The sequence below is a fragment of the Lysobacter sp. genome, from assembly GCF_035655815.1.
Taxonomy (GTDB): Bacteria; Pseudomonadota; Gammaproteobacteria; order Xanthomonadales; family Xanthomonadaceae; genus Lysobacter_J.
Window position 1 is genome coordinate 1 of record NZ_DASRTS010000061.1, and the last position, 56,942, is coordinate 56,942.

General features: G+C 67.6%; 50 protein-coding genes, 1 tRNA gene and 2 pseudogenes (1 of these 53 running past the window's edge). 20 read left to right on the top strand and 33 right to left on the bottom strand.

The window, feature by feature from the left end; translation table 11 throughout:
* Positions 1–274: 274 nt before the first annotated feature.
* The 6 genes from recA to VFE83_RS15900 form a co-directional block, all read right to left on the bottom strand.
* Positions 275–1,303, bottom strand: coding sequence for a recombinase RecA (gene recA / locus VFE83_RS15875; RefSeq protein WP_324907922.1), 1,029 nt, complete (start codon positions 1,301–1,303; stop codon positions 275–277).
* A 215-nt stretch (positions 1,304–1,518) separates the two neighbouring features.
* Entirely contained in the window at positions 1,519–2,172 is a 654-nt protein-coding gene (gene lexA / locus VFE83_RS15880) for a transcriptional repressor LexA (protein WP_324907924.1), read from the bottom strand.
* Positions 2,173–2,239: 67 nt separating this feature from the next.
* Positions 2,240–2,740: a CinA family protein gene (locus VFE83_RS15885; protein ID WP_324907926.1), complete on the bottom strand. Its 501-nt coding sequence runs from the start codon at positions 2,738–2,740 to the stop codon at positions 2,240–2,242.
* 71 nt (positions 2,741–2,811) lie between these two features.
* Positions 2,812–5,376 (bottom strand): TonB-dependent receptor, encoded by a 2,565-nt coding sequence (locus tag VFE83_RS15890; RefSeq protein ID WP_324907928.1) that lies wholly within the window; start codon positions 5,374–5,376, stop codon positions 2,812–2,814.
* 234 nt (positions 5,377–5,610) lie between these two features.
* Positions 5,611–6,156, bottom strand: a complete 546-nt coding sequence (locus VFE83_RS15895) for a response regulator transcription factor (RefSeq protein WP_324907930.1) — start codon at positions 6,154–6,156, stop codon at positions 5,611–5,613.
* On the bottom strand, positions 6,153–7,352 hold the full coding sequence (locus VFE83_RS15900) for an ATP-binding protein (RefSeq protein ID WP_324907932.1): 1,200 nt from the start codon (positions 7,350–7,352) through the stop codon (positions 6,153–6,155). Before VFE83_RS15900 ends, VFE83_RS15895 begins: the two co-directional genes overlap by 4 nt.
* A 126-nt stretch (positions 7,353–7,478) precedes the next feature.
* Here VFE83_RS15900 and mutS point away from each other — a divergent pair, with 126 nt between their 5' ends.
* The 3 genes from mutS (at position 7,479) to VFE83_RS15915 (ending at position 12,693) form a co-directional block, all read left to right on the top strand.
* Positions 7,479–10,055, top strand: coding sequence for a DNA mismatch repair protein MutS (gene mutS, locus VFE83_RS15905; protein ID WP_324907934.1), 2,577 nt, complete (start codon positions 7,479–7,481; stop codon positions 10,053–10,055).
* 216 nt (positions 10,056–10,271) lie between these two features.
* The gene (locus tag VFE83_RS15910) at positions 10,272–11,789 is read left to right on the top strand and encodes a catalase (RefSeq protein ID WP_324907936.1); all 1,518 of its coding nucleotides are present in this window, start codon (positions 10,272–10,274) and stop codon (positions 11,787–11,789) included.
* Between the two features lie 295 nt (positions 11,790–12,084).
* Positions 12,085–12,693 carry a DUF937 domain-containing protein gene (locus VFE83_RS15915; RefSeq protein ID WP_324907938.1) on the top strand — a complete coding sequence of 203 codons (609 nt, stop codon included), beginning with the start codon at positions 12,085–12,087 and terminating at the stop codon, positions 12,691–12,693.
* Between the two features lie 12 nt (positions 12,694–12,705).
* Here VFE83_RS15915 and VFE83_RS15920 read toward each other — a convergent pair whose 3' ends face one another.
* Complete coding sequence (locus VFE83_RS15920; RefSeq protein ID WP_324907940.1) at positions 12,706–13,113, bottom strand: RNA-binding S4 domain-containing protein; 408 nt, start codon at positions 13,111–13,113, stop codon at positions 12,706–12,708.
* Between the two features lie 144 nt (positions 13,114–13,257).
* Between VFE83_RS15920 and VFE83_RS15925 the strand changes: the two genes are divergently transcribed.
* Positions 13,258–14,742, top strand: coding sequence for an MATE family efflux transporter (locus VFE83_RS15925; protein WP_324907942.1), 1,485 nt, complete (start codon positions 13,258–13,260; stop codon positions 14,740–14,742).
* Between the two features lie 3 nt (positions 14,743–14,745).
* Here the strand turns inward: VFE83_RS15925 and VFE83_RS15930 are convergent, their stop codons facing one another.
* From VFE83_RS15930 to ffh, 8 genes are all read right to left on the bottom strand, one after another.
* Positions 14,746–15,702 (bottom strand): Mut7-C RNAse domain-containing protein, encoded by a 957-nt coding sequence (locus tag VFE83_RS15930; RefSeq protein WP_324907944.1) that lies wholly within the window; start codon positions 15,700–15,702, stop codon positions 14,746–14,748.
* A 159-nt stretch (positions 15,703–15,861) separates the two neighbouring features.
* Complete coding sequence (gene rplS / locus VFE83_RS15935; protein ID WP_324907945.1) at positions 15,862–16,242, bottom strand: 50S ribosomal protein L19; 381 nt, start codon at positions 16,240–16,242, stop codon at positions 15,862–15,864.
* Between the two features lie 114 nt (positions 16,243–16,356).
* Positions 16,357–17,151 (bottom strand): tRNA (guanosine(37)-N1)-methyltransferase TrmD, encoded by a 795-nt coding sequence (gene trmD, locus VFE83_RS15940; protein ID WP_324907947.1) that lies wholly within the window; start codon positions 17,149–17,151, stop codon positions 16,357–16,359.
* Between the two features lie 91 nt (positions 17,152–17,242).
* Positions 17,243–17,782: a ribosome maturation factor RimM gene (gene rimM, locus VFE83_RS15945; protein ID WP_324907949.1), complete on the bottom strand. Its 540-nt coding sequence runs from the start codon at positions 17,780–17,782 to the stop codon at positions 17,243–17,245.
* Positions 17,783–17,819: 37 nt separating this feature from the next.
* Entirely contained in the window at positions 17,820–18,077 is a 258-nt protein-coding gene (gene rpsP, locus VFE83_RS15950; RefSeq protein WP_324907951.1) for a 30S ribosomal protein S16, read from the bottom strand.
* A 157-nt stretch (positions 18,078–18,234) separates the two neighbouring features.
* Positions 18,235–18,486: a hypothetical protein gene (locus VFE83_RS15955; RefSeq protein WP_324907953.1), complete on the bottom strand. Its 252-nt coding sequence runs from the start codon at positions 18,484–18,486 to the stop codon at positions 18,235–18,237.
* Between the two features lie 19 nt (positions 18,487–18,505).
* The gene (locus VFE83_RS15960) at positions 18,506–19,531 is read right to left on the bottom strand and encodes a hypothetical protein (RefSeq protein WP_324907954.1); all 1,026 of its coding nucleotides are present in this window, start codon (positions 19,529–19,531) and stop codon (positions 18,506–18,508) included.
* 21 nt (positions 19,532–19,552) lie between these two features.
* Positions 19,553–20,920 (bottom strand): signal recognition particle protein, encoded by a 1,368-nt coding sequence (gene ffh / locus VFE83_RS15965; RefSeq protein ID WP_324907956.1) that lies wholly within the window; start codon positions 20,918–20,920, stop codon positions 19,553–19,555.
* A 119-nt stretch (positions 20,921–21,039) separates the two neighbouring features.
* Here ffh and VFE83_RS15970 point away from each other — a divergent pair, with 119 nt between their 5' ends.
* From VFE83_RS15970 to VFE83_RS16010, 9 genes are all read left to right on the top strand, one after another.
* Positions 21,040–21,825, top strand: coding sequence for a cytochrome C assembly family protein (locus VFE83_RS15970; protein ID WP_324907958.1), 786 nt, complete (start codon positions 21,040–21,042; stop codon positions 21,823–21,825).
* Positions 21,826–21,919: 94 nt separating this feature from the next.
* Positions 21,920–22,375: a MarR family transcriptional regulator gene (locus tag VFE83_RS15975; RefSeq protein WP_324907960.1), complete on the top strand. Its 456-nt coding sequence runs from the start codon at positions 21,920–21,922 to the stop codon at positions 22,373–22,375.
* 2 nt (positions 22,376–22,377) lie between these two features.
* Positions 22,378–23,865 carry an efflux transporter outer membrane subunit gene (locus VFE83_RS15980; protein WP_324907962.1) on the top strand — a complete coding sequence of 496 codons (1,488 nt, stop codon included), beginning with the start codon at positions 22,378–22,380 and terminating at the stop codon, positions 23,863–23,865.
* Positions 23,862–25,052 (top strand): HlyD family efflux transporter periplasmic adaptor subunit, encoded by a 1,191-nt coding sequence (locus VFE83_RS15985; RefSeq protein ID WP_324907964.1) that lies wholly within the window; start codon positions 23,862–23,864, stop codon positions 25,050–25,052. Before VFE83_RS15980 ends, VFE83_RS15985 begins: the two co-directional genes overlap by 4 nt.
* Positions 25,053–25,237: 185 nt before the next feature.
* Positions 25,238–26,797 carry a DHA2 family efflux MFS transporter permease subunit gene (locus tag VFE83_RS15990; protein ID WP_324908248.1) on the top strand — a complete coding sequence of 520 codons (1,560 nt, stop codon included), beginning with the start codon at positions 25,238–25,240 and terminating at the stop codon, positions 26,795–26,797.
* Positions 26,798–26,869: 72 nt separating this feature from the next.
* The gene (locus tag VFE83_RS15995; RefSeq protein WP_324907967.1) at positions 26,870–27,004 is read left to right on the top strand and encodes a hypothetical protein; all 135 of its coding nucleotides are present in this window, start codon (positions 26,870–26,872) and stop codon (positions 27,002–27,004) included.
* A gap of 64 nt (positions 27,005–27,068) precedes the next feature.
* Entirely contained in the window at positions 27,069–27,920 is an 852-nt protein-coding gene (gene purU, locus VFE83_RS16000) for a formyltetrahydrofolate deformylase (protein ID WP_324907969.1), read from the top strand.
* Positions 27,921–27,970: 50 nt separating this feature from the next.
* Positions 27,971–28,411, top strand: a complete 441-nt coding sequence (locus VFE83_RS16005; RefSeq protein ID WP_324907971.1) for a hypothetical protein — start codon at positions 27,971–27,973, stop codon at positions 28,409–28,411.
* Between the two features lie 59 nt (positions 28,412–28,470).
* Entirely contained in the window at positions 28,471–28,968 is a 498-nt protein-coding gene (locus VFE83_RS16010; protein WP_324907973.1) for a hypothetical protein, read from the top strand.
* Here VFE83_RS16010 and radA read toward each other — a convergent pair whose 3' ends face one another.
* From radA to VFE83_RS16035, 5 genes and pseudogenes are all read right to left on the bottom strand, one after another.
* Positions 28,969–30,351 (bottom strand): DNA repair protein RadA, encoded by a 1,383-nt coding sequence (radA, locus tag VFE83_RS16015; RefSeq protein WP_324907975.1) that lies wholly within the window; start codon positions 30,349–30,351, stop codon positions 28,969–28,971.
* 127 nt (positions 30,352–30,478) lie between these two features.
* Complete coding sequence (locus tag VFE83_RS16020) at positions 30,479–30,766, bottom strand: hypothetical protein (protein ID WP_324907976.1); 288 nt, start codon at positions 30,764–30,766, stop codon at positions 30,479–30,481.
* Positions 30,767–31,078: 312 nt separating this feature from the next.
* Entirely contained in the window at positions 31,079–32,935 is a 1,857-nt protein-coding gene (locus VFE83_RS16025; protein ID WP_324907978.1) for a DUF885 domain-containing protein, read from the bottom strand.
* Positions 32,936–33,194: 259 nt separating this feature from the next.
* Positions 33,195–33,686: pseudogene (locus tag VFE83_RS16030) on the bottom strand (pyridoxamine 5'-phosphate oxidase family protein); the annotation flags it as partial.
* A gap of 103 nt (positions 33,687–33,789) precedes the next feature.
* Positions 33,790–33,865: transfer RNA gene (locus VFE83_RS16035), tRNA-Thr, on the bottom strand.
* 172 nt (positions 33,866–34,037) lie between these two features.
* Between VFE83_RS16035 and VFE83_RS16040 the strand changes: the two genes are divergently transcribed.
* Positions 34,038–34,514 carry a hypothetical protein gene (locus tag VFE83_RS16040; RefSeq protein ID WP_324907979.1) on the top strand — a complete coding sequence of 159 codons (477 nt, stop codon included), beginning with the start codon at positions 34,038–34,040 and terminating at the stop codon, positions 34,512–34,514.
* Between the two features lie 50 nt (positions 34,515–34,564).
* Here VFE83_RS16040 and ispH read toward each other — a convergent pair whose 3' ends face one another.
* The 5 genes from ispH to murJ form a co-directional block, all read right to left on the bottom strand.
* The gene (ispH, locus tag VFE83_RS16045) at positions 34,565–35,515 is read right to left on the bottom strand and encodes a 4-hydroxy-3-methylbut-2-enyl diphosphate reductase (protein WP_324907981.1); all 951 of its coding nucleotides are present in this window, start codon (positions 35,513–35,515) and stop codon (positions 34,565–34,567) included.
* Positions 35,516–35,543: 28 nt separating this feature from the next.
* Entirely contained in the window at positions 35,544–36,041 is a 498-nt protein-coding gene (gene lspA / locus VFE83_RS16050; RefSeq protein ID WP_324907983.1) for a signal peptidase II, read from the bottom strand.
* The gene (gene ileS, locus VFE83_RS16055; RefSeq protein ID WP_414674773.1) at positions 36,041–38,854 is read right to left on the bottom strand and encodes an isoleucine--tRNA ligase; all 2,814 of its coding nucleotides are present in this window, start codon (positions 38,852–38,854) and stop codon (positions 36,041–36,043) included. Before ileS ends, lspA begins: the two co-directional genes overlap by 1 nt.
* A 66-nt stretch (positions 38,855–38,920) precedes the next feature.
* On the bottom strand, positions 38,921–39,904 hold the full coding sequence (locus VFE83_RS16060) for a bifunctional riboflavin kinase/FAD synthetase (RefSeq protein WP_324907986.1): 984 nt from the start codon (positions 39,902–39,904) through the stop codon (positions 38,921–38,923).
* 30 nt (positions 39,905–39,934) lie between these two features.
* A complete protein-coding gene (gene murJ, locus VFE83_RS16065) occupies positions 39,935–41,563 on the bottom strand; it encodes a murein biosynthesis integral membrane protein MurJ (RefSeq protein WP_324907988.1) in 1,629 nt (542 codons plus the stop codon).
* 103 nt (positions 41,564–41,666) lie between these two features.
* On the opposite strand from murJ, the gene rpsT reads away from it, so the two are divergent.
* Positions 41,667–41,936 (top strand): 30S ribosomal protein S20, encoded by a 270-nt coding sequence (rpsT, locus tag VFE83_RS16070; protein WP_324907990.1) that lies wholly within the window; start codon positions 41,667–41,669, stop codon positions 41,934–41,936.
* 115 nt (positions 41,937–42,051) lie between these two features.
* On the opposite strand, the gene cgtA is transcribed toward rpsT, so the two are convergent.
* The 3 genes from cgtA to rplU all read right to left on the bottom strand — a co-directional run bounded on the left by cgtA (position 42,052) and on the right by rplU (position 43,896).
* A complete protein-coding gene (gene cgtA / locus VFE83_RS16075; protein ID WP_324907992.1) occupies positions 42,052–43,122 on the bottom strand; it encodes an Obg family GTPase CgtA in 1,071 nt (356 codons plus the stop codon).
* Between the two features lie 191 nt (positions 43,123–43,313).
* Positions 43,314–43,571, bottom strand: a complete 258-nt coding sequence (gene rpmA / locus VFE83_RS16080; RefSeq protein ID WP_158985443.1) for a 50S ribosomal protein L27 — start codon at positions 43,569–43,571, stop codon at positions 43,314–43,316.
* A 16-nt stretch (positions 43,572–43,587) separates the two neighbouring features.
* A complete protein-coding gene (gene rplU, locus VFE83_RS16085) occupies positions 43,588–43,896 on the bottom strand; it encodes a 50S ribosomal protein L21 (RefSeq protein ID WP_206859467.1) in 309 nt (102 codons plus the stop codon).
* Between the two features lie 624 nt (positions 43,897–44,520).
* On the opposite strand from rplU, the gene VFE83_RS16090 reads away from it, so the two are divergent.
* From VFE83_RS16090 to VFE83_RS16105, 4 genes are all read left to right on the top strand, one after another.
* Positions 44,521–46,599 carry a S8 family peptidase gene (locus VFE83_RS16090; protein ID WP_324907998.1) on the top strand — a complete coding sequence of 693 codons (2,079 nt, stop codon included), beginning with the start codon at positions 44,521–44,523 and terminating at the stop codon, positions 46,597–46,599.
* 83 nt (positions 46,600–46,682) lie between these two features.
* Entirely contained in the window at positions 46,683–47,567 is an 885-nt protein-coding gene (locus VFE83_RS16095) for a hypothetical protein (protein WP_324908000.1), read from the top strand.
* A 191-nt stretch (positions 47,568–47,758) separates the two neighbouring features.
* Positions 47,759–50,674 carry an excinuclease ABC subunit UvrA gene (gene uvrA / locus VFE83_RS16100; RefSeq protein ID WP_414674769.1) on the top strand — a complete coding sequence of 972 codons (2,916 nt, stop codon included), beginning with the start codon at positions 47,759–47,761 and terminating at the stop codon, positions 50,672–50,674.
* On the top strand, positions 50,671–51,192 hold the full coding sequence (locus VFE83_RS16105) for an acyl-CoA thioesterase (RefSeq protein ID WP_414674770.1): 522 nt from the start codon (positions 50,671–50,673) through the stop codon (positions 51,190–51,192). The genes uvrA and VFE83_RS16105 overlap by 4 nt, the downstream gene beginning before the upstream one ends.
* A gap of 341 nt (positions 51,193–51,533) precedes the next feature.
* Here the strand turns inward: VFE83_RS16105 and VFE83_RS16110 are convergent, their stop codons facing one another.
* The gene (locus tag VFE83_RS16110) at positions 51,534–51,977 is read right to left on the bottom strand and encodes a copper chaperone PCu(A)C (protein WP_324908002.1); all 444 of its coding nucleotides are present in this window, start codon (positions 51,975–51,977) and stop codon (positions 51,534–51,536) included.
* 96 nt (positions 51,978–52,073) lie between these two features.
* Here VFE83_RS16110 and VFE83_RS16115 point away from each other — a divergent pair, with 96 nt between their 5' ends.
* Positions 52,074–52,847, top strand: coding sequence for an enoyl-CoA hydratase/isomerase family protein (locus VFE83_RS16115; protein ID WP_324908004.1), 774 nt, complete (start codon positions 52,074–52,076; stop codon positions 52,845–52,847).
* A 27-nt stretch (positions 52,848–52,874) separates the two neighbouring features.
* Here the strand turns inward: VFE83_RS16115 and VFE83_RS16120 are convergent, their stop codons facing one another.
* The 4 genes and pseudogenes from VFE83_RS16120 to VFE83_RS16135 form a co-directional block, all read right to left on the bottom strand.
* Entirely contained in the window at positions 52,875–54,209 is a 1,335-nt protein-coding gene (locus VFE83_RS16120) for a substrate-binding domain-containing protein (RefSeq protein ID WP_324908006.1), read from the bottom strand.
* Positions 54,210–54,320: 111 nt separating this feature from the next.
* Positions 54,321–55,181 carry a sulfurtransferase gene (locus VFE83_RS16125; RefSeq protein ID WP_324908008.1) on the bottom strand — a complete coding sequence of 287 codons (861 nt, stop codon included), beginning with the start codon at positions 55,179–55,181 and terminating at the stop codon, positions 54,321–54,323.
* Positions 55,178–55,995, bottom strand: a pseudogene (locus VFE83_RS16130) (CoA pyrophosphatase). Before VFE83_RS16130 ends, VFE83_RS16125 begins: the two are co-directional and overlap by 4 nt.
* Positions 55,996–56,417: 422 nt before the next feature.
* Positions 56,418–56,942, bottom strand: partial view of an FKBP-type peptidyl-prolyl cis-trans isomerase N-terminal domain-containing protein gene (locus VFE83_RS16135; protein ID WP_324908010.1) — the 3' portion only. The gene runs 162 nt beyond the window's last position; 525 of the gene's 687 nt are visible here — the last part of the coding sequence; its start codon lies beyond the right edge, outside the window — the gene reads right to left on this strand; it ends in the stop codon at positions 56,418–56,420.

The window sequence follows — 56,942 nt, forward strand, 5'->3', positions numbered from 1 at the left end:
CTCGAATCGCGTGTACGAGACCGGCCGCTATCAGACCCGGCGCCAACGTCCGAATGCGCGCGTACACCGGCATCCGCGACGGAACGGCCGCCCCGTCGCGATCGAGACGCCGCGCCCGAAGGCGAATCCAAATCCTCCGGCGCGAACAGGTCCGACAGCCGCACGATGCCCTGCGGCCCCGATACGCCGACGCGCGGAAACGACTCGGCCCCGGGCTGTTCGCCCGGGGCCGTTTCGCGATCACGTGGTCGACGCGGCCGTGCCATCGCCTCGATCAGGCGTCGGCCTCGGCTTCCGCCGGATTGATTTCCTCCGGCACGAACTTCTCGCGCAGGGCGGCTTCCAGCTTGGCGGCCATCGCCGGGTTCTCCTTGAGGAACTGGCGGGCGTTCTCCTTACCCTGCCCGATGCGCTCACCGTCACAGCTGTACCAGGCACCCGCCTTCTCGACGAGCTTGGCGTCCACGCCCATGTCGATCAGCTCGCCCTCGCGGGAAATGCCCTCGCCGTACAGGATCTCGGTGACCACCTGCTTGAACGGAGGCGCCAGCTTGTTCTTGACGACCTTGATGCGGGTCTGGTTGCCGATGATCTCGTCGCCCTTCTTGATCGAGCCGATGCGGCGGATGTCCAGTCGCACCGAGGCGTAGAACTTCAGCGCGTTGCCGCCGGTGGTGGTCTCCGGGCTCTGGCCCGGCATCATCACGCCGATCTTCATGCGCAGCTGGTTGATGAAGATCACCAGGCAGTTGGAGCGCTTGATGTTGCCGGTCAGCTTGCGCAGCGCCTGGCTCATCAGGCGGGCCTGCAGGCCCGGCAGCTGGTCGCCCATCTCGCCTTCGATTTCGGCCTTGGGCGTCAGCGCGGCGACCGAGTCCACCACGACCATGTCGATGGCGCCGGAACGCACCAGCATGTCGGCGATCTCCAGGGCCTGCTCGCCGGTATCCGGCTGGCTGACCAGCAGGTCGTCGACGTTGACGCCCAGCTTGGCGGCGTAGATCGGGTCGAGCGCGTGCTCGGCGTCAATGAAGGCACAGGTGCCGCCCAGCTTCTGGCACTCGGCGATGGCCTGCAGGGTCAGCGTGGTCTTGCCCGAGGATTCCGGACCGTAGATCTCCACGACGCGGCCCTTGGGCAGGCCACCGATGCCCAGCGCGATGTCGAGCATCAGCGAGCCGGTGCCCACGACTTCGGCCGCCTCGATGGTGCGGTCGCCCATGCGCATGACCGAGCCCTTGCCGAACTGCTTTTCGATCTGGCCCAGGGCGGCGGAAAGGGCGCGCTTCTTGTTGTCGTCCATCGTGGAGTTCCTTGTCAGTGTCAGTGGCTTTGAAATCGTGGAATGCAATCTAACGGCGCCAATCTAACGGCCGCGTATCGCACGCATTGAGACAGGTGCGCGGCGACATCCAGAGTGGTGGCGCAAACGCATCACGGCGTTGAGGGGTGCCCGGGACAGGGGGTGGGGAAAACCCGCACCGCCCTGTCCCGGAACGCCACTGACGCCGTTGCAACTCATCGGTTGGGCCTGACCAGCCCGCAGTAGAGGCCTTCGATGGCGAAATCCTGCCCGGGCTCGACTTCGATGGGCGCGTAGTCCGGATTGCGGGGAAGCAGGCGGATGCGGTCCTTGCCGATCTTCAGCAGCTTCACGGTGATCTCGTCGTCGATGCGCGCCACGACGATCTGGCCCGAGCGCGCGTCACGGGTGCGATGCACGCCGATGAGGTCGCCACTGAAGATGCCTTCGTCGCGCATCGAGTCGCCCTTCACCTTGAGGAGGTAATCGGGCGTCGGCGAGAAGAACACGCGGTCGAGCAGGACGAAGTCGTCCGATCCGATGTCGGCGCCGATCGGGCGGCCGGCGGCCACCTGGCCCAGGACCGGGAGGCGAAGCGCGTCGTTGGAAGCATCGGCGGCTTCTACCTGCTTCACCGGAAGCTCGTCGGACAGGCTCGGCGCCGCGCACAGGCGGATGGCGCGGGCACGTCCGGGCATGCGCTGGATCGCGCCGGCCTGTTCCAGCGCCTCCAGATGGTACTGGGCTGCGCGCACACTGCTGAAACCCATGGCTCGCGCGATCTCGGTCTGCGAGGGCGGCACGCCCTCGGCCTCGATGCGTTCGGCGATCAGGGCGAGGATGGCGCGCTGGGTGTCGGTGATGTCCATTAGTAGCAATACTACTAACGAAGATCGCCATGTCAACCGCCGGGCGCCCTGCCCGGCTGCAGCCGCATCAGGCCATCAGTTCGATCAGGCCGTGCAGTGCGGCGGCGACGGTCTGGCGCCGGACCGCGTCGCGGTCGCCGTCGAAATGGAAGGTAACCGCGGTCGGGTAGCCACCGCGGCGCTTCCAGGCGATCCACACCGTGCCGACCGGCTTGTCCTCGGTGCCGCCGCCGGGGCCGGCGATGCCGGTGACCGCCACGGCCAGCGTCGCGCCGGAATGCACCAGCGCGCCGGAGACCATCTCGATCACCGTGTCGCGGCTGACGGCGCCGTGCTGCTCCAGCGTCTGCGGGCGCACGCCCAGCAGCGCCTGCTTGGCCTCGTAGCTGTAGGCCGCCATGCCGCACTCGAACCAGCCCGACGAGCCGGGGATGTCGGTGAGCATCTTGGCGATCCAGCCGCCGGTGCAGCTTTCGGCGGTGACCAGGGTCTGGCGGTGGCTGCGGGCCGCTTCGGCGACCTGTTCGGCAAGGCGATGCAGGCTGGCATCGGAGACGTCGTTCTTCATGCCGCGAACTATAGCCGGTTGTGGCGACGCTTCCCTGACAGCCCCTCCAGCGCGGAGGGGCTATCGGGCGGTCAGTACATCACGCGCAACGTCACGCCGTACGTGCGTGGCGCACCGAGGAACGCGTTCCACGAGCCGGTCTGCAGGGGCGCGTCGAAGCCGACCTGCATGTATTCCTCGTCGGTCAGGTTCAGCGCCCAGGCCTCCACCATCCAGCGCCGGTTGGCGGCGCCGACGCCGAGGCGGGCGTTGGCCACGGTATAGGCCTCCTGCGCCTTCTCGGGATCGAGGTCGGACCCGGTGTTGTAGTCCGACATGTACTTGGCGCCGATGTTGAAGCGGCCGACCAGCGAATCGGTGAAGCTCCACTCGTACGTGATCGAGCCTGTCGCGGACCAGTACGGGGCGAAGCTCGCGCGACTGCCCGGAAGACGTGCGAGATCCGCGTCCGGCAGCGGATCGTCGCCGTAGCGCGTGTCGGCGTACACCACGCCGCCCTGCAGGCTCAGGCCCTGCACGCGCGTCTGCCACAGCACTTCGGTATCGATGCCCTTGGACACCACTTCCGGAATGGACCGCACCACGAAGCTCGTGCCGAGGAAGCTGTTGAGCTGGAAGTCGCTGTAGGTCTGGTGGAACAACGTCGCGTTGAGCAGCAGGTTCCCGCCGGCCCAGGTGGTCTTGGTGCCGAGTTCGTAGCTGTCGACGAACTCCGCCGGAAACGAGGTGTCGTCGACCGGCACGATGCCGGCGGTGCCGCTGGACAATCCGTTCGACGACTGCACGCGGTCGAGGTTGAAACCACCCGCCTTGTAGCCGCGCGCGGCGGATGCGTACGCCATCACCTGGTCGTTGAAGCGATACGCGGCCTTGAGCGTGCCCGACCACTCCTTCTCGTCGCGCTCCTGCCGGGTGACGCGGCCGTTGTGTTGCACGTTGGCCCACGGCAGGCAGCCGAAGCCGATGACCTGCGGCACCACGGCAGGTATCGCCGCCAGCGGCACGCCGCGCGCGGCAAGCGCCTGGCCCACCCGCGCGGGATTGGCCAGCAAGGCACTGCAGCCGGGGCTGCCGTTGGGGTTGGCGTACACCGAATCGAGCGTCTTCTCCTCGCGCGTGTAGCGCAGGCCCAGCGTGAGGTCGAGCTGGTCCGTCGCGTGCCAGGTGTTGTTGGTGAAGATCGCGGCGCTCTTGGCGTTCTGCTGGTAGTCGTCGTCCGCGCCCAGTCCCGCGAAGGCAGTGCCGAACGGGCGTCCGGTCGCCTGCGAGAAGAAGGTGGCGGCATTGGCCATGTTCACCACGCCAGCCGGGAAGCGCGACGCGACCTGGCCGAGCACCGCCGTCGACAGGTACGGCTCGTAACCCGCGCCGATGCGGTACGAATCGTGCCGCGTGAGGTCCTCGTCGGAGTAGAACAGGCCGACCATCCAGTCCACGCGTTCGGAAGAACCGGTCAGACGGAACTCCTGGCTCAGCGTCTCGAACGCGGTGAGCGACTCGTCGGGATCCGGCTCGCGATACAGCAAATCCGCGGTGGTGAAATCGAAATCCAGGCCGTTGATGGCCTGCCAGTCGCGCCAGCCCGTGATGGACGTGAGCTCCGCGCCGCCGAACCACGGCGTGGTCCAGTCGACCTGCATCGCCAAGCCCTTGTCCTTGATGTCCTGCTCGGTTGAACGGTTGCTCCATGCCTCACGCGCGAACGGGTCGGCCACTGGCGCCACGCCTTCGTCAGGCGCCAGCGCATCGATGATCGCCGCCGTCGGTCCACGCACGGTGGTCACGCCGGCGCAGCAGTTCTCCTCGCGGCTGGTGAAGTCGGCAATGAAGTTGATGTCGAGGTTGTCGGTCGGCTCCAGCAGCAACTGGCCGCGCAGCGAATGGAAGTTCTGGTCGGTGTCCTCGTCCTCCACGCGCGGACCGGCGCCGGTGTGCACGTCGAGGTAGCCGTCGCGCTTGCGCTTGGCCGCGTACACGCGGAAGGCGGCGTTGTCGCTCAGCGGCGTGTTGAGCGAACCCGCCACGCCCAGCGCGTTGTAGTTGCCCGCGGTGATCTCCGCATCCACCTGCGTGGTGTAGTGCGGGCGCTTGGTGATGACGTTGATGACGCCGGCGGAGGTGTTTTTGCCGAACACCGTGCCCTGCGGACCCTTGAGCACCTCGATGCGCTCGATCTCGCCCAGGTCGCCGAATCCGACGCCGTTGCGCGGGCGGTAGATGCCGTCGATAACCACGCCGACCGACGATTCCAGGCCTGCGTTGTCGCCCACCGTGCCGATGCCGCGTATGCGCGCGACCGTCTGCACTTCGCTCTGGGTGCTGGTGACCGTCAGGCCCGGCACGAGGATCTGCACGTCCTTGACGTCGCGGATGCCGGTGTCCTGGATGAGCTGGTCGTCCAGCGCCGTCACCATGATCGGCACGTCCTGCAGTGCCTCTTCGCGCTTCTGCGCGGTGACGGTGATGCCTGCCAGCGTGGTGGCGCGCTTTTCCTCGCGCTGCTCCGCGCTTTCTCCGCTGGGCGGAGGTGTCTCCTGTGCGAACACGGCCGCCGGTGCCGAACCGAACGCTGCCGCGATGGCGAGCGTCAGCAGTCTCCTCGAAGCCACGCACGTGGCCGGATTGCACGTACCCATCGCGTCCCTCCCCTCGTTGCTGGTTGGCTGGCTTGCAGACTCCCTACAACTCGCGGACCCGTTGTCGCGACCGGCAAGCCTTCCTTCCACAACGCGGACCGGTCAATGGAACGGGCATCGCGTACGGCGCGCCGACCCTAGCATGGCTGCACGGGCGGTCACGCCGCAGCGCAGCAGTCGTGGCGCGGCTATATGGAGTCCGCCATTCGAGGGGTGTTCTGCGTCCGCCTGGCGCTACGGCCGTTCCCGCACCGGCCGTTTGGCCAGCCGCCGCTGCAGCGTGCGGCGATCCAGACCAAGCACGCGTGCGGCTGCGGAGACATTGCCGCCGCATTCGGCCAGCACGCGCTGCACGTGTTCCCATTCCTGCCGGCGCAGCGGAGCCGGCATGGCCGGTGGTTCGGCCGGCGGCGCGTCGTCGGAGGGAACGCAGAACGCCTGTTCCAGCGCATCCAGGTCGAACGGTTTGGGCAGGTAGTTCCAGGCGCCGCGCCGGATCGCATCCACCGCGGTGGCGATGCTGGCAAAACCGGTGGCGAGGACGATCCTCGCGCGCGGGCACAGCGTCGCGAGTTCGCGGATCAACGCCAGGCCGTTGTCGGCGCCGAGCTTGAGGTCCAGCAGCACGCCGTCGGGCGTCAACGTGCGCGCGGCCTCGAGCCCTTCGGCCGCGGTGTGCGCCAGTTCCGCCACCACGCCGCGGCGCTGCAGGCCACGCGCGAGGACGTGGCAGAACATCACGTCGTCGTCGATCACCAGCAGCCGCGGCGGCAGGCTCATGCCACGACCTCGGCCACAGGCAATTCCACCTCGGTGACGCAGCCGCCTCCATCCCGCGCGAACTGGCGAACGACCCCGTTGGAGCGCTCGATGCTGGCGTTGGAAATCAGCAGGCCGATGCCGAGCCCGCGACGTTCTGCGCGTTCGTCCGGGTCGCGTGCGGGGCCTGGTCCACGGTCGGCGATCGAAATCCGCACGCGCGTGCCATTGCGTGCGAGTGCCACGTCCACCACGTTGGTTGCGCCTGTCCTGCCATTCGCATCCGCCGCATTGTTGAGCAGGTTGATCAGCGCCTGCGGCAGGCCGGGATCGACCCGCACGCGGGCGCCGTCGGACACGTCGTCGACGCGTACCGTCACGCCCGGACGCAGCACGCGCCAGGTGTCGACGCAGCCGTCGAGCAGGCTCGATGCCGGTTCCACCGAGGTCTCGCCCATCGCTCCGCGACGCGCGAGGTCCGCCAGCGCACGCACGTGCTGCCGGCAGTGCGCCAACTGGGTACGCATCACGGCCAGATCCTCCTCGCCCGGCGGTGCTTCGCTGGCGGCCCATTCGTCGAGCAGCAGTCCCATCGTGGTCAGCGGCGTGTTGAGTTCGTGCGCGGTGCCCGCCGCCAGAGATCCCAGCGCCAGCAGCGATTCGTCGCGCATCGCGCGTTCGCGCGCGGCCGACAGACGCTGGCGTTGCTCGCGCACGATCGCCATGAACCGGCCCAGCACCACGGTCATGATCACCGCACTGAGCAGGAAGTTGACCCACATGCCGGTGACGTGCAGTTCGAAATCGCCGCCGTGCACGTGCGGCAGCGGCACGTGATGGCCCAGCAGCCACGTGTAGAGCGCGGCCGTGAGCACGGTGAGCGCGGCCATCGGCCCGATGCGCAGCGAGCTGGCCGCCAGCGCCACCGGCACCAGGTACAGCGAGACGAACGGATTGGCCGGACCACCGGAGAAGTACAGCAGCGCGGTCAGCGCGATCAGGTCCACCACCAGTTGCAGCGACAGTGCCCAGGCGCCGCCTTCGCCACGACGCCTTACCCACAGGTGACTGGCCAGGTTGAACGCCAGCAGCGCCAGCGGGATGCCCACCAGCGGCCGCAACGGAATGGCCAGGCCCAGGCGCTGGCTTGCGAAGGCCACCGCCAGCAGTTGCCCGGCGATGGCCAGGTAGCGCAGGTAAACGAGGAGCTGGATCACGGCGGCCGAAGCATGGAAACGGATCGTGCGCAACGGGGCAGGAAACGGCCGCCGGCTGCTAGCCTATGGATTATCGCATCGCCGGCTGCAGGGCCGGTGCCAGCCCGACACGCAGAACACCGATCCATGAGTCCAGCCGACCGGCCGCAAGAGCACACGCCCCTGATGAAGCAGTACTTCGCCGCCAAGGCGGAGCATCCGGACGTGCTGCTGTTCTTCCGGATGGGCGACTTCTACGAGCTGTTCTACGACGACGCGCGCAAGGCCGCGCGCCTGCTGGACATCACCCTCACCCAGCGCGGCCAGTCGGCCGGCCAGCCGATCCCGATGGCGGGCGTGCCGCATCACTCCGCCGAAGGCTACCTGGCGCGACTGGTGGCGCTGGGCGAATCGGTGGCGATCTGCGAGCAGATCGGCGATCCCGCGCTGGCCAAGGGCATCGTCGAGCGCAAGGTGGTGCGCATCGTCACGCCCGGCACGGTCACCGACGAGGCGCTACTGAACGAGCGCCGCGATACGCTGCTGCTGGCGATTGCGCGCGGCAAGCATGGCTACGGCTTGGCCTGGGCCGACCTGGCCGGCGGCCGCTTCCTCGTCAACGAGGTCGCCAGCGAGGACGCACTGGAAGCCGAACTGGCCCGACTGGAACCGGCCGAGACGCTGATCGCCGACGAGGACGGCTGGCCCGCGTTCGCCGCCCAGCGCAGCGGCGTGCGTCGCCGTGCGCCGTGGTTGTTCGATGCCGACAGCGGCCGTCGTCAGCTGCTGCGCTTCTTCAACCTGCACGACCTGTCGGGTTTCGGGCTGGAAGACAAGCCGCTGTCGATCGCGGCCGCCGCGGCCCTGCTCGGCTATGTCGAGGAGACGCAGAAGCAGCGGCTGCCGCACCTGACTTCCATCGCGGTGGAATCGGGCGACGGCGCCATCGCGATGAACGCGGCGACGCGCCGGCACCTGGAACTCGACACGCGCCAGGACGGCGATACGCGCCACACGCTGCTGGGCGTGCTGGACGCCACGATCACGCCGATGGGCGGCCGCCTGCTGCGGCGCTGGCTGCATCGTCCGCTGCGCGATCGCGGCGTGCTGCGCCATCGCCAGCAAGCAGTCGCAACACTGATCGAATCGCGTGCAGGCGAAGATCTGCGCGAGCGGTTCCGCGCACTCGGCGACCTGGAGCGCATCCTCTCGCGCATCGCCCTGCGCAGCGCGCGTCCGCGCGACCTGTCCACGCTGCGCGACGGCCTGAACCTGCTGCCGGACGTGCGCGCCCTGCTGGCGCCGCTGGACTCGCCCTGCCTGGCCCAGCTTGCGGCGGAACTGGGCGAGCACGACGCGCACGCGCAATTGTTGCAGTCCGCCATCGTGCCGCAGCCGCCGGTGCTGGCGCGCGACGGCGGCATCTTCGCCGAGGGCTACGACGCCGAACTCGACGAGCTGCGCCGTCTTTCGACCAACGCCGACCAGTTCCTGATCGACCTGGAAGCGCGCGAGAAGGCGGCTACCGGCATCCCGACGCTGAAGGTCGGGTACAACCGCGTGCACGGCTACTACATCGAGATCAGCAAGGCGCAGGCCGACAAGGCCCCCACGCACTACTCGCGTCGGCAGACGCTGACTGGCGCCGAGCGCTACATCACCGAGGAGCTGAAGCAGTTCGAGGACAAGGTGCTGTCCGCGCGCGAACGCTCGCTCTCGCGCGAACGCCTGCTGTACGAACAGCTGCTCGATTCGCTCAACGAGCGGCTCGAACCGCTCAAGCGCTGCGCCGCCGCGCTGGCCGAGCTGGACGTACTGGGCTGTTTCGCCGAGCGCGCGCAGGCGCTGGACTGGGCGCAGCCGCAACTGTTGGACGAGCCCGGTCTGTGCATCGAACGCGGCCGCCACCCGGTCGTGGAGGCGGTGCGCAGCGATCCGTTCGAACCCAACGACCTGCGCCTGGACGAGGCGCGGCGCATGCTGGTGATCACCGGCCCGAACATGGGCGGTAAATCCACCTACATGCGCCAGAACGCGCTGATCGTGCTGCTGGCGCACATCGGCAGCTTCGTGCCGGCGTCGCGTGCGGTGATCGGGCCGATCGATCGCATCCTCACCCGCATCGGCGCGGGCGACGACCTGGCACGCGGGCAGTCGACCTTCATGGTCGAGATGAGCGAGACCAGCTACATCCTGCATCACGCCACGTCGCAGTCGCTGGTGCTGATGGACGAAATCGGCCGCGGCACGTCCACCTACGACGGCCTGGCCCTGGCCGAAGCGTGCGCGCGGCATCTGGCCCACCACAATCGCGCCTACACGCTGTTCGCCACGCACTATTTCGAACTCACGCGCCTGGCCGAACCCGGCAGCGGCATCGCCAACGTGCACCTGGACGCGGTCGAGCACGGCGACCAGCTGGTCTTCATGCACGCCGTCAAGGACGGTCCGGCTGATCGCAGCTTCGGCCTGCAGGTGGCCGCCCTGGCCGGCCTGCCGAAGTCGGTCGTGCAGCAGGCGCGCGGCCGTCTTGCGGAACTGGAACAGACCAGTCGCGACACGCCCGCGCCGTCGATGGCGCCTGCCGCGCTGGACACGCCGCAGCAGTTCGGCCTGTTCGCGCCGTCGTCCGCCGCGCTGGACGCGCTTGCGTCGATCGATCCGGACGACCTGACGCCCAAACAGGCACTCGAAGCGCTCTACCGTCTCAAGGCCCTCGCCTGACGACATGCGGTAGCCCGGAAGCGGGCTCATCCGCGCATCCTGTGACCCGCACCGGCGTGCAAGACCGGGGCGTCGCCGCGCCCTACCGTGCACGCTCGCGCGCCGATCGATAGCCAATCGATAGCCGGCTGCTATCACTGCGTTTCCAACAAACGATTTCTATCGATCGTTGGCATTGCATAGGCTGCGACCACACCGTCACAAGGAGAGCCCCCAATGAGCAACCCGTCCGACAAGCCCGCGCCGACGCGCCTGACCACCGCCTTCGGCGCGCCCGTCGTCGACAACCAGAACAGCATGACCGCCGGTCCGCGCGGCCCGCTGCTGATGCAGGACGTGTGGTTGCTGGAGAAGCTGGCCAACCTCAACCGCGAGGTCATTCCCGAGCGGCGCATGCACGCCAAGGGCTCCGGCGCGTTCGGGACGTTCACCGTCACCAACGACATCACCCGCTACACCCGCGCCAAGATCTTCAGCCAGGTCGGCAAGAAGACGCAGATGTTCGCCCGCTTCACCACAGTAGCCGGCGAACGCGGCGCGGCCGATGCCGAGCGCGACATCCGCGGCTTCGCGCTGAAGTTCTACACCGAGGAAGGCAACTGGGACCTGGTCGGCAACAACACGCCGGTGTTCTTCCTGCGCGATCCGCGCAAGTTCCCGGACCTCAACAAGGCGGTCAAGCGCGATCCGCGCACCAACATGCGCAGCGCGCGCAACAACTGGGACTTCTGGACCAGCCTGCCGGAGGCGCTGCACCAGGTCACCATCGTCATGAGCGACCGCGGCATTCCCGCCAGCTACCGCCACATGCACGGCTTCGGTTCGCACACCTACAGCTTCATCAACGACGACAACGAGCGCTTCTGGGTGAAGTTCCACTTCCGTACCCAGCAGGGCATCAAGAACCTCACCGACGCCGAAGCGCAGGAACTGATCGGACGCGATCGCGAAAGCCACCAGCGCGACCTGTTCGACGCGATCGATCGCGGCGACTTCCCCAGGTGGACGCTCTACATCCAGGTGATGCCGGAAACCGACGCCGAGAAGGTGCCCTACCACCCGTTCGACCTGACCAAGGTCTGGCCGAAGAAGGACTACCCGCTGATCGAAGTGGGCGTGATGGAGCTCAACCACAATCCGGACAACTTCTACGCCGACGTCGAGCAGAGCGCGTTCGCGCCGAGCAACGTGGTGCCGGGCATCAGCTTCTCGCCGGACAAGATGCTGCAGGCGCGCCTGTTCGCGTATTCCGACGCGCAGCGCTATCGCCTGGGCGTTAACTTCCACCAGATCCCGGTCAATGCCGCGCGTTGCCCGGTGCACAGCAACCACCGCGACGGCGCGATGCGCGTGGACGGAAACTACGGCGGCACGCTGCATTACGAACCCAACAGCTACGACCAATGGCAGGAACAGCCGGAATACCGCGAGCCGCCGCTGCGCCTCAGCGGCGAAGCGGACTTCTGGAATTTCCGCGAGGACGACCAGGACTACTACAAGCAGCCCGGCGACCTGTTCCGCCTGATGACGCCGGACGAACAGCAGCGCCTGTTCGACAACACCGCGCGCGCCATGGCCGATGCACCGGATTTCATCAAGCGTCGCCACATCGCCAACTGCACCAAGGCCGATCCGGCCTACGGCGCGGGCGTGGCGAAGGCGCTGCGGCTGGAAGCGGCCGATCCGTCGCATGCCGACAGCGGCACGGTGAATCACCCGGTGGAAGCAGGGTGAGGCAGGCCGCGCCACGGCACTGCCGCGTGGCCTGACGAACGCCCGGCCATGGATGGCCGGGCCGAGCTTGCCAGTGGTTTTGTAGTGCCGCGCCCACCACCCGGAGCGGAAAGAGGCGCGGGAAGCAGTCGAGATGCGGTCATCCCCGCGCAGGCGGGGATCCATCGGTCAGCCGTGGCACGCCTTCTGGACGGTCGTGACGAGTGCATCCCGACAGGTGCGTTCGTCTTCACGCCGTCACGACGACTGAACGCCGCGGGACTAGCATCGGTGTCCCAGCCGCGAGGGACACGCCATGAACGCATCACTGACCGACGATCTGCTCAACCAGTTGCAGGGCCAGCCGCTCGCCGAGATCGGCAACCGGCTTGGGCTGTCTCCTTCGCAGACGTCGAGTGCAGTCTCGGCCGCCCTGCCCCTGTTGCTGGGCGCACTCGGTCGCAATGCCAGCCAGCCACAGGGCGCACAGGATCTGTACGGCGCCCTCGAACGGGATCACTCCGGCCTCGACCTCGGCAACGTACTCGGTTCTGTGCTGGGTGGCGGCGGCCAGGGTGGCGCGATCCTCGGTCACATCTTCGGTGCGCGGCAGCAGAACGCCGCGCAGGGACTCGGCGCAGCCACCGGCCTGGGCGGCAACCAGGCCAGCAGCCTGCTGCAGATGCTCGCGCCGCTGGTGCTGGCCTACCTGGCCAGGCGCATGTTCGCCGGCAACGCCACGTCCGGTGCGTCGCCGCAGGCCTTGGGCCAGGTACTTGGGCAGGAACGTCAGACCATCGCCCAGCAGGGCGGCCTCGGCGGCGGGCTGCTCGGTGCGGTGCTCGATCGCGATGGCGATGGCGATGCGGACTTCTCGGACCTGATCGGGCTGGCCGGATCGGTGTTTGGCGGCCAGCGCCGCTGACGCTCCGCTACATCAGGTCGCGTCGATGTCGCCCAGTGCGCGGATGAGGCGGCGCGCGCGCTTGTCGGGCTTGGTCTCGGGCGCACGATAACCGGTCCGCTCGGCGACGCGCAGCGCGCGGGCCTGCTCGCGCGCCAGCTTCGATGACTCGCTCTCGACGTAGAGCGTCTGCGCGATGCTCGCCGGACCGCGTGTGTCGCTGAGCCCGCGCACTTCGACCTCGAACGTTTCCTCGCCGCGCACGATGCGCAATGCATCGCCCGGACGCACCGCACGTGCAGGCTTGGCGCGTTGTCCGCCGATTTCGATGCGACCGGTTTCGATCGCCTGTTTGGCCAGCGATCGTGTCTTGAAGAAGCGTGCGGCCCACAGCCACAGGTCCAGGCGCACGGCCTGCAGGGTGTCCTGATCGTCGCTCACGGATTTCGTTCGACAGCCTCGATCCAACCGTTGTGGGCATTATCGCAGCATCGACGGTACGGCCGCGTCTGCGATCGGTCATGGCTTCGCTTTCGCAAGGCGGGTGTTAACGTGCGCGTCCTTCCGCGACCGTGATCAGGCCCGATGGCGCCCACCAGTCACAACCTCACCGAAGGTCCGATCGGCCGCAACCTGCTCGCGTTCGCGCTGCCCATCCTGGGCGGCAACGCGGCGCAGTCGCTCAACGGCTCCGTGAACGCGGTGTGGGTGGGCCGGTTCCTCGGCGAGGAGGCGCTGACCGCCACGGCCAACGCCAACAACATCATGTTCTTCCTGATCGGCTCGGTGTTCGGCATCGGCATGGCCGCGACCATCCTGATCGCGCAGGCGATCGGTGCGCGCGACGTGCCGCTGGCGCGCCGGGTGATGGGGACCAGCGCGACGTTCTTCATGGGCGTGGCGGTGATCATTGCGGCGCTGGGCTGGTGGCTCTCGCGCCACCTGCTCGATGCGATGGGAACGCCCGCAGCGTCGCTTCACTTGGCCGAGGACTACCTGCAGGTCATCTTCCTGGCGATGCCTGCGCTATATGCGTTTGCGTTCCTCTCGGCCGCGCTGCGCGGTGCGGGCGATGCGCGCACGCCGTTCCGTTTCCTGCTGGTGGCCGTGCTGCTGGACATCGTGCTCAACCCGTTGCTGATCTTCGGCATCGGTCCGTTTCCGCAGCTGGGCATCGCGGGCTCGGCCTGGGCGACGCTGGTCTCGCAGGGCACGACGCTGATGGCGCTGCTGGTGTACCTGCGCCATAGGCGCCACGTGCTGTGGCTCGGCCGCGCCGATGCGCACCTGTTCAAGGTCGACACGACGATCCTGCGCGCGCTCGTGCTCAAGGGCGTGCCGATGGGCCTGCAGATGGTGCTGATCTCGCTGGCGATGATCGCGATGATGACCATGGTCAACCATCACGGCACGGACACCACCGCGGCCTACGGCGCGGCGCTGCAGCTGTGGACCTACGTGCAGATGCCGGCGATGGCGGTCGGCGCGGCGTGCTCGTCGATGGCGGCGCAGAACGTGGGCGCGCACCGCTGGGATCGCGTGGCGGCCACGGCACGCGCGGGCGTAGCGATGAACTTCCTGATGACCGGTGCACTGATCGTGCCATTGATCCTGCTCGATCGCTGGACGCTGGCGCTGTTCCTGCCGACGGGCAGCGACGCGCTGGAGATCGCGCGCCATCTCAACCACATCAGCGTATGGTCGTTCCTGTTCTTCGGCGTGACGTTCGTCGTATCCGGCGTGGTGCGCTCCACGGGCGCGGTAATTCCGCCGCTGCTGATCCTTGCGCTGGCGCTGTGGGGCATCCGCGTTCCGTTCGCGACGCTGCTGCAGGAGCGCGTGGGCGTGGATGCGATCTGGTGGAGCTTTCCGGTCAGCGCCGTCTGTTCGATGGTGATGGCGCTGGCGTACTACCGCTGGGGCGGCTGGCGGCGCGCGCGCATGCTGCCGCCGGATCGCCACGAAGTCGCGGTGCCGGCGGAAGTGCCCGCCACGCCGCCCTCCCCGGTCGCCGATCCCAGCGCCGAGCCGGACGACGAAGCGCAGGCCCTGCGCGAACCGGCGCGCTGAGCGTCAGATCGGCACGCCGACTTCGGCCAGCCGCTGGCGCAGCCGCACCAGATGGCTGCCCGGCCAGTACAACTGTCGGCAGTCGCGGCATCGGCTCAGCGCCTCCGGATGTCGCGCGATCACACCCGGCGGAATCGTGCGGCGTCGCATGACACCGGCGTGTTTCCCGGGACGTGGCGGGCGCGGATCGTCCACGCCGGGCGGCTGGCCGGGCTCCCGCTCCGGCGGCGTACCCGGATCGGGATCGCGCCGGTCCGGTTCGCCGGGATCGGGATCGCGGCGCGCGGGATCGCGCTGGCCCGGATCGCGCTTCTCCGGTTGCTCGCGATCGGGATCGTGCTGGTCCGGCGCGGACATCAGCGGTTCGACCATGCCGTTGCAGCGGGCGCATCGCGTGAATGGCGCTATGCGCGCGTCCAGCTGGAAACGGTCGCACACCTCGCGCAGCTGCCTGCGCGGGTCGGTCGCGTGCAGGAACGCACCGTGCGTCACTGCCGACCGCTTGAGCAGGCCGGTATCGCGGCTGAGCAGGATGCGGTGCTGCGTGCGCGAGATGTCCAGCAGGTCCTCGTCGTCGTAGTCGTTGCGATACAGCGTGTCGAAACCGAGCAGGCGCAGGTACGAAGCCAGTCGCCCCAGGTGCACGTCCAGCACGAAGCGCGGATCGCGCAGCGGCTGCGGACGCAGGTGATTCGCCGAGCCGAGCTCGAAGCGCTCGAACATCGGATATACCGCCACGCGTTCGCCGCCGGTCAGTCGATGCGAGAACGGCACCGGCTCGCCGTCGACGAGGATCAGGTCCACTTCCGTGTGCGGCACGCCGAGCGATTCGATGCGGTCCTTGACCGACGGCGTACCGTCGAAGGCGTGGATGAACGAACGCTTGCGCCGGTCTGGCAGCAGGAAATCGCCCAGCTCCTCGTAGAACCGGAACTCGCACTCGCGCATTGCCCTGGCCACGCAGGCCTCCTGGCCCGACATGAAGATCGAAGGCGAAGGCTACGCGCGTGCGCGTGGGCGCCATGGGAAGACAGTCCCCGGAGAAGGCAGACCCGGAAACGACAACGGCCGCCCGGAGGCGGCCGTCGCGACGCAGCAGGCGGAAACGCCCGCGCGGGATTACTCGGACTTGGCGTAGGCCGACAGGTCTTCCTTGATGCGCGCCTTCTTGCCCTGCAGACCACGCAGGTAGTACAGCTTGCCGGCGCGGACCTTGCCGCGGCGCTTCACGTCGACCGACGCGATGGTCGCGCTGTGGGTCTGGAAGACGCGCTCGACGCCGTAGCCGTGGGAAATCTTGCGCACGGTGAACGAGGAGTTCAGGCCGGCGTTCTTGATGCCGATGACCACGCCTTCGTAGGCCTGGACGCGCTCGCGGTTGCCTTCCTTCACCTTCACGTTGACGACGACGGTGTCGCCCTGGCTGAAGGCGGGCAGCTGGCGCTGGATCTGCTCGGCTTCGAAGTTCTGGACGAGCGTGTGGATGGACGGCTTGTTCATGGTGATGGCCTGTTGGAGTCGTTGTAGCGCGAGTGCACGTGGACCCGCGTCTGGCGTGGTGGAGCAAATGGAAGCCGCGGATTATAGCGGCTTTTTTCCTTGTGTGGCTAGGGCTTAGCCCTGGTCCGGACCGGCCTCTGCCGGGGCCGGGACGGCATCGGCAAGTGGCTCCGGCGCCAGGGCGGCCCGGTAGGCGTCCAGCAGCTTGCGGTCTGCCTTGGACAGCGCCGCCTCATCCAGCAGGTCCGGCCGTCGCCGCCAGGTCCGGCCCAGCGACTGCATGCGCCGCCACTTGGCGATCTGCGCGTGGTTGCCGGACATCAGCACCTCCGGGACGGTGCCCAGTTCGTGCTCGACCGGGCGGGTGTAGTGCGGGCAGTCCAGCAGGCCGTCCTCGAAACTGTCCTGGACGGCCGACTCGGCGTCGCCCAGCACGCCCTCGCGCAGCCGGGCCACCGCGTCCACGATCACCGCGGCGGCCAGCTCGCCGCCCGACAGGACGTAATCGCCGATCGAGATTTCCTCGTCGACCTCGGCCTGGATCAGGCGTTCGTCGATGCCCTCGTAGCGGCCGCACAGCAGGATCAGGCGCTCGTGCCCGGCCAGCTCGCGCACCCTGGCCTGGGTCAGCGGCTGGCCCTGCGGGCTCATGTAGACCACTTTCGCTGGGGCCGGGTCCGCCGACCGCGCGGCCTTGAGGCTGGCGCGCAGCGGATCGATCAGCATCACCATGCCCGGGCCACCACCGAACGGGCGGTCATCGACGCGACGGTAGTTGCCCTCGGCGTAGTCGCGCGGGTTCCAGCCGTGCACCGAGAGCAGCCCGCGCTCGACGGCTCGCCCAACCACGCCGAACGCCGCGCACTGCGCGACGAACTCGGGAAACAGGCTGACGACGTCGATGCGCATAGGTCGAGGACGAGTAGAAGGGAACGAGTGGAGAGGAACGGGAAACGGGTGGCAGTGTGGGCTCTCGTTTCCCGCTCCTCTCAACTCTTCCCTAGAAGTCGGGATCCCAGTCCACCGTCACCACGCCCGCCTCGAAATCGACCGAGGTGATGTACTGCGGCTGCACGAACGGAATCATGCGCTCGCGCTCGTCGTCGCGGGCGACCAGCACGTCGTTGGCGCCGGTGGCGAACAGGTGCGAGACCACGCCCAGCGGCACGCCGTCGACGGTGACCACGCGCAGTCCTTCCAGGTCGACCCAGTAGTACTCGCCTTCGCTCGGCGGCGGCAGGGCCGAACGCGGTACGTAGATCTCCGTGCCGCGCATCGCCTCGATGGCGTCGCGGTCGGTGACGTGCGGAAAGGTCGCGATGAGGTACTTGCCGCTTTCCTTGCCGCGCACGCCGCGCAACTCGCGCTCGTTGCCCTGCGGGTCGCGCAGGATCCAGGGCTGGTAGCGGAAGATGGCGCTGCGCGGCTCGGTCCAGGACTCGAGCTTGGCCTCGCCCCGGACACCAAAAGCGCCGGACACCCTGCCCAGCAGGATCCGGCGCTCTTGAGTCTGATCGCGCTCCGTGGAGGAGCCAGTCATGCGAAAGACGGCCGCGCGTGTCGGCGCGGCCGGAAGATCAGGCTGCGGTCGCGGCCTTGGCCGCTTCCTTGTACAGCACGGCAACCTTGTCGGTCAGTTGCGCGCCGTTCTTGATCCAGTGCTGCACGCGCTCGACGTTCAGTTCCACGCGCTTCTCGGCGCCCTGGGCGACCGGGTTGTAGTAACCCACGCGCTCGATGTTGCGACCGTCACGGGCATTGCGGCTGTCGGTGACGATGACGTGGTAGAACGGACGCTTCTTGGCGCCGCCGCGAGCAAGGCGAATCTTGACCATGGTTCGGTAGTTCCTGTGTAGCCCAGCTGCCGGAATGGCAGGGTAAGCGCGGAATTATAAGCCATTGATTCGGCGGGAGGGAACCCCTGGAATCCTCGCAATCCGGGGTCCAGCCGCTCCATCAGCGCGTGATGGGCGTACGGACAGCCTGCCGGCCTCAGGTGCGCGGCCAGCTCTCGGTGACCGATCGGGGCAGCGGTATGGTCCGGCGATACCAGTCGTGCACCCAGCCCTCCACGAAGGCGAAGTCGCGGACCGCCTGTGGCCGGCGCAGCATTGCGCCCCAGACCCGCAACTGCACGAATTCGCCCGAAGGCCGTCCGCGCCAGTCCGCTGGGCCACGCAGTTCCAGGTCGATCTGGTAAAGCCCGTCCGCGGGACAGGTCAGCAGCGTCACCTGTTGCGCCACACCTTCATCGCCGCATCCACTATGACAGCAGGGTCGGCGAGCGCACGAACTGGCTCAGCTCCAGCCGCCCGTCGGTGTAGCTGGTGCGGCCGGGCTCCACTATGTCCAGCCCGAAGCGCGACGCCTCCCAGGCGTGCTCCACCGCCAGCACGTCCCCTTGGCTCAGCTGGAAGTAGTAGCGGTACAGATGGCGCAGGTCGCGATCCCATTCGGAATGCGGATCGGCGATGGAGGCCTCGTCCCAGGCCTGCGCTTGGGCGTCGAAGAGCAGGACGGCTTCGGCAGGCACCGTACTTACGACACGCTGCGGCATCGCCGCGCGGTCCAACGCAAGGGCTTCGTGGTCGATCTGCACGCGCCATTCGCCATCGCCCAGCTCGGTCCAGCTGACGTGACTTTCCTGCTGCGGCGCGCTGCTCAGCGAAAGCCGGTCTAGAGAATCCGTTTCCAGCCAGACCGCGATGACGCCGTCGCCGCCGCGTGCGGCGTCACCCTGTCCGACGCCGACCTCGTAGAGGCCGTCGTGATCGATGACGAAGCGCTGCGGTTGTTCGGTGCCGACCTGCACCGGTTGCCTCGCCAGTTCGCCGCCGCGCCAGCGACCGGCGAAATCGCAGGGGCACTTGTATCCCGGCGATCCTCCGGGCGGTGGGATATAACGCAGCAGCAGGCGATCGCCCTTGCGCAGGAAGAATTCGCGCGTACTGCAGATGTCGGTACGCGGCCAGCGTTCGTTGAAGAAGATGCCGATCTGGTCGAGCAAGCCGTACCAGGCCTGCCCTTGCACGTCGGGATGCGCGGCTCGCATGTGCGCGGGCTCCTGTTCGGCGGCACGAATTACCGTCGGCGCGGGAGCCGGCAGCGGCGCCGATGCGGGAAACGATTCAGGCTCAGCGACGGCTGCCGGCTCGGGCAGCAACGAACCGATCAGCGCGGCCAGCAGGACCAGTCCGATCCAGATCGCGATCGCCACGACCGGCACCCACCAGCCGGACACGAGCAGGTTCGCCAGTAGCACCGCCGCAGCGGCAAGAATCCACAGCACGTCCGTGTGGGTCCAGCGCGCTCAGCGGAACGGCATCGGCCCGCGGCCGCCCATCATGCCCTTCATGCCGCGCATGAGTCCCTTCATGCCGCCGCCGGACAGCTTGGACATCATCTTTTCCATCTGCTGGTACTGCTTCATCAGCTTGTTGACGTCGGCCGGGGTCAGGCCGGCGCCCTTGGCGATGCGGGCGCGGCGCGACCCATTGAGCAGCGCCGGATTGCGGCGCTCCTTCTTCGTCATGGAATTGATGATGGCCACCATGCGCGGGACTTCCTTGCCGGTGACCTGGTTCTTGATGTGGTCGGGGATCTGCCCCATGCCCGGCAGCTTGTCCATGAGCCCATGGATGCCGCCCATGTTCTGCATCTGCTCGAGCTGGTCGCGCATGTCGTTGAGGTCGAACTTCTTGCCCTTGGCGACCTTCTCGGCCAGCTTCTGCGCCTTGTCCTTGTCGACCTGCTGCTCGACCTGCTCGACCAGCGACAGCACGTCGCCCATGTCGAGGATGCGGCTTGCGATGCGGTCCGGGTGGAACACGTCCAGACCGTCGGGCTTCTCGCCCACGCCGATGAACTTGATCGGCCGCTGGGTGATGTAGCGCACGCTCAGCGCCGCACCGCCGCGCGCGTCACCGTCGGTCTTGGTCAGCACCACGCCGGTCAGCGGCAGCGCCTCGCCGAAGTGCTTGGCGGTGACGGCCGCGTCCTGGCCGGTCATTGAGTCGACCACGAACAGCGTTTCGACCGGATTGACCGCCGCGTGCAGCGCCTTGATCTCCGCCATCATCGCGTCGTCGATGCTGGTGCGGCCGGCGGTGTCCACCAGCAGCACGTCGACGTAGGTCTTGCGCGCCTCGTCGATGGCGGCCTTCACGATGGCTTCGGGCTTCTGGTCGGCACTGGACGGGAAGAACAGCACGTCGACCTGCTGCGCCAGCGTCTTGAGCTGCTCGATGGCGGCCGGACGGTACACGTCGGCCGACACCACCATCACCTTCTTCTTGCGCTTTTCCTTCAGGTGCTTGGCGAGCTTGCCGACGGTGGTAGTCTTGCCCGCGCCCTGCAGGCCGGCCAACAGCACCACGGCGGGCGCCGGCACGTTGAGGTTGAGGTCTGCGGCCTGCGAGCCCATGACCGCGGTCATCTCGTCGCGCACGACCTTGATCAGCGCCTGGCCCGGCGTAAGCGACTTCAGCACTTCCTGGCCGACCGCGCGCACCTTGATGCGCTCGATCAGCGCCTGCACCACCGGCAGGGCGACGTCGGCCTCGAGCAGGGCGATGCGCACCTCGCGCAGCGACTCGCGGATGTTCTCCTCGGTCAGACGGCCGCGACCGCGCAGGCGCTCGATGGTGCCGGACAGGCGCTGGGTCAGGGATTCGAACATGCGGGCGATACCTGCAGGCAAGCTGGAAAATCGGGGCGCGAAGTATAGCCCGCCACCCCTGTGGTCGACTGCGCACGGTGCCACTGCGGTTCGTCTCGCGGCTGTGCGACACTGCCGCGATGACAATCGTTCTCATCGCCATCGCCCTGTACCTGATCGCCGCGGCCCTGCTCGTCACCGGCGTGCAGCGGCAGCGCGCCTCGCGCCTGTGGTTGCTGCCCGCCGCAGGCGCAGTCGTGCTGCACGCCGTGGCGCACCTGCTGGGCTGGCGCGAATCGGGCGGCACCGACATGCACTTCTTTGCCGCGATGTCGCTGGTGGGGCTGGGCATGGCCGCGCTGACCACGCTGGTCGGCGCTGGCGGCCGCATGGCGGCGCTCGGCGTTGTGGTGTTCCCCCTGGCGGCGCTCACCTTGTCGGGCTATCACCGCCACGGCCACGTACCGACCCAAGTCCTGGACTGGCGACTGCAACTGCACGCATGGATGGCGCTGCTGGCCTACGCGACGCTGGCGATCGCAGCGCTGCTGGCCGTGATGCTGTGGCTGCAGGAACGCGCACTGCGCCGTCGCGAATTCCACCAGTGGCTGCGCGCCCTGCCTCCGCTGGTCGAACTGGAAACGCTGCTGTTCCGCACCATCGTCGTCGGATTCGTATTGCTCACGGCGACGCTGCTGACCGGCGTGCTGTTCGTCGAAAACCTCTTCGCCCAGCATCTGGTGCACAAGACCGTGCTGAGCGTGCTGTCGTGGCTGCTGTTCGGCGGCCTGCTGCTCGGCCGCTGGCGCTACGGCTGGCGCGGCGCCACCGCCGTGCGCTGGACCCTGGCCGCGATGGCGCTGCTGGTGCTGGCGTTTTTCGGCAGCAAGTTCGTACTCGAACTCGTCCTCCGCCGCCCGGCCTGATCCCTGCCCTATTCAGCCGCGGAACTCGGCATTCCATTGCTGAAACAATATTTGCATTGACAAATATTGTTCGGGCTACGACTATTTCGCAGCCATGAACACCCCCGCTCCCGCCGCCTGTAGCGGTTCCACGCTCGGCCTGCTCTTCCGGCAGGTCCGCGATGCCATGTGGGCGCGGATGGAGCGGGAACTGGCGGCGGCCGGCCACGAGCTCACCTTCAGCCAGTACATCGCGCTGAAGAAGCTGTCCGACGGCCCGCACGGCGTGACCGACCTGGCCCGCGCGGCCGAGCTGAATCCAGGGGCGATGACGCGCCTGCTGGACAAGCTCGAAGCCCGCGGACTGATCGCGCGCGTCGCCGACCCGGCCGACCGGCGCGCCTGGAACATCCACCTGACCGAGGCCGGCCGGGCGATGTGGCAGGACGTGAACCAGTGCGGGCAGCGCGTGCGCGAGCGCGCCATGCACGGCATGAGCGATGCCGAGCGCGAACAACTCACGCGCCTGCTCGAGCAGGTGCGCGACAACCTCTCCTCCACGGACTCCTGACCATGGAACTCACCTTTACTGGCCCGCGCAGCGGGCTGAAGCCCGTGCTGTCCGCATTGGCCTTCGCGGTCCTGCTGGCCGGTTGCGCCAGTTCGCGCGGCCTGGCGCCCGAGGATCGCCCGCTCGACGCGGACAGCCTGCAGGCGCAGCGCAGCCTGTCCGGCGTCGCCGTCTCCGACGCGGCGTTTCCGCGGCAGGACTGGTGGACGTCGCTGGGCGATGCGCAACTCGATGCGCTGATCGCCGAGGCGCTGCAGGGCACGCCCAGCCTGGATGCCGCGGATGCACGCGTGCGCCAGGCCATCGCCCAGGCCGGTCTGGTCGATGCGGCGCGCAAGCCGACGCTGGGCGCCAGCGCGCAGTACTCCGGCCTGCAACTGCCGGAAACCGTCGCGCCGGAACCGCTGGGCGGCTCGTACCAGGGCGTCGGCCTGCTGAGCCTCAACTTCAAGTACACGTTCGACCTGTGGGGCGGCGAGAAGGCCAAGTGGCAGGCGGCGCTCGGTCAGGCGCGCGCCGCTGAAGTCGATGCGCAGGCCGCGCGGCTGACGTTGTCGTCGGGCATCGCGCGGGCCTACGTCGCGCTGGCGCAGGCCTTCGCCGCCAACGACGTCGCGAAGGCCGACCATGAGCGCGCGACGCGCCTGCTCGAACTCGGCCGCCAGCGCGTAGCCGCGGGCCTGGACAACCAGTTGCAGATCCGCAACGCGGAAAGCGCGGTGGCCAGCGCCGAGCAGCAGATGCAGGCCACCGAACACGAGATCGAGACGACGCGCAATGCGCTCGCCGCGTTGCTGGGCAAGGGACCCGATCGCGGTCGCGACATCGCGCGTCCCGTCGTGTTGTCGGCTGCATCGCCGACGATTCCCTCGGTGCTGCCGAGTGAACTGCTCGGCCACCGTCCTGACGTGGTCGCCGCACGCTGGCGCGTGGAAGCCGCGCAGCATGGTATCGACGCGAGCAAGGCCGCGTTCTATCCGACCATCAACCTGAGCGCGATGGCCGGCCTGGCCGCCGGCAACGTTGGCGACCTGTTCGGCAGCGATGCGCTGCTGCTGCAGGGCGGCCCGGCGATCAGCCTGCCGATCTTCGACGGCGGCCGCCTGCGCAACCAGCTCGCGAATAGCGACGCCGGCTACGACCTCGCGGTCGCCAGCTACAACCAGGCGCTGGTCGGTGCGTTGCGCGAAGTCGCCGACGCATTGCATTCGGCGCGTTCGCTCGACGGGCAGATCGTCTCGGCCACGCAGGCACGCGATGCCGCGCAGAGCGCATGGGACATCGCCACCTCGCGTTACCGCGCCGGCCTGGGCACGCAGCTCGACGTGCTGGCCGCGCAGCGACCGCTGCTCGAACTCGACCGCCAGCTCACGGTGCTGCGTGCGCAGCGGCTGGCCGCCTCCATCGACCTGGACCGCGCGCTCGGCGGCGGCCTCGTCCTCGACACCTCGTACTCCGACCAAGACCTCGCCAGGGCCTCCACGCCATGACCACCGAAATGAACCCCAACGCCGCAGCCGTTGCGGCCAAGTCCAACGGCAAGCGCAAGAAGGCACTGACGATCCTCGCCGCCACTGTCGCGGTAGCCGGCCTGGGCTGGGCCTCGTGGTACCTGCTCGTCGCGCGCTGGCATGAGGACACCGACGACGCGTACGCACAGGGCAACGTCGTCAGCATCGTGCCGCAGACCGTCGGCACCGTGGTCGACATCGACGCCGACGACGGCATGAAGGTCGAAGCCGGCCAGCCGCTGGTGCGTCTGGATCCGAACGATGCCCAGGTCGCCTACGACCAGGCGGTGGCCAATCTCGCCAACACCGTGCGCCAAGTGCGCGGCCTGTACAGTGCGGTGGATGCCGGCGCTGCGGACCTGGCCGCACGCGAAGCGCAGGTCGCCCGCGCGCGCGCCGACCTGAAGCGTCGCGAAGGCCTGGTCGGCAACGGCGCCGTGTCGGCCGAAGAGCTCGCGCACGCCCGCAACGAACTGGCGGTGCTGGAAGCCGGCCTGCGTTCGTCGGCCGGCAACCTGTCGCGCAATCGCGCGCTGGTCGATGCCACCACGGTCGGCAGCCAGCCGCAGGTGGCGGCCGCCGCGTCGCAGTTGCGCCAGGCGTATCTCAACCTGCAGCGCACGGCCATCGTCGCGCCGGTGTCGGGCTTCGTGGCCAAGCGCCAGGTGCAGCTGGGCCAGCGCGTGCAGCCGGGTACCACGCTGATGACCATCGTTCCGCTGGAACAGATGTGGGTCGAGGCGAACTTCAAGGAAACGCAGCTCGGCAAGATGCGCATCGGCCAGCCGGTGAAGGTGCACGCCGACCTGTACGGCGGCGACGTCGAATACGACGGCAAGGTCGTGAGCCTGGGCATGGGCACGGGCAGCGCGTTCTCGCTGCTGCCGGCACAGAATGCCAGCGGCAACTGGATCAAGATCGTGCAGCGCGTTCCGGTGCGCATCGAAGTCGAGCCCAAGCAACTGGCCGAGCATCCGCTGCGCCTGGGCCTGAGCATGCACGTCGACGTCACCGTGCGCGACCAGGACGGTCCGGTGCTGGCCGCACCGCGCAAGTCCGACAAGCCGCTGTTCACCACCGCCGCTTACGACAGGCAGTTGGCCGATGCGAATGCGCTGATCGACAAGGTCATCCGCGAGAACCTGCCGGGCGCGCGTCACGGCTGACACCGCACCACCGCTGCAACCGTTTCGCCGTCATCCCCGCCATGCGGGGGTCCACAGGCTCCCTCCCCTCCCCCTTGAGTCCTGGATGCCCGCCACGCGGGCATGACGGCCCTTCTTCCGGGCCGTGCCACGCCCCCAATTTCCAGTAACCCGCCATGTCGACCATCGCGCAACAGGAAGAGGAGATGGGCCTGCCGGTCACGCCGGAGCCGCCCAGGCAAGCCTTCCGTCCACCCAACCTCGCGTTGACCACCGTCGGCCTGGCGCTGGCGTCGTTCATGCAGGTGCTGGACACCACCATCGCCAACGTCTCGTTGCCGACCATCTCCGGCAACCTCGGCGCCAGCGCCAACCAGGCGACGTGGGTGATCACCTCGTTCGCGGTGAGCAACGCGATCGCGCTGCCGCTGACCGGCTTCCTCACGCGCCGCTTCGGCGAGCGCAAGCTGTTCACCTGGGCGACGCTCGCGTTCGTCATCGCGTCGCTGCTGTGTGGCCTGGCCAACAGCATGGGCCTGCTGGTCGCAGCGCGTGCGCTGCAGGGCTTCGTTGCCGGCCCGATGTATCCGGTCACCCAGGCGCTGCTGATCTCCATCTACCCACCGCACAAACGCGGGCAGGCCATCGCGTTGCTGGCGATGGTGACCGTCGTGGCGCCAATCGCCGGCCCCATCCTTGGCGGCTGGATCACCGACAACTACAGCTGGGAGTGGATCTTCTTCATCAACGTGCCCATCGGCATCTTCTCCAGCATCGTGGTCGGCCGGCAGCTCAAGGGGCGTCCGGAGAAGCTGGAAAAGCCGAAGATGGACTACATCGGCCTGGCGACACTGGTGCTGGGCGTTGGCGCGCTGCAGATCATGCTGGACCTGGGCAACGACGAGGACTGGTTCAACTCGGCCAAGATCGTGTGGCTGACCGTGATCGCGGTGATCGCGCTGGCGGTGTTCGTGATCTGGGAACTCACCGAGAAGGACCCCATCGTCAACCTGCGCCTGTTCCGGCACCGCAACTTCGCGAGCGGCACGCTCGCGATGGTCATGGCGTACTCGGCGTTCTTCAGCGTCGGCCTGCTGGTGCCGCTGTGGCTGCAGCGCAACCTGGGCTACACGCCGATCTGGGCCGGCTACGCGAGCGCGCCCATCGGCATCCTGCCGGTGCTGCTGACGCCATTCGTGGGCAAATACGCCTCGAAGTTCGACCTGCGCATGCTGGCGACCTTCGCGTTCATCGTGATGGCCAGCACCAGCTTCTACCGTTCCGGCTTCAACCTTGACGTCGACTTCGCGCGCGTTGCGGAGGTACAGCTGTGGCAGGGCCTGGGCGTGGCGCTGTTCTTCATGCCGGTGCTGACCATCCTGCTGTCCGACCTGGAACCGCACGAGATCGCCGCGGGCTCGGGCCTGGCGACGTTCGTGCGAACGCTGGGCGGCAGTTTCGCGGCCTCGCTCACCACATGGGCATGGAACCAGCGCAGCACGATCCACCATGCAAGGCTCACCGAGAGCATCGACGCCTACGATCCGGGCATGCAGCAGACCGTGGCGGCACTGGGACAGGGCGATGTGCAGCGCGGCGCGGTCGTGATGAACCAGATGATCTCGCAGCAGGCGGTGCAGATTGGCTTCAACGAGATCTTCCACCTGCTCGGCATCCTGTTCCTGGTGGTGATCGTGTTCGTGTGGTTCGCCAAGCCGCCGTTCTCGGCGAAGGTGGGCGGCGGTGCCGCCGCGGGTGGGCACTGATCGGCGCGTAGTGCCCGCTTGAGCCCCTCTCCCGCCGGGAGAGGGGTTGGGGTGAGGGTCGGCGGAGTTGCGGTGTTGCAGATCGCCGGGCCAACTCCATATCGCGCCAAAGTCAAGCTGGATTCCAGCTTTCGCTGGAATGACGGCTCCGAAGGCGTGACGGCCTGGGTCCCGGCATTCGCCGGGACGACGATGGGGATTACTTGAGCCCGCAGGGCCGCCTCCTCACGCCAAACGCGTTGTAACGGATGTCCGGCCATCCATCAGCGCGATGAGTCACTACGTCCTCACCCTCTCCTGCCCCGACCGCCCCGGCATCGTCAACGCGGTGACCGGGCACCTGCTGCGTTACGAAGGCAACATCCTCGAGGCGCAGCAGTACAACGACCTGGCGACGGATCGCTTCTTCATGCGCACGGTCTTCGCGCTGGCGCCACAGTCCATCGCCGAGGTGCGCGACGGCTTCGATGCGCTGGCACGGGCATTCCGCATGCAATGGTCCATGCGCGACCGTAGCGAGCCACGGCGGGTGATGCTGCTGGCGTCGAAGTTCGACCATTGCCTAGCGGACGTGCTGTACCGCTGGCGCATCGGCGAATTGCCGATGGAGATCACCGCGGTCGTCGCCAATCATCCGCGCGACACGTATCGTCACATCGACTTCGACGGCATCCCGTTCCATTACCTGCCCGTCGCGAAGGGCGGCAAGCACGAGCAGGAAACAGAACTGTGGTCGCTGATCGAACGCACCGGCACCGAACTGGTTGTGCTGGCGCGCTACATGCAGGTGCTGTCGGAGGAACTCGCCGGCAGGCTGGCGGGACGCTGCATCAACATCCATCACTCCTTCCTGCCCGGCTTCAAGGGTGCGCGCCCGTATCACCAGGCGCACGCACGCGGAGTGAAGCTGATCGGCGCAACCGCGCACTTCGTCACCGCCGACCTGGACGAGGGCCCGATCATCGAGCAGGACACGCAACGCGTAGGACACCACGACACGCCCGAGGACATGGTCCGCATCGGGCGCGACATCGAGCGTCGCGTGCTGGCGCAGGCACTGCGTTACTGGCTCGACGACCGCATCCTGCTCAACGGGCATCGGACCATCGTATTCGCGGTGTGAATGAACCGGGGTTCTCGATGCGGACACGCGCGATTTTGTAATGTCGCGACATGTTCGCCGCGCGCTGGATGCTGCTGATCTGGCTGTGTACCGTTGTCCTGTCGACGGTGCTGGTGGGCTGGATCGTGCTGCGACATCGCCACGGCTTGCAGCGCAGCAAGGCGCACCTGCAGACCTCGTTCGACGCGCTGTTCTTCGACACGCCCGACGGACGCGTCGCGGGTGAGGTGCTCACCGTGGTGAAGGTGGCCTACCAGATCGACGACGCCGTCGGAGGGATTCGCCAACCGCTCGATCCGTGGGATTCGCTCTGGTATGCGATTGGCCCGGGGCCGAGCTACTTCCTGGCGGTGTGCATCGTCGACCACGACCACCCCGAACGCGATCCGCACTGGCGCGTGCGCCCGCTGGACGAGCGGCGCATGCGGGCCGCGCTTGAAGGCGATCGGCAGGCGCAGATGCTGGATTTCGGCGAGGCCATCGAGGCCTAGCGACATCGCGTGCGGTGTTACCCTAGAATCGGCGTGGCCGCAAGGGATGCGGCGTGGGGATGGTCGTGGCATATCGCCTTTCAGGAAGGCTCACGTTTGCACTTCACCTGTGCGTGCTGGCGGTGATCAGCCCGATATACGCCAGTATCGACGGCGGTTTGTGGTGGCCACCGGCGACGTACCTGGCGGGTGCCTTCATGCTGTGGATGGCCAGCACACCCGGAGCAAAGCGCCGCTTGCTCTCGCAGGAATGGGGTATGTGGCACTACTTGCGGAAGGTCGCACGGCACGGCACGGCCAACGAGGGGCATCCGGACCGGGCCACATGGGACCGCTACGGCCGGCACAGCCGCTACTTCCTGCATGCACTGTGCATTTTCCTAGTCGGCGTGATCGCTTGCCAGCAGGGATTCAGAGGCGGTTTCTTCTGGCAGACCCTGCTAATGGGCGCTTCGTTCGCATTGGGGGTCGAGATCGGCTTCCTCGCATTCAAGGACGGCGACGAGGTGGAATGGCGCCGCCAGCGGCGAGCGGTACCGCTCCGCCGCGACGACTGATCAAGCACGTTCCAGCGCGTCCGCCAGCCGCTCGACGCCGATCACTTCCATCTCGCCGACGCGCCCGTTCTTCGGCGCGTTCGCCTTGGGAACGATTGCACGCTTGAAGCCGTGCGTGGCTGCTTCCTTCAGGCGCTCCTCGCCGTTGGGCACCGGGCGGATCTCGCCGGAGAGGCCGACTTCGCCGAAGGCGACGGTCTGCTCCGCCAATGGGCGGTCGCGCAGCGACGAGAGCACCGCCAGCAGCACCGGCAGGTCGGCCGCGGTTTCCTGCACGCGGATCCCGCCGACGACATTGACGAACACGTCCTGGTCGCCCACGCCGATGCCGCCGTGGCGGTGCAACACCGCCAGCAGCATCGCCAGCCGGTTGCCCTCCATGCCCACCGCGACGCGGCGCGGGTTCGACAATGGCGAGGCATCCACCAGCGCCTGCACTTCCACCAGCAGCGGACGCGTTCCCTCACGCGTGACCATCACGCAACTGCCGGGCTGCGGACGCTGGCTGCCCGACAGGAAGATCGCGGACGGGTTGGGCACTTCGCGCAGGCCTTTTTCGCCCATCGCGAACACGCCCAGTTCGTTGACGGCGCCGAAGCGGTTCTTGAACGCGCGCAGCACGCGGAAGCGGCTGCCGCTTTCGCCTTCGAAATACAGCACCGCATCGACCATGTGCTCGAGCACGCGCGGACCCGCGATGCCGCCTTCCTTGGTGACGTGGCCGACCAGGAACACCGCGGTGCCGGTTTCCTTCGCATAACGGACCAGGCGTGCGGCGCTCTCGCGCACCTGGCTCACCGAACCCGGCGCGGCACTGAGTTCCTCGGTCCACAGCGTCTGCACCGAGTCGGCGACGATCAGGCCCGGGCGCATCTTCGCCGCGTGTTCCAGCACCCGCTCCACACCGGTCTCGGCCAGCGCATGCACGCCGTCCACAGGCACGCCCAGGCGTGCGGCGCGACCGGCAACCTGGGCCAGCGATTCCTCGCCCGTGACGTACAAACCGGGCAACGTTCCGGCCATCCTGCTGATGGCCTGCAGCAGCAGTGTTGACTTGCCGATGCCGGGATCGCCGCCCACCAGCACGACCGAGCCGTGCACCAGGCCGCCACCCAGCACGCGGTCGAACTCGCCGATACCCGTGCTGACCCGGTCTTCTTCGGTGTGACGGACATCTTTCAGCGCAGTGACCACCGGCGCGTCGGCCTTGCCGGCCCAGCTGCTGCGGCGGCTCGCTGCGACGCCGCCGCCCTTGGCCGAAGCGGGCTCCACGACGAATTCGCTCAGCGTGTTCCACCCGCCGCATTCACCGCACTGCCCCTGCCACTTGCTGAAACTGGCTCCACATTCGGAGCAGACATAGGCGGTCTTGGCTTTGCCCATCGGACGCGGAACCCGTTGAAAGATCCGCAGGATACCGGAGCTGGTCGCACAGGCCGAGACGAATCAGTCTTCGCCGGCTGGCGAGCGGGAAGGCTCGCCGATGTCGACACTTGGTGCGCCTACGACGCTACGCAGCCCACCGGACCGATTGCTCTGGATAGCAGGCACGCAGATCCTGTTGTGGCAGGCCGAGCAGACCGGCGACTTCATCCGGCGGCACGATGCTGTAGCCGCGCGCGTCGATATCCTTCGCGATTCCCTGCCAGTCCAGACGTGGCTTCGCCAGATCGCTGTCGATCGACCAGCCGAACCGGACCTCACCCAGCGCGGCCATTTCATCGCGAGGCAGGTCGGTTCCGAACGGCGCCACCACGTATCCCTCGTCCTGCCCCACCACGAAGACATTCACTTGCATGTTCAGCACCTTGTGGATGCCTCTTCCCTAAAAACTGGCGGCATGTTGGCGATGGGCCTGCTAAAAAACGGTGAACGCCCGATTGCCGATGAATGAAACATTCAGACTTTGATCACGCCGTCGGCCATGACTGCGTGGCGACATCGCGCGGAGAATGCCGCGACCGTTTGACGGCAGCGTTACGACGTGTGCGGATGCACGCAGGCAGGCTGAACGCAACGTGTTCGGGCGCACGATGCCACGCTGACTGCGACATGCATCGCAGTCATTCAGTCGTGGCATCGCTGCGGACTGAACCGCCGGCGTTGCGCCTCAGCCCTTCGCCAACGTCGTCGCGATCCAGTCGTCGACGATCTGTTCGAGCACCGCCAGCGGCACCGCCCCATTGCCCAGCACGAGGTCGTGATAGGCGCGGATGTCGAAACGATCGCCCAGGCGCGAACGAGCGCGTTCGCGCAACTCGACCATTTTCAGGTGGCCGATCTTGTACGAGCACGCTTGGCCGGGCTGCACGAGATAGCGGTACACCTCGCTGCGCACTTCGCCGGCTGGCATGCCGGTCTTGGACTGCATGTAGGCGATTGCCTGCTCCGGCGTCCAGCGCTTGCGATGCAGGCCGGTGTCGACGACCAGCCGTACCGAGCGGAACATCTCCGCGCGCAGCCGGCCCAGGTCGCCCCACGGATCGTCGCGGTACAACCCCATCTCGGACGCGAGTTGTTCCGCATACAGCGCCCAGCCTTCGGTGAAGGCACTGGGATTGAGGCTGCGCCGCAGCATCGGCAGGTCGGTCAGGGTCTGGCCGATCGAGATCTGAAAGTGATGACCCGGCGAGCCTTCGTGATAGGTGAGCGTCGGCAGGCTCCAGCGCGTATTCGCCTCGATCTGGCCGAGGTTGATGAAGAAAATGCCCGGACGCGAACCGTCCATCGCCGGCGGGTAGTAGTACGCGCCCGGCGCGGTCGCTTCGGATTCCTTCGGCACCGGACGCACGTCCAGCGGTTGCGGCGGCATGCGATGGAAGTACTTCGGCAGGTGCGGCTGCAATGCCGCGAGCGTGCCTTGGATGTCGGCGACGAGTTCCGTACGTCCCTGTTCGGTATCCGCGTAGACGAAACGCTTGTCGCGCATCAGTGCGTCCATACGTTCGCCGACGCTGCCCTCGCGCAGGCCCTGCGCGCGCAGGCGTTCGTCCATCGCCTGTTCGATGCGCGCGACCTCTGCCACGCCGATGCGGTGAATCTCGTCCGCATCGAGGTTGGTGCTGGTGTTCCAGCGCAGCGCGGCGTCGTAGTACTCGTCGCCGTGCGGAACCGCCCACAGCCCGCGATTGCCCGGCTTGCGGACGATCTCCTGCTCCACCCGCGCCAGCAGGCGCGCGTACCCCGGATTGGTCGAGTCGCGCACGGCATCGACCGCCTGCGCGAGCAACGCTTCACGTCGTTCGCCATCGATCGAATCCACCTTCTCCAGCTTGCGCCGCAGCGACCGGACGAACGGGCTGTCGGCCGGCGCGGGTGCCAGCAGCGCGCGCATCTGCGAAGCGGCGCCCTCCATTGCGATCTGCGGTGGCACGACGCCCGCCTGCGCCTGCAGGTCGAAGTTCGCCCGCACCTGGTCCAGCTTGGTGCCGATGGCGTGCAGGCGCGAGATGTACGCCAGCGCGCCGGCTTCGTCGCGCACCGTGTGCTGGTTGTCCATGAACTGCGGCAACGACACCGGAATGCTGAAAAGCTGGTCGACCGCGTACACGGACGCGCCAACCGGCAGCCACGAAGGCGACCAGTCGAAACGCATCAGGTCCAGCTGGCGCTCGTAGAACCACCTGGCCAGTCCGTAGCTCCAACGGTCCTGGCCCTTCAGGCGATCCTTGTCCCACTGCTCCAATGCGTCGAGGTTGCGCTGCATCTCGGCCCGGAACTTCGCCCGTTGCGGCAGCGAGACATCGGTGAGCTGACCGGAAAGATCGATGCCGTCGCCGGAAATCCCCAGCAGCGTCCGCAGTTCCGGATCCTGTCGGACCGTGCGCATGGTCTGCGCATCGACCAGTGCGCCGAGACTTTCATGCGCCTTGCTTCCAGGCGCGCTGGTGTCGCTCTGCGATGCAGCAATGCAAGGGGCGCCGGAACATGCCGCGGCGATCAGAACCATCAGGGTGATACGACGCATCGGTAGTCCGGTCCTCGCGAGGCCGCGCAGGCCACGCGGCGGGACCGGCATTGAACCACACGACGCGAGCGGTTCAGGCGCTGCTCCGCGACCGGTTGCGCGATATCGTGCGGCCGCTCGCTGTCCTCTTAGCCGCTGCGGTTTTCTTCGCGGTCTTGCGCGCGCCTTTTGTCGTCTTGGCAGCTGGCGTGTTCGCACCACCGCGCGCCTTCGCCCTTGCATGGGACGGCGGCAGGCGCTTGCGCGGGCGCGAACCGGTGAGGTCAACGATCCGGTTCTCGGCCATGACCTCCTCGTTGCGCGTCACGCGCGCGATGAGGAAGCTGATCGCCTTGCCGATCCAGGTGCCCGGTCCGTCCCAGTACTCGATGGAGTTCACCTCCACCTCGAGCAACGCGAGGTTGGGATCGTTCCTGCCCTTTGGGAAGAAGGTCTTCAGCGCATCGTTCCAGAGCTCGTCGATGGTGGCCTGGTCGCGATTGGCCCGGGCGGTGCCGGACAGCGACACATACACGTTCTTGCCCTTCGACGCGTAGGCGAGGTTGACCTTCGGATTGCGACCGATCTCGGCCATCTTAGGACTGTCGGCCTCGGTGAAGAACCACACCCGCTCGCCGTTGAACCGTGCCTGCTGCGTGGACAGCGGCCGGCTCATCAGAAAGCCGCCCTTGCCCACCGTGGTCAGCATGGCGATGTCGATCTTCTTCAGCAGTTCGCCGATGCGCTTCACCTCTCCCCTGGTGCTTGCCATGGCGGTGCTCCGTGACTGGTCGCAGTCACTGTTCCATCCGGTCCGGCTCGCTGGCGTGAAGGCAAAAAGAAGCCCCGCCGAAGCGGGGCTCGAAAAGAAAAGCTGGTGCCGGAAACAGGAGTCGAACCTGCGACCTACGCATTACGAATGCGCCGCTCTACCAACTGAGCTATTCCGGCGAAGGGCCGAAATTGTAGGCGGGAACGGCGGAACGGGTCAACGACGGCTTCGCTATTGAACGCCGTGGGCGCCGGGTGCCGCGTCCGGCCGGATCGGGTACGCTGGCCAACGCGCGCCACGCCGCTGGCGCCGGGCCATGGGGGCCCTCACACGCACATGGGGAGATATGGAATGCGTACTGCCGTGTTGCTCGCCGTCCTGCTGCTGGCCTCGCTGCCGGCCTTTGCCACCGACCAGAAGCCTGCCGGCGACGCGCAGGCGATCCTGGCCCAGCAGGCGCAGATCCGCTCCGAGGCACTCGCCGGCAAGGGGCGCTACAAGGACATGGCCGAAGCGCAGCGCATGGTGCTATTCAATCACCAGGACACCATCACCCGTCTGCTGCAGGGTGTCGACAACACCTCCGACCTGTCGGAGAACGACAAGCTGGCAGTGTTCAACGCCATCGAGGCAGTCAAGGCCATCGTCACCAAGGCCGAGGACGAGCGGATGGTATGCGTGCGCGAAAAGCCGCTCGGCAGCAATCGCCCTGAACGCGTGTGCAAGACCGTGGCGCAGCGGCGCGAGGAGAAGCTCAAGGCCGATGGCGCCGTGCGTAGCACGGTGACCTGCCAGGACGGCTTCAACGGCGGCTTCTGCAACAACTGATCCGGGCAGCGTTCGCGGGACTCCTCCCGCGAAGACGCTGACGACTCCGCTCAGCCCACCAGCTGCAGGCGCAGTTCCTTGGGCAGCGCGAAGACCATGTCTTCCGGCTCGCCTTCCAGTTCGGCCACGTGGTGGGCGCCCAGTTCGCGCAGGCGCTCGATCACTCCGCGCACCAGCACCTCCGGCGCCGACGCGCCGGCGGTCACGCCGACCCGCTTGCGGCCTTCGACCCACGCCGGATTGATCTCGATCGCGCCGTCGATGAGGTAGGCCTCCACGCCTTCGCGCTCGGCCAGTTCGCGCAGGCGGTTGGAGTTGGAGCTGTTGACCGACCCCACCACCAGCACCAGGTCGCAACGCGCGGCCAGTTCGCGCACGGCGTCCTGGCGGTTCTGGGTGGCATAGCAGATGTCGTCGTTCTTCGGCCCCTGGATGGCCGGGAACTTGGCGCGCAGCGCTTCGATCACGCTACGCGTGTCGTCCACCGATAGCGTGGTCTGGGTGGTGTAGGCCACGTTGTCGGGCTGGTCGAGCTGCAATGCGGCGACGTCGTCGCTGTCCTCGACCAGGTAGATGCGCCCTGCCCCGGCCTCGCGGCGCCACTGGCCCATCGTGCCTTCGACCTCGGGGTGGCCCTCATGGCCGATCAACACCACGTCGCGTCCGGCGCGACAATGGCGGGCGACCTCAAGGTGCACCTTGGTGACCAGCGGACAGGTCGCGTCGAACACCTTCAGCCCACGGTGTTCCGCCTCGTCGCGCACGGCCTTTGCCACGCCGTGCGCACTGAAGATCACCGTGGCGCCGTCCGGAACCTCGTCGAGTTCCTCCACGAAGATCGCACCGCGATGCTTGAGGTCGTCGACGACGAAGCGGTTGTGCACGACCTCATGGCGCACGTAGATCGGCGCACCGAGGGTCTCGATGGCGCGCTTGACGATCTCGATGGCGCGGTCGACACCGGCGCAGAAACCGCGGGGATTGGCGAGCAGGACGTCCATGGGCGTCATTCTACCGCGCGACGACGGTTCATCCGGCCTTCGGCGCGGGCTTGGTGAACAGGCCGAACACGGCAATGCCGATGGCACCGGCCACGATCGCCGAATCGGCGACGTTGAACGCCGGCCAGTAGTGGTCCTGCCAGTGCCACTGGATGAAATCGACCACGTGCCCGTGCATGAGGCGATCGATCACGTTGCCCAGCGCTCCGCCGATCACCAGCGAGAACGGCAGCGCGCTCTTCCAGTCGCGCCGCGGGGTGCGCGACAGCCAGTACGCCAGCAGGCCTGAGATCGCCACCGCCAGGGTGACGAAGAAGTACTTCTGCCAGCCGCCGGCATCGCTCAGGAAGCTGAACGCCGCACCGGTGTTGTAGGTGCGATACCAGTTCCAGAAGCCTTCGATCACGGGGATGGCCGTGTACTCCGGCAGCGAGCTCAGCACCCATTGCTTGGCGAGCTGGTCGAGCACGATGACCACGACCGACACCGCAAGCCACGAGAGCGCATTGGGACGGACCGACGCCATCAGAACCACTCCCTCGTCTCACCGGCGCCGCTGACGTTGGTCACGCAGCGGCCGCACAGTTCCGGATGCCCGGCGTCGCTGCCCACGTCGCCGCGGTATTGCCAGCAGCGCACGCACTTGGTCTTGGTGGTCGGCGTGGCGAGCACGGCGATGTCCTTGGCCTCGTCATCGGCGATCACTTCGACGTCGCCGCTGATGAACAGGAATCTCAGTTCGTCGGCGAAGGGTGCCAGCCAGTTCTGGTCGGCGACGCCGGCCTTCAGGCCGATCTCCGCTTCCAGTGCCGCACCGATCTGCCCGGCTGCGCGCATCGGTTCCAGGGTCCGGCTGACTTCCTCGCGCAGCGCCAGCAGGCGTTCGAAGTCCTCCTCGGACAGCGCCGCATCCTCCGGCAGCACGGCCAGACCGTCGTACCAGGTCACGAACAGCACGTTGTCCTCGCGCGGACCGCGATCGGTCACGGCCGGCAGGTGACGCCACATCTCGTCGGCGGTGAAGGCCAGGATCGGCGCGACCCAGCGCACGAAGGCTTCCGCGATGCGGTACATCGCGCTCTGCGCAGAACGACGCCCGCGCGAGTCTTCCGGCATCGTGTACAGACGGTCCTTGGTCACGTCCAGGTACAGCGAGCCCAGGTCGACGCTGCAGAAGTTGGACAGCGCCTGCACGATCTCGGCGAAGTCGTAACGCTCGTACGCGCTGGCAATGCGGTCCTGCAACAGCGCGGCGCGATGCACGATCCAGCGATCCAGCGCGACCATGTCCTCCAGCGGGCGCAGGTGCACCGACGGGTCGAAACCACTGAGGTTGGCCAGCAGGAAGCGCGCCGTGTTGCGGATGCGGCGGTAGACGTCGGACGTGCGCTTGAGGATGTTGTCCGACACCGACATCTCGTTGCGGTAGTCAGTGGCGGCGATCCACAGGCGCAGCACGTCGGCGCCCATCGCGTTGATCACCTTCTGCGGCTCGACCGTGTTGCCGAGCGATTTGGACATCTTCTTGCCCTGCTCGTCCACGGTGAAGCCGTGCGTCAGCACCTGGCGGTACGGCGCCACGCCGTCCATCGCCACGCCGGTCAGCAGCGAGCTGTGGAACCAGCCGCGATGCTGGTCCGAGCCTTCCAGATAAAGATCGGCCGGCTTGTGCAGGCCGTCCTGCGGACGTTGCGCCAGCACGCATTCGTGGCTCACGCCGGAGTCGAACCACACATCGAGGATGTCGGTGACCTTCTCGTACTGCGCGGCCTCACCGCCGAGCATATCCTCCGCGGTCATCGCATACCACGCGTCCGCGCCGGCCTGCTCCACGCGGTCGGCCACCTGGCGCATCAGCTCGGCCGAACGCGGATGGATCTCGCCGGTCTCGCGATGGAAGAACAGCGCGATCGGCACGCCCCAGTAGCGCTGGCGCGAGATCGTCCAGTCCGGTCGGCCTTCGATCATGTTGTAGATGCGCGCCTCGCCCCACTCCGGCACCCAGCTGACCTTGCCGATCTCCGTCAGCGAGTCGCGGCGCAGGCCCGCCTGTTCCATCGAGATGAACCATTGCGGCGTGGCGCGGAACACCACCGGCGTCTTGTGGCGCCAGCAATGCGGATAGCTGTGGGTGAGCTTGTGCGCGGCCAGCAGATGCCCGCTGGCACGCACCACGTCGATCAGCACGTCGTTCGCTTTCCACAGGTGCAGGCCGGCGATGACCACGCCATCGGCCGGCGGCGTGGTCGGCAGGTACAGGCCGCGCGCATCGACCGGATTGATTTGCGCCGCGGTGTAACGGTCCGTGAGGCCGTACTTCAGGCCGACCGCATGGTCTTCCTGGCCGTGACCCGGTGCGGTGTGGACCATGCCCGTGCCGTCCTCGGCCGACACGTGGTCGCCCAGCAGCACCGGGATGTCGCGTTCGGCATAGAACGGATGCTGCAGCAGCACGCCTTCGAGCTGGTTGCCGACCACGCGGCCCAGCACGACGACGTCCTCAACGCCATAGCGCGCCAGCGCCTTGCCGGCCAGCGCCTCGGCCAGCACCAGCAGGCGGCGGCTGCCGTCGGGCAGGCGCGGGCCTTCGACCAGCACGTAGTCGAGCTCCGGGCCGACGCTGATCGCCAGGCTCGCCGGCAGCGTCCACGGCGTGGTGGTCCAGATCGGCATAGCCACGCGCACGCCGGCGTCGGCATCCACACCGAACAGCGCGGCCAGCGCCTGCGGATCGCGCGCGTCGTAGGCCACGTCGATGGCCCAGGACTGCTTGTCGGCGTATTCGATCTCAGCCTCCGCCAGCGCCGAACCGCAGTCGAAGCACCAGTGCACCGGCTTGGCGCCGCGCACCAGGTGACCGCGCTCCACGATCTTCGCCAGCGACCGCATGATGTCGGCCTCGTAGCGGAAATCCATGGTGCGGTACGGGTTGTCCCAGTCGCCGACCACGCCCAGGCGCTTGAAGTCGCGACGCTGCAGGTCGATCTGCTCGGCGGCGTATTCGCGGCACTTCTGGCGGAACTCGCTGGCATCCAGCTTCTCGCCGACCTTGCCGTACTTCTTCTCGACCTGGTGCTCGATCGGCAGGCCATGGCAGTCCCAGCCCGGCACGTACGGTGCGTCGTAGCCGGCAAGCAGCTTGGACTTCACCACGATGTCCTTGAGCACCTTGTTGACCGCGTGGCCGATGTGGATCGCACCGTTGGCGTACGGCGGACCGTCATGCAGCACGAAGCTGCGCTCGCGGCCGGACACCTTCCCGCGGATTCGCGCGTACAGGCCCTCGCCCTCCCAGCGTGCCAGCGTTTCCGGCTCGCGCTTGGGCAGGTCGCCGCGCATCGGGAATTCCGTCGCGGGCAGATGCAGGGTGGCTTTGTACTGGTTCGGATCTTGGCTCACGGGAACCTATCGGGTAAGTGCGTTTGGTGAATTGTCCGCACGAGCATGTGCGGGCTCCTGCTCAGGCATGAGCAGATGCCGCGCCTGTGCGGCATCCAGATGCATCTGGGCCGTCAGTGCGGGCAGATCGGAAAACCTGAGCTCGTCGCGCAGCTTGGCGACGAACTCCACTTCGATGCGGCGTCCGTACAGGTCGCCATCGAAATCGAACAGGTGTGCTTCCAGCAACGGCTCCACGCCGTCGACCGTGGGACGCGTGCCCAGGCTCGACACGGAGGCGCGCGGACGATCACCCACGCCGTGCACCCAGGTCGCGTAGATGCCCGACAGCGCAGGCTTCTTGCCGGCAAAACGCAGGTTGGCCGTGGGGAAGCCCAGCGTGCGGCCGAGCTGCTTGCCGGGCACCACGTGTCCACCGATCGCGTACGGGCGGCCAAGGAAACGCTCGGCCGTGGCGAAGTCGCCGGCACGCAGCGCCTCGCGGATGCGCGTGGCGGAAACACGTTCGCCATCGACCAGCACCGGCTCGATTTCACCGGCCGCGAAGCCGTGCACCTCGCCCAGCGCGTGCAACACGCCGATGTCGCCGGCGCGCGCCTTGCCGAAGCGGAACTCCGGGCCCACCCAGACCTCGCGCGCGGACAGTCGGTGCACCAGCACCTGGCGCACGAATTCCTCCGCGGTGAGGCTGCTCAGTTGGCGGTCGAAGCGCAGCAGGCCCAACTGGTCCACGCCCATCGCGAACAGGCGCTCGGCCTTGGTGCGCGGAAGCATCAGGCGCGGCGGCGGTTCGGCGGCGGCAAAGAATTCGCGCGGCAGCGGCTCGAAGCTCAGCACCACGCAAGGCACGCCGAGCACGCACGCGCGGGCGAGCGCGTGGCGCACCAGCGCCTGGTGGCCCAGGTGCAGGCCGTCGAATGCGCCGATGCAGACCACACTGCCGTGCGGGCACCGGGGCCCGCCCTCGACGTCACGAAACAGCCTGCTCATCGGCCTGAAGTATAGCCGCCGGGTGCCATCTCAATGTCCCCGAAGATCACGCAGACGGATGCCCTGCAGCCATAGCGACGCACCGTAGGCACCCGCGCCAGCCCCCACCACGACGGCGAGCTTCCACACGCGTTCCCACCACGGCCACACCGTCCAGCCCTGCCACAGCCATAGCAACGCGCCCAGCACGATGACCATCGCGATGCTGGCAATGGCGAGCTGGCGCAGGAACTTCGCCCAGCCGGGCTGCGACTGGTACACGCCGGCACGCTTGAGGTACCACCACAGCTGCAGCGCATTGGTCCAGCCGGCCAGCGCGATCGCCAGCGCCAGTGCGGCATGCGCGCCGGGGATGTGGCCTAGCGCCTGGGTCAGATCGCCGTTGCTGGTGGCCAGCGCCTGCGCGCCGGCATCGGTCAGCCATAGCAGCGCGGCCATCAATCCCAGCGTGGCCGTCAGGTTCACGACGACTGCCACCACCGCGGACTTCACCGGCGTCTTCGGGTCCTGGCGCGCGTAGAACGCAGGAGCCAGCACCTTCACCAGCAGGAACGCCGGCACCGCCGTGGATTGCGCCATCAGGCTCAGGCGCGCCATGTGCGTGTCGTGCGCCTTGAAGTGGCCGTACTGGAACAGCGTGGCGATCAGCGCCTCGGCGCAGAAGATCAGGCCCAGGCACGCGGGTATGCCGATCAGCAGGCACAGTCGGAAACCCCAGTCCAGGCCTTTCGAGAACCCCTGCGGATCGGTGGCCGCGTGACGGCTGGACAGGTGCGGCAGGATCACCGTCCCGATCGCCACGCCGAACATGCCCAGCGGGAATTCGAGCAGACGGTCTGTGTAGTACAGCCACGTCACGCTGCCGCCGATCAGGAACGAGGCCATGATGGTGTTGAGCAGCAGGTTGACCTGTGCGACCGACGAGCCGAACAGCGTCGGCACCATCAGCTTCATGATCTTGCGCACGCCGGCGTGGGCTGCGCCCCAGCGCGGACGCGGCAGCAGGCCCAGCCGCGCCAGCGACGGCAACTGGAATGCGAGCTGCAGGATGCCCGCCACGAATACGCCCCACGCCAGCGCGAGGACTGGCTCGTAGCCCCAGTCCCTCATCAGCGGGACCAGGCCCAGCGCCGCGGCGATCATCGACAGGTTCATCAGCACCGGCGAGAGCGCGGGGATCGCAAAGCGCTGGTAGCTGTTGAGGATGCCGCCGACGAACGAGGCCAGCGAGATGAACAACGCATACGGGAAGGTGATGCGCAGCATCAGCTCGGCCAGGTCGCTCTGCGTGGTGCCCGGCTCGAAGCCCGGCGCGAACAGTCGCATCAGCGCGGGGGCGCACAGCACCGCCAGCGCCGTGATCACCAGCAGCGCAGCGGTCAGCGTGCCGGCCACCCGGTCGATGAGCTCCTTGATCGCCGCCTGGTCGTGCTTGGCCTTGTACTCGGCCAGCACCGGGACGAAGGCCATCGAGAACGACCCCTCGGCCGAGAGCCGGCGCATGAAGTTGGGAATCCGGAAGGCGACGACGAACGCATCCATGGCCGGACCGGCGCCGAACACGGCGGCGTAGATCTGGTCCCGGACCAGTCCGGACACGCGCGAGATGAACGTCATCGCGCTGAACACCGTGGTGGATCGCAGCAGGCCGCCGCTCATCGCCCCTTCCCCTTCCAGTTGACGCAACCCACTGAATCCTCCATACTTTCCGGTCTGATTGTCCCCAGACCCACTTTCACTTACCAGTTTCCAGGAATTCGCCGTGGCAAACATCAAGTCCGCCAAAAAGCGCGCCAAGCAGACCGTGGTCCGCAATGCCCGCAACGCCAGCCAGCGTTCGATGCTGCGTACCGCCGTCAAGAAGGTGCTCAAGGCCCTGGGCGAGAACGACGCCGCCGGTGCCCAGGCCGCCTTCGTCGTCGCTCAGCCGATCCTCGATCGCTTCAGCGCGCGTGGCCTGATCCACAAGAACAAGGCCGCCCGTCACAAGGCCCGCCTGAACGCCCGCATCAAGGCGCTCCAGGCCGCCTGATCCGGCAAGCGGGTTCGCCGCTCCGCGCGTCAGGCGCTGCGCGGCACCCGCTTCCAGCAATGGGGCAAACAAAAACCCGGCCGATGCCGGGTTTTTTGTTGCCTGCACGACCGCCTCAGGATGCGGCATGGTCGCCGCCGGCGCGTTCGGCCTCCAGCGCGTCCTCGCGCTGGCGGTCGAAGAAGGCCATCACGTCCAGCATGATCGGCCACGTGCCTTCGCGGCTGATCGCAGAGACCAGGTACCAGCGGCCCTTCCAGTCCAGCTCGTCGATGATGGCCTTGGCCGCGGCCTGCTGCTCTTCTTCCAGCAGCAGGTCGGCCTTGTTGAGCACCAGCCAGCGCGGCCGCCCGAGCAGTTCGGGGTCGTGCTTTTCCAGTTCGCGCTCGATCGCGCGCACCTGGTCGGCCGGGCTGACGCCCTCCACCCCGCCTTCCATCGGCGCGATGTCCACCAGGTGCAGCAGCAGGCTGGTGCGCTGCAGGTGCTTGAGGAACTGCGTGCCCAGGCCCGCGCCCTCCGCCGCACCCTCGATCAGGCCGGGAATGTCGGCGATGACGAAGCTGCGATGCGGTTCGACGCTGACCACTCCCAGGTTGGGATACAGCGTGGTGAACGGATAGTCCGCGACCTTCGGCGTCGCGGCCGAGACCGCGCGGATCAGCGTGCTCTTGCCGGCATTCGGGAAACCCAGCAGGCCCACGTCGGCCAGCAGCTTCAGTTCCAGCCTGAGCTCGCGCTGCTCGCCCGGCAGGCCCGGCAGCGCCTTGCGCGGCGCGCGGTTCACCGAACTCTTGAAATGCATGTTGCCCAGGCCGCCCTTGCCGCCCCTCGCGACCAGCAGGCGCTCGCCGTGGCGCGTCAGGTCGCCGATGACCTCGTCGGTCTCGACGTTGGTGACCACGGTGCCGACCGGCACGGTGATGACCAGATCGTCGCCGGCCTTGCCGTACATCTGCCGGCCCATGCCGTTCTCGCCGCGCCGGGCGCGGAACTGCTTCTGGTGGCGGAAGTCGACCAGCGTGTTGAGGTTTTCGTCGGCAACCAGCCAGACGCTGCCGCCATCGCCACCGTCGCCGCCGTCGGGACCACCGAGCGGAATGAACTTCTCTCGGCGGAATCCGACGCAGCCGTTACCGCCGTCGCCTGCAATGACCTGGATTTCGGCTTCGTCGACGAGTTTCATGGGAATGCCGGGAATCGGGAATGGAAAATCGGGAATCGTCTAAAGCAGGGGCATCGTGGCGGCATGAAAGCCATGAGGCAATGAAGCGCGGGGGTTCGCTGTCGCGATTACCGATTCTCCATTCCCGCTTACCAACTGTCCGAAACGAAAAGCCCCGCCGAAGCGGGGCCCTCGCTGCAGCTTCGATCGCCTTATTCGGCGACGACGCTGACGGTGCGGCGCTTCTTCGGACCCTTGGTCGAGAACTCGACCTTGCCGTCGACCAGCGCGAACAGGGTGTGATCGCGGCCCAGACCGACGCCGGCGCCCGGATGGAACTGGGTGCCGCGCTGGCGGACGATGATGTTGCCGGCCTCGATGGCCTGGCCGCCGTACATCTTCACGCCGAGGTACTTCGGGTTGGAGTCGCGGCCGTTACGGGTGGAACCTACGCCCTTTTTGTGTGCCATGGCTGCTTCTCCTCACTTAGCCGGCGATGCCGGTGATTTCGATTTCGGTGTAATGCTGACGGTGGCCCATCTGCTTGCGGTGGTGCTTGCGGCGGCGGAACTTCACGATGCGCACCTTGTCGGCGCGGCCGTGGCCGACCACCTTGGCGGAGACCGACGCGCCCTTCAGGGCATCGCCAACCTTCACGCCGTCGCTGCCGCCCAGCATCAGGACGTTGTCCAGCTTGATCTCGCTGCCGACTTCGGCATCGAGCAACTCGACGCGCAGGGTTTCGCCCTGCATCACGCGGTACTGCTTACCGCCGGTGACTACTACTGCGTACATGACCAGATTCCTCTGTAGTTATTTTGGTCGCCTGCCGCACCCATGCGGGCGGACAGAAGCGGAATTCTAGGGTTTTTCCATGGCGCAGGCAAGTCAGCGCCATCTCGCGCGAGAAGGCCCCCGCCTGGTCGCCAGGTGAGCCGCAAATCGCGATGGCCCGCACGCTTTGCCCCGCATTCAGCCCCGTGAAGGTGAAAATCCTCTGCTTTCAAGGGCTTGCAGCGCACACGGGCATGCACTACGGTCGGCGTGCGGGAGGCTCCAGGGCGCCGTTCCGCATCACCTGAAAGCACCACGTCTGTCCAATCGGATGGGCAGACCGAGTGAGCATGGAGGCCCTGTGTCGAAAGGATTCCGACTGCCTGTCCGCCGCGATGACGCTTCCGAGCGGCCGTGGCCGCCGACTACCCATCCCAACCTGACGCTCCTCACGCTGCCAGCGCGAGCGCAGCGCAACTGCCTTCCCGATTCCACGTGCCCGACGCGCCGCATCGACGAGCGCGCGCGCCTGCACGCCCCCGTTCCGCGATACGGCATCCGTTTCGCGGTCCCGCACCCGACGCCGCACAGGGGAGACGCCGGGAGTTCCAGCAACAGCAGCCACCATCAACAAGGGATGTTGTCATGACTCACAAAGCACGCTCGCTGAAGTGGACCGCCCTCGCCATCGCCACGGCGTTCATCGTGGCCCCCGCGGCCAACTCCGGAGGCAAGTTGCCGACGGTGAACAAGGCCAAGGTCTCCACCCTCTCCCCACAGGCGGCCAAGGCGGCGAAAGCGCAGCCGCAACAGCACGACCGTTTCATCATCACCTACAGGTCCGCGGCCAAGCGCATGAGCGCCGCCTCCGCGCAGCAGCAACTGGCGACCGCCGCCAAGGCACTGGGCGTGGGCATCGCGCCGATGCGCACGCTGGCCACCGGCAGCTCGCTGATCCGCACCGACCGCAAGCTCGACAGCGTGGCGACCAAGCAGCTGATGCTGGAACTGATGAAGGACCCCAACGTGCTGGCGGTGGAACCCGACCGCCTGCGCAAGCCGATGATGGTGCCGAACGATCCGGGCTACGCGCAGCAGTGGCACTACAAGAACGGCCCTGGCGGCATCAACGCCGAGCCCGCGTGGGACCTGAGCACCGGTGACGGCATCGTGGTGGCCGTGCTCGACACGGGCAGCACGCCGCATTCCGAACTCGACAGCCAGTACGTGCCCGGCTACGACTTCATCATCGACACCGAGGTCAGCGTGGACGGCGACGGTCGCGATGCGGACCCGAACGATCCGGGCGACTGGCACGACGGCGAATGCAACATCTTCGGCATTCCCGAGGACAGCAGCTGGCACGGCACGCACGTGGCCGGCACGGTGGCCGCGGCGACCAACAACAACGCGGGCGTCGCCGGCGTGGCGTTCGGCGCGAAGGTGCAGCCGGTGCGCGTGCTGGGCAAGTGCGGCGGTTACGAGTCCGACATCATCGATGCGGTGACCTGGGCCTCCGGCGGCACCGTCACGGGCGTGCCGGCCAACGCGACGCCGGCGGAGGTCATCAACCTCAGCCTGGGCGGCAGCGGCGCGTGCAGCGTGGCCGAACAGGCGGCGTACACCGCGGCCAAGGCGCGCGGCACCACGGTGGTCGTGTCGGCGGGCAATTCCTCGGCCGATGCGGCGAACTACTCGCCGGCCAGCTGCAACGACGTGATCACGGTGTCGTCCGTCGGTCCCACGGGCGCGCTGTCGGGCTTCTCCAACTACGGCAACGTCGTGGACGTGGCCGCGCCGGGCGGTTCGGGCGTGGTCCCGGCCGAGGACAACATCCTGTCCACCCTCAACCTGGGCCTGCAGGGCCAGGAAGGCGAAGGCTATGCCTGGTATGCGGGCACCTCGATGTCCGCCCCGCACGTCGCCGGCGTGATCGCGCTGATGCAGTCGGCCGCATCGACGCCCAAGACGCCGGACGAGGTCAAGAAGATCCTCGAGAACACGGCATATGCGTCGGGCGGATTCGCCAACGGTTGCGGCTACAACAAGTGGTGCGGCGCCGGCATCATCGACGCCCGCTATGCCGTGGCCGTGGCCGCCGGTTCCGAACCGCTGCCGCCGGACGTCCCGCCGCCGCCGCCGCCGCCGCCGGCCACCGAGCTGGAGAATGGTGTCACCGTCACCGGCATCGAGGTGCTGGCCGGCGACACCGTGCGCTATGAGCTGCTGGTGCCCAACGGTGCGTCGAACCTGCTGTTCGCCATGTACGGCGGTACGGGCGACGCGGACATGTACGTGCGCCGCGCGGCCGAACCGACCACGACCGCGTACGACTGCCGTCCGTTCGCCTCCGGCAACAACGAGAACTGCTTCTTCCCGGCCCCGCAGGGCGGCACCTGGTACGTCACCATCCGCGGCTTCAGCAACGCCGCCGGCGTGTCGCTGTATCCGAGCTTCACCGACGCCAACTGGCCACGTTCGGTCGAGGCCGAAGCGACCCAGTTGACCAACCACCGCACGCAGGTGGTGCTGAACTGGACGCACGGCAAGCGCAACATCGACATCTACCGCAACGGCGCCATCCTCAAGACGGTGCGCAACAACGGCCGCGCCACCGATACGTTCCGCGTCATCGGCACCGGCACCATGAGCTACAAGCTGTGCAACAACGGCACGCAGGAATGCGCCGATCCGGTCGAGATCGAATACGCGTCCAAGCGCTGAGCCCCACCGGAAAGGCTCGGTCCGCCGGGCCTTTCCTTCCGCCGATGTCCGCCCCCGCGGCTTCCCCCGTCGATGGAGTGCCCATGAGTCCACACCGCACCACCCGTTCCAGCCGCGTCGCGCGCCCGGCACTGGCTGCATTGCTGTTCGCCGTCACGATCGCCATCGGCGCATGCAGCCGCGAGCCGGCCTCCCCGCAATCAGCAGCACAGGCGGAAGCCGCCCCTGCGGCACGCTTCGAGGCCCGTCTCAATCTGGTGAACAACAACGGCGACGTCCGCTACGACGGCACCGTCGACAGCGAGGCCAGCCGCAAGGCCGTGCTCGGTGCGCTGGTACGCGCCTATGGTGCGGAGCACGTCTCGGGCGACATCGCCGTCGATCGCGGCGCGCGCCCGGCGCCCTGGCAGGCCGCCCTGCCCCGGTTCCTCGCATCGTTCGCCGTGCCCGGCGCAGCGCTGTCGTTCGAAGGCCGCAAGATCGAACTCAGCGGCCATGCGCCCGTGGAGGCCCGCAAGGCGCTGCTGGCCAAGGCCGAACTGATGTTCCCCGGCTTCACGTACACCGGGCTCCTCCAGGGCATGGGCGACACCGCCTCGCCCGCCGATCCCGCGTCGGCCGTGCTGGCGCAGGTCAGGCCCGGCACGTCCGGCGACGAACTCATCAAGGCGCTGAACGAAGCCGTCGCGCAGACGCCGATCCGGTTCGAGGACGGCAGCGCGCGCGTGGCACCCGAAAGCCTGGCACTGCTGAGCAAGGCGGCGGAGGTGATCCAGGCCGCCGGCGATGGCACCCGCATCGAAGTGGCCGGCCCGGCCAACGGCGACCCGGCGCTGGCGCGGCAGCGCGCCGAGGCGATCAAGGTACAGCTCATCGTCAACGGCGTCAGTCCCGCCGCCATCGAGACCACCGACCAGGCGGGCCCCGGCACCGCCGCGCGATTCCGCCTCGTGCAGGGTCGTTCATGAACCTGCCCGCCGGGCGTTCAGCTCCCGACTGAACGCCCGGTCGTGCGGCCCGCGACACCGGTCGCGATCCGCACCCGACGCGCCCGTGCTGGACTTTGCTTCCGGCGATTTGCCCCCATCTACGCCAGTCGATACGCTCCTCTGTTCGCCCTCGCGCTCCGCGACGGCGACCCTCCCCAGACAGGCAACCGATGGCGCTGGATTACATCCGCATCCGCGGCGCGCGGACGCACAACCTCAAGAACATCGATCTCGACCTGCCGCGCGACAAGCTGATCGTGATCACCGGCTTGTCAGGCTCGGGCAAGTCGTCCCTCGCGTTCGACACCATCTACGCCGAAGGCCAGCGACGCTACGTCGAATCGCTGTCCGCGTACGCGCGGCAGTTCCTCTCCGTGATGGAGAAGCCCGACGTCGACCACATCGAGGGGCTGTCGCCGGCCATCTCGATCGAGCAGAAGTCGACTTCGCACAACCCGCGTTCGACGGTCGGCACCATCACCGAGATCTACGACTACCTGCGCCTGCTGTACGCACGCGTGGGTACGCCGCGCTGCCCGGACCACGGCTATCCACTCGAAGCGCAGACGGTCAGCCAGATGGTCGACCAGGTGGTCGCGCTGGGCGAAAGCGAGGAAGGCCGCGAGCAGCGCTACATGCTGCTCGCGCCGGTGATCCGCGAGCGCAAGGGCGAGCACGCGCAGGTGTTCGAGCAACTGCGCGCGCAGGGCTACGTGCGTGTGCGCGTGGACGGCGTGCTGCACGAGATCGACGCCGTGCCGCCGCTGGCGCTGCGCGTCAAGCACACCATCGAAGCGGTGGTGGATCGCTTCAAGCCGCGCGAGGACATCAAGCAGCGCCTGGCCGAATCGTTCGAGACCGCGCTGAAGCTCGGCGACGGCATGGCGCAGGTGATGTCGCTGGACAATCCCGACGCGGCACCGCTGCTGTTCTCGTCCAAGTACAGCTGCCCGGTGTGCGACTACTCGCTGCCGGAGCTGGAACCGCGCCTGTTCTCGTTCAACTCGCCGATCGGCGCCTGCCCCACCTGCGACGGCCTGGGCGTGGCGGAGTTCTTCGATCCGGCGCGCGTGGTCGTGCATCCGGAGCTGTCGCTCTCGGCCGGCGCGGTGCGCGGCTGGGATCGCCGCAACGCGTACTACTTCCAGCTCATCCAGTCGCTGGCCAAGCACTACAAGTTCGATGTCGATGCGCCGTGGCAGTCGCTGCCGGCGAAGGTGCGCGACGCGGTGCTGTTCGGCAGCGGCGACGACCTCATCACTTTCACTTATCTCACCGAGAGCGGCGGACGCAGCCAGCGCAAGCATCGCTTCGAGGGCATCGTTCCCAACCTCGAGCGCCGCTACCGCGAGACCGAATCGGCCGCGGTGCAGGAAGAACTGGCCAAGTACATCAGCGAACGCGCCTGCACCGACTGCGGTGGCGCGCGCCTCAACCGCGCCGCGCGCAGCGTGTTCGTGGCAGAGCGCGCACTGCCGGAACTGGTGGTGCTGCCGGTCGATGATGCGCTGGCGTTCTTCAAGTCCCTCAACCTGCCCGGCTGGCGCGGCGAGATCGCGACCAAGATCGTCAAGGAAATCACCGACCGCCTGCGCTTCCTCGTGGACGTGGGCCTGGATTACCTGACACTGGAACGCAAGGCCGATTCACTGTCGGGCGGCGAGGCGCAACGCATCCGCCTGGCCTCGCAGATCGGCGCGGGCCTGGTCGGCGTCATGTACGTGCTGGACGAGCCGTCCATCGGTCTGCACCAGCGCGACAACGAGCGCCTGCTGGGCACGCTGACGCGCCTGCGCGACCTTGGCAACACCGTCATCGTCGTCGAGCACGACGAGGATGCGATCCGCCTGGCCGATTACGTCGTGGACATCGGCCCGGGCGCGGGCGTGCATGGCGGCGAAGTGATCGCGCAGGGCACGCTGGACGACGTGCTCAAGGCACCACGTTCGCTGACCGGTCAATACCTCAGCGGCAAGAAGCGCATCGAGATCCCGGCCAGGCGCCACAAGCCCGACGCCAAGACCACCTTCCACCTGCGTGGCGCCACCGGCAACAATCTCAAGAACGTCGACCTGGCGATTCCGTCGGGGCTGTTCACCGCGATCACCGGCGTGTCGGGCTCGGGCAAGTCGACGTTGATCAACGACACGCTGTTCGCGATCACCGCCAACGAACTCAACGGCGCGTCGCACACGCCGGCGCCTTACCGCGAGCACGAGAACATCGAGCTGTGGGACAAGGTGGTCGACATCGACCAGTCGCCGATCGGCCGCACGCCGCGTTCCAACCCGGCCACCTACACCGGGCTGTTCACGCCGCTGCGCGAACTGTTCGCGCAGGTGCCGGAGGCACGCGCGCGTGGCTATTCGCCGGGCCGCTTCAGCTTCAACGTGCGCGGCGGACGTTGCGAGGCCTGCCAGGGCGACGGCCTGATCAAGGTCGAGATGCACTTCCTGCCCGACGTGTACGTGCCGTGCGACGTGTGCGGTGGCAAGCGCTACAACCGCGAGACGCTGGAGATCCTCTACAAGGGTTACAACATCAACGACGTCCTGGAGATGACCGTCGAGGATGCGCTGAACCTGTTCGAGGCGATCCCGGCCATCTCGCGCAAGCTCGAAACGCTGATGGACGTCGGCCTGAGCTACATCAAGCTGGGCCAGAGCGCGACCACGCTGTCCGGCGGCGAGGCGCAGCGCGTGAAGCTGTCCAAGGAACTCTCGCGCCGCGACACCGGGCGCACGCTGTACATCCTGGACGAGCCGACCACCGGCCTGCACTTCCACGACATCGAGCACCTGCTGACCGTGCTGCATCGCCTGCGCGACGATGGCAACACAGTGGTGGTGATCGAGCACAACCTCGACGTGATCAAGACGGCCGACTGGGTCATCGACCTGGGCCCGGAAGGCGGCCATCGTGGCGGCACGATCCTGGCCTGCGGTACGCCGGAGGACATCGCCGCGCTGCCGCATTCGCATACCGGCCGGTTCCTCGCACCGCTGCTGGCGACCAAGCCCGAAGCCGACACACGCAAGGCGACGGGCAAGCCCAAGGCCAACAACCGGAAGAAATCGGCTGCATGAGCGACACCGCCGCACCCAAGCCCCGCAAGACCGCCGCGCGCAAGCGCAAGCCCGCCGCGACGAAGAAGGAGGCGGCAGCCGCACCCACGGCTGCCGAGCCGCTCGCCGCTCCGCGAGCCGAACCCGTCGCACTGATCCGCGTGCCGTTGTCGGTGCGCTGGCGCGACCTGGACGCGTTCAACCACGTCAACAACTCGAAGTACCTGAGCTACCTGGAAGAAGCGCGCCTGCGCTGGATGCTGAGCGTGCCGGGACAAGGGCTGGACGATCACATCGCGCCCGTTGTCGCAGCGGCCAACCTCAACTACAAGCGCCCGGTCGAATGGCCGGCTGAAGTCGAGATCGAACTGTTCGTCGAACGCCTGGGCAACACCAGCGTGACCATCGGGCATCGCATCGTCGATGCGCGCGACAGCGGCGTGCTGTATTGCGACGGCAACGTGGTGATGGTGTGGATCCATCGCGGCACCGGGCGTGCGGCGCAGCTGCCGGAAGCGGTGCGGCTGGCCTGCAGCTGACGCTGCGGGAAAAGCGAATCTCCCCCGCCCCCTCTTTTCCAAAGAGGGGAGAAGAAGCAAAGCGCTACATCCAACTTCACGTCGTCAGCGCCAAGTTCGCGGTGTGCGTGCTTTCCCTACTGTCAGGTCGGGCGACCTACTGGTTTCCCCTTCGAAAAGGGGAGCCAGGAGGTTCACTCCGCGGCCAAGCGCCTCGCCGCAAGCAGCAGCCGCTCGTCTTCCCCTTTTGAAAAAGGAAGGCTAAGGGGGATTCGCTCCGTCTCCAAAGCGCCTCGCCTCGAGCAGCGCCCTGCTGGTTTTCCCCCTTTGAAAAAGGGGGATCAAGGGGGATTCGCTCCCCCCTACTCGCCCGCTTTCTTCACCACGAACTCGCCCAGCACCTTCCCGCCGTCCTTCAGCGTGAACTCCACGGCGACCTTGCTGCCCGGCTTCAGCGCGGCGGAAGGCTGCATCAGCATCAGGTGCAGACCGCCCGGTTTGAGCACGGCCGAACCACCCGGCGCGATGCGCAGTTCCGGCATGGCGCGCATGCGGCTCACACCGTCGACCACGCGCGTTTCGTGCAGCGACACCTCGCCGAATGCCGCACTGCTCGCGCCGACGACGGTGACCGGCATGGCGCAGGGATTCTCGATGCGGCCGAAACCGGCCAGCATCGGCATCTGCATCGGTGGCATGCGCAGCCAGCCCTCGCGCACCTGCGGCACGCAGTCGGCGGCAGGAGCCACCGTCGAGGCCGCACACAGAAGTCCGATCAAACCCAGGCGAAGGCGGAGAGTGTTCATGGGCCTATGATACCGGCTGCCGCGTCGGCGCAGCCGTGCCGAGGCGGACATCATCAGCCCTCTTCATCGCCGCGACGCCGGCCACAGGACGTTTCCATGAGCCTTGTCGAAATCCACTCCGCTGACGGCATCGTCGAACTGAAACTGGCCCGTGCGCCGGTCAACGCGCTCAACCCGCAGCTGTGCAACGACCTGCGCCACGCGCTCGCGGGCGCTATCGAGGGCGGCGCGCAGGGCATCGTGCTCAGCGGCGGGACCAAGGTGTTTTCCGCCGGTCTCGATGTGCCCTACCTGCTTTCGCTGGGCAACGATCGCGCCGCGCTGATGCAGGCGTGGGAAGCGTTCTTCTCGGCTGCGCTGGCGCTGGCCGAATCGCCAGTGCCGGTGGTGGCCGCCATCGGGGGACATGCGCCAGCGGGTGGCTGCGTACTGGCGCTGTGCTGCGACTATCGCGTGATGGCACGCAGCGAGGATCCGTCCAAACCGTATCGCATCGGCCTCAACGAAACCCAGGTCGGGCTGGTGGTGCCGGTCGGCATCCTGCGCCTGATGCAGCGCGTGGTCGGTGTCTATCGCGCCGAGCGTCTGGTCGTCGCCGGCGACATGGTCGAAGCCGAACGCGCGGAGCGCATCGGCCTGGTCGATGAGCTGGTCGACGTCGAGGACGTCGCCTCGCGCGCGCGCGAATGGCTGACGCAGCTGCTCAGGCTGCCGCAATCGGTGATGCGCCAGACCCGCGCGATTGCACGTGCCGACGTGATCGCCGCGCTGCAGCCGGAAAACATCCAGCTGACGCGCTTCGTCGATGCATGGGGCGACCCGGCCACGCAGGCCGCCCTGCACGCACTGGTGGCACGACTGGGCAAGTAACCGCGCGCAGTCCGTCACTGAGTTGCGTTACTGCAGCCAGATCTCGACACGTTCGTTGCGGTAGCGCGCGGTGGGCGTTCCGGTCGCGGCCAGCGGTACCTGCGAACCGATGCCGCGCGCATGCGCCACGCTGAAGCCGCGTGCCATCAGCTCGTGCGCGACCAGATCGGCGCGATCGTTGCTCATCAGTGTCGCGGCCACGGCGCTGCCCGCGTTGGCATCTGCGAACCCGATCACCAGCACGCGCCTGCCGCGGTTGATGGGTAGCTGCAGGAAGGCCGTCAGGCGCTCGAGGTCGCGCACGGAGCGGCTGTCGTAGACGCTGCTGGCGATGCCGCTGTCGTTGGCACCGCTGAAGTTGAAGCGCAGGCTGACCGGCAGGCGCGTGGCATTGGCCACCAGCCCGCGATACTCGCGCGGACCGCTTGTGGACGCCGGCTTTGCGCCGGGTCGCATCGTCAGCGAGAGATGACCCGTCTGCGCGACGGCATCCTGGCCGCGCTTGCCCATCGCGTACAGCGCGAAGCTGCGACTGAGTGCGCCCATCATCTGGCTGCCGTACAGGTACAGCCGACGCGTGAGCGGATAGTCCTCGCTCTGCACCGCCAGGCGCGTCGGCGCCACCGCCCGACCACCGTCGGAGAGCGCCATCGGGCGCACGTTCGCACCCCACGGCTGGCGCAGCGTGACAAAGCCGATGCCTTGCGGATCGCGCGCGATGGCCTGCACCAGCGCGTTGCCGTCGACGTGAAGCTCTGCCGGCGCATAGGCATCGCCCTGCATCACGCGCTCGTCCATCATGTCGCGTGCGGAATTCGTGCCGCCAACCATGTGCAGGTGCACCGCACCGCGTCCGCCGACTTCGCGCCAGTCGCGCACCTGGCCCGCGAAGATGCGGCGCAACTGCGTCAGGCTCAGCTTCGCGATCGGATTATTGCGGTTGACGACCACCGCCACGCCATCGAGCGCCAGCGCGAACTCCTGGTCGTGCGAAGCCAGGTCGCCCAGTTGCCACCCGGCATCGAGTTCGGCCGCGTTCGGACGGCGCGTCATCATCGCGACTTGCGCGTTGCCGTCGACCAGATCCTGGAAGCCGTCGGCCGAGCTGCTCGCGGCGATCTCCACGATCAAAGGCAGGCCGTCGCGCTGCGCATGGATCTCGGTGACGTTGGGGCCGGGCTGCGCGCGCCGAATTCCCTCGTAGCCGATGTCCCGCAGCCATGCCTCGGCGACCGCGGGCACCAGCCGCGCAGCCATGGTCTGCGATCCATGGATACGGACGCGCTCGGCGTCCACCTGTGCCGATGCCAGGCACGGAACGGTCAGCAGGAGCGCGAGGACCCAGTTCGAAATACGTGCCATGCAGCACACCCCCAATGCGAAATCGCGCAAGGATCGGGGGCTTGGATGACGGTCAGGTTACGAAAGCGCGCTGTTCGTCATGCGCGCGGGCAATGGCCTTGCCCGGACAAGTCAGTCGCCACGCGCGATGGGGCGCGAGGGATCGTCGATCCATCCGCTCCACGAACCGGTGAACAACCGGCCTTTCAGCCCCGCATGTTCCAGCGCGAGCAGCAGGTGGCAGGCGGTGACGCCCGAGCCGCACATCGCCACCACGTCGGACGCGGAACGCCCCTGCAGCAGCGTCGTGAATTCCCGTGCCAGCTCGTCCGCCGGACGGAAGCGGCCATCGCGCATGTTCAACGCGTAGGGACGGTTGATCGCGCCCGGCACGTGGCCGGCCACACGATCGATGGGTTCGACCTCTCCGCGGAAACGTTCGGCGGCTCGCGCGTCCAGCAGTACGCCGCCGGCGTCCAGGTGCGCCTGCACCTGTTGGGCGTCGAGCAGGCGGCTCCAGTCGAAGGTCGCGGGATACGGCGGCGCTGGCGCCGCCAAGGGCACGTCGGCGTCGGTCGCCAGGCCAAGCGATTGCCAGCGTGTCAGGCCGCCGTCGAGCACGGCCACACGTTCGTGGCCCAGCATGCGCAGCATGCACCACATGCGCGCGGCAGCGAGCGCACCATCGCCCGCGTCGTAGACCACCACCTGGTGTCGCGGCGTCACGCCCCAGCGTGCGAGCGCGGCTGTGAAGTCGGCATCGTCGGGCCATGGGTGGCGGCCGGCGTGCGCCTTGCGGTGATCGGACAGTTCGCGATCCAGATGCGCATAGAACGCCCCCGGGATATGCGCCTTGCGCCATGCGGCCTCACCGGCTTCGGGTGCGGCCAGCGAATGACGCGTGTCGAACACGACCAGATCGTCGCGCCCCAGTGCGGCAGCCAGTTCCTCCGCCGACACCAGCGTGGTCCAGTGCATCGCGTTGTCGCTCATCGGATCGCCTCCAGGCGCTGGCGCAGGTTGAACAGCATCGAGGCGGTCGCGCCCCAGATGCGTTGCGCGGGATAGCGGTACTCGAACACCTGGCGGGGACGGCCGCGGTAATCGAGCGTGTGCGTGGCGAGGTTCGCCGGATCGAGCAGGAACGACAGCGGCACTTCGAACACGTCGGCAACCTCGTTCGGATCGGGCGTTGCGACGTAATCGGCCGCCAATACCGCGACGACGGGCTGCACGCGATAACCGGTGATGGTGGCCAGCGGATCCAGGTAGCCCAGCGGATGGATCAGCATCGAGGAGACGCCGATCTCCTCGTGCGTTTCGCGCATCGCCGCGGCCACCGCATCGGCATCGTCGAGCTCGATGCGGCCGCCGGGAAAGCTCACCTGGCCGGCATGCTGGCGCAGGGCATCGGTGCGGCGCGTCAGCACCACCTGCGTGCCGCCATCGCGCGGCACCAGTCCGACCAGCACGGCCGCTTGCACGGTCGCGGTATCCGCGGGCACCAGGTCGTGCAGTTCGTCGAGATTCCAGCCGGGTCCCTGCGGGGGTTCGGCCAGCGGATACAGCGCGTCGCGCAGGCGCGGCCAGTCCGGCAATCCGGGGTCGGCGCGGCCTGCGCTCACCGGCGTCGCGACTCGCGTTCGGGCAACACGGTTTCCATCATGCGCAGGCGTTCGTCGTCGTCCATGTACGGCCAGCGTGCGATCTCGGCGCTGGTCCGGTGGCAGCCGTCGCACAGGCCGTCGTCGTTGAGCGAGCAGACGCCGATGCAGGGGCTGAGGACGGCGCGGAACAGGGTATTCATCGAACGACAAACCTAAGGGGGGCGCCTGCGCGTTTCAACCGGTATCGGCTTGCGCATGCAGGTCTGAAGCGCGACGCGGGACAGGCGCCGCGGTTTCAGTGGTTTCGAATTTGCAAAAAACATCGGGCCGGCATGGCCGGCCCGACGGGTGAGGCGGTTTTGCTTGTGACCGGGCGTCGTGGACGCCTAGGCACTGGATCTCCGGCCTTCGCGGGGATAACGCAATGGCAGAGGCGCTCGCGCGATGCGCGAACCGTGAAGCTTGGAAAGGCACTGGATCCCCGCCTGCGCGGGGATAACGTTTTGGCAAAGCCGCTCGCGCGTAGCGCGAGCGGGGTGGAGCTTAAGACACTGGATCCCCGCTTTCGCGGGGATAACGCAATGGCACAGGCGCTCGCGCTATGCGCGAGCGCACCATTGCGTTACTTGACGCTGACCAGTTTGACTTCGAACTGGACAGCGACGTTCGGCGGGAACGGCGTGCGCGGGTCGGCACCGTAGGCCTTGTCCGGCGGCAGGGTGATTTCCCACTTCGAGCCGGCCGGCATCTGCAGCAGCGCTTCGCGCATCGCCGGCATCTCGATCTCGCTGACCTTGATCGACGGGATGTTCTGCGCCGGACGGGCCTGCTGCGGACGCTCGCCCCAGGCGTACGGACCGGCGACTTCAAGCTGCACGGTGTTGGCCTGGGTCGGCTTGGCACCGGTGCCGTTCTCGATGACGCGGTACTGCACGCCGCTCGGCAGCGCCTTCACGCCTGCCTTGGCCTTGTTGGCCGCGATGAACTGATCGCTCTTGGTCTTGTTCTCGGACGCGGCCTTGTCCCATGCGGCCTTGGCCTTCTGCTGCTGGCGCTGCTGCATGTTCTGCACCGCGGTGCGCAGCTGGTCGACCGGAACCGAGGGCTGCTTCTTGGCGTAGCCGTCCTGCAGGCCCTTGATGATGGT

What these genes read in the sequence shown, in the direction of transcription:
- VFE83_RS15975 (WP_324907960.1), top strand. Translation starts at nt 21,920, where the DNA reads ATGAACACCCCCGCTCCCGCCGCCTGTAGCGGTTCCACGCTCGGCCTG.
- cgtA (WP_324907992.1), bottom strand. Translation starts at nt 43,122, where the DNA reads ATGAAACTCGTCGACGAAGCCGAAATCCAGGTCATTGCAGGCGACGGC.
- recA (WP_324907922.1), bottom strand. Translation starts at nt 1,303, where the DNA reads ATGGACGACAACAAGAAGCGCGCCCTTTCCGCCGCCCTGGGCCAGATC.
- VFE83_RS16125 (WP_324908008.1), bottom strand. Translation starts at nt 55,181, where the DNA reads ATGAGCGACAACGCGATGCACTGGACCACGCTGGTGTCGGCGGAGGAA.
- trmD (WP_324907947.1), bottom strand. Translation starts at nt 17,151, where the DNA reads ATGCGCATCGACGTCGTCAGCCTGTTTCCCGAGTTCGTCGCGCAGTGC.
- VFE83_RS15915 (WP_324907938.1), top strand. Translation starts at nt 12,085, where the DNA reads ATGAACGCATCACTGACCGACGATCTGCTCAACCAGTTGCAGGGCCAG.
- rpsP (WP_324907951.1), bottom strand. Translation starts at nt 18,077, where the DNA reads ATGGTCAAGATTCGCCTTGCTCGCGGCGGCGCCAAGAAGCGTCCGTTC.
- VFE83_RS16115 (WP_324908004.1), top strand. Translation starts at nt 52,074, where the DNA reads ATGAGCCTTGTCGAAATCCACTCCGCTGACGGCATCGTCGAACTGAAA.
- VFE83_RS16010 (WP_324907973.1), top strand. Translation starts at nt 28,471, where the DNA reads ATGGTCGTGGCATATCGCCTTTCAGGAAGGCTCACGTTTGCACTTCAC.
- purU (WP_324907969.1), top strand. Translation starts at nt 27,069, where the DNA reads ATGAGTCACTACGTCCTCACCCTCTCCTGCCCCGACCGCCCCGGCATC.
- VFE83_RS15970 (WP_324907958.1), top strand. Translation starts at nt 21,040, where the DNA reads ATGACAATCGTTCTCATCGCCATCGCCCTGTACCTGATCGCCGCGGCC.
- rimM (WP_324907949.1), bottom strand. Translation starts at nt 17,782, where the DNA reads ATGACTGGCTCCTCCACGGAGCGCGATCAGACTCAAGAGCGCCGGATC.
- VFE83_RS15980 (WP_324907962.1), top strand. Translation starts at nt 22,378, where the DNA reads ATGGAACTCACCTTTACTGGCCCGCGCAGCGGGCTGAAGCCCGTGCTG.
- VFE83_RS15925 (WP_324907942.1), top strand. Translation starts at nt 13,258, where the DNA reads ATGGCGCCCACCAGTCACAACCTCACCGAAGGTCCGATCGGCCGCAAC.
- VFE83_RS16110 (WP_324908002.1), bottom strand. Translation starts at nt 51,977, where the DNA reads ATGAACACTCTCCGCCTTCGCCTGGGTTTGATCGGACTTCTGTGTGCG.
- lexA (WP_324907924.1), bottom strand. Translation starts at nt 2,172, where the DNA reads ATGGACATCACCGACACCCAGCGCGCCATCCTCGCCCTGATCGCCGAA.
- VFE83_RS15990 (WP_324908248.1), top strand. Translation starts at nt 25,238, where the DNA reads ATGGGCCTGCCGGTCACGCCGGAGCCGCCCAGGCAAGCCTTCCGTCCA.
- ileS (WP_414674773.1), bottom strand. Translation starts at nt 38,854, where the DNA reads ATGCGCGGCGACCTGCCCAAGCGCGAGCCGGAAACGCTGGCACGCTGG.
- ispH (WP_324907981.1), bottom strand. Translation starts at nt 35,515, where the DNA reads ATGGACGTCCTGCTCGCCAATCCCCGCGGTTTCTGCGCCGGTGTCGAC.
- VFE83_RS15895 (WP_324907930.1), bottom strand. Translation starts at nt 6,156, where the DNA reads ATGAGCCTGCCGCCGCGGCTGCTGGTGATCGACGACGACGTGATGTTC.
- rpmA (WP_158985443.1), bottom strand. Translation starts at nt 43,571, where the DNA reads ATGGCACACAAAAAGGGCGTAGGTTCCACCCGTAACGGCCGCGACTCC.
- VFE83_RS16120 (WP_324908006.1), bottom strand. Translation starts at nt 54,209, where the DNA reads ATGGCACGTATTTCGAACTGGGTCCTCGCGCTCCTGCTGACCGTTCCG.
- VFE83_RS16025 (WP_324907978.1), bottom strand. Translation starts at nt 32,935, where the DNA reads ATGCGTCGTATCACCCTGATGGTTCTGATCGCCGCGGCATGTTCCGGC.
- VFE83_RS16060 (WP_324907986.1), bottom strand. Translation starts at nt 39,904, where the DNA reads ATGAGCAGGCTGTTTCGTGACGTCGAGGGCGGGCCCCGGTGCCCGCAC.
- VFE83_RS16005 (WP_324907971.1), top strand. Translation starts at nt 27,971, where the DNA reads ATGTTCGCCGCGCGCTGGATGCTGCTGATCTGGCTGTGTACCGTTGTC.
- ffh (WP_324907956.1), bottom strand. Translation starts at nt 20,920, where the DNA reads ATGTTCGAATCCCTGACCCAGCGCCTGTCCGGCACCATCGAGCGCCTG.
- murJ (WP_324907988.1), bottom strand. Translation starts at nt 41,563, where the DNA reads ATGAGCGGCGGCCTGCTGCGATCCACCACGGTGTTCAGCGCGATGACG.
- lspA (WP_324907983.1), bottom strand. Translation starts at nt 36,041, where the DNA reads ATGGCGTCGGTCCGTCCCAATGCGCTCTCGTGGCTTGCGGTGTCGGTC.
- rplU (WP_206859467.1), bottom strand. Translation starts at nt 43,896, where the DNA reads ATGTACGCAGTAGTAGTCACCGGCGGTAAGCAGTACCGCGTGATGCAG.
- VFE83_RS16095 (WP_324908000.1), top strand. Translation starts at nt 46,683, where the DNA reads ATGAGTCCACACCGCACCACCCGTTCCAGCCGCGTCGCGCGCCCGGCA.
- VFE83_RS16105 (WP_414674770.1), top strand. Translation starts at nt 50,671, where the DNA reads ATGAGCGACACCGCCGCACCCAAGCCCCGCAAGACCGCCGCGCGCAAG.
- VFE83_RS16090 (WP_324907998.1), top strand. Translation starts at nt 44,521, where the DNA reads ATGACTCACAAAGCACGCTCGCTGAAGTGGACCGCCCTCGCCATCGCC.
- radA (WP_324907975.1), bottom strand. Translation starts at nt 30,351, where the DNA reads ATGGGCAAAGCCAAGACCGCCTATGTCTGCTCCGAATGTGGAGCCAGT.
- VFE83_RS15885 (WP_324907926.1), bottom strand. Translation starts at nt 2,740, where the DNA reads ATGAAGAACGACGTCTCCGATGCCAGCCTGCATCGCCTTGCCGAACAG.
- VFE83_RS16040 (WP_324907979.1), top strand. Translation starts at nt 34,038, where the DNA reads ATGCGTACTGCCGTGTTGCTCGCCGTCCTGCTGCTGGCCTCGCTGCCG.
- mutS (WP_324907934.1), top strand. Translation starts at nt 7,479, where the DNA reads ATGAGTCCAGCCGACCGGCCGCAAGAGCACACGCCCCTGATGAAGCAG.
- VFE83_RS15890 (WP_324907928.1), bottom strand. Translation starts at nt 5,376, where the DNA reads ATGGGTACGTGCAATCCGGCCACGTGCGTGGCTTCGAGGAGACTGCTG.
- uvrA (WP_414674769.1), top strand. Translation starts at nt 47,759, where the DNA reads ATGGCGCTGGATTACATCCGCATCCGCGGCGCGCGGACGCACAACCTC.
- VFE83_RS15910 (WP_324907936.1), top strand. Translation starts at nt 10,272, where the DNA reads ATGAGCAACCCGTCCGACAAGCCCGCGCCGACGCGCCTGACCACCGCC.
- VFE83_RS15985 (WP_324907964.1), top strand. Translation starts at nt 23,862, where the DNA reads ATGACCACCGAAATGAACCCCAACGCCGCAGCCGTTGCGGCCAAGTCC.
- VFE83_RS16020 (WP_324907976.1), bottom strand. Translation starts at nt 30,766, where the DNA reads ATGCAAGTGAATGTCTTCGTGGTGGGGCAGGACGAGGGATACGTGGTG.
- rplS (WP_324907945.1), bottom strand. Translation starts at nt 16,242, where the DNA reads ATGAACAAGCCGTCCATCCACACGCTCGTCCAGAACTTCGAAGCCGAG.